42 protein-coding genes, 1 pseudogene and 2 riboswitches (1 of these 45 running past the window's edge) are annotated in these 57,671 nt (G+C 34.3%); of the genes and pseudogenes, 9 read left to right on the forward strand and 34 right to left on the reverse strand.

Annotated features, from left to right (window positions below; all coding sequences use genetic code 11):
* Positions 1-14: 14 nt before the first annotated feature.
* From pbpC to ASE40_RS13300, 4 genes are all read right to left on the reverse strand, one after another.
* Positions 15-2,390: a penicillin-binding protein 1C gene (gene pbpC, locus ASE40_RS13280; RefSeq protein WP_057117551.1), complete on the reverse strand. Its 2,376-nt coding sequence runs from the start codon at positions 2,388-2,390 to the stop codon at positions 15-17.
* Positions 2,391-2,526: 136 nt separating this feature from the next.
* Positions 2,527-3,117, reverse strand: coding sequence for a transposase (locus ASE40_RS13285; protein ID WP_057117552.1), 591 nt, complete (start codon positions 3,115-3,117; stop codon positions 2,527-2,529).
* Between the two features lie 136 nt (positions 3,118-3,253).
* Positions 3,254-8,932: an alpha-2-macroglobulin family protein gene (locus tag ASE40_RS13290; protein ID WP_057117553.1), complete on the reverse strand. Its 5,679-nt coding sequence runs from the start codon at positions 8,930-8,932 to the stop codon at positions 3,254-3,256.
* A gap of 747 nt (positions 8,933-9,679) precedes the next feature.
* The gene (locus tag ASE40_RS13300) at positions 9,680-10,123 is read right to left on the reverse strand and encodes a nucleoside deaminase (protein ID WP_057117555.1); all 444 of its coding nucleotides are present in this window, start codon (positions 10,121-10,123) and stop codon (positions 9,680-9,682) included.
* Positions 10,124-10,184: 61 nt separating this feature from the next.
* Here ASE40_RS13300 and ASE40_RS13305 point away from each other — a divergent pair, with 61 nt between their 5' ends.
* From ASE40_RS13305 to ASE40_RS13325, 5 genes and pseudogenes are all read left to right on the forward strand, one after another.
* Positions 10,185-11,048, forward strand: a complete 864-nt coding sequence (locus ASE40_RS13305; RefSeq protein WP_241774369.1) for a hypothetical protein — start codon at positions 10,185-10,187, stop codon at positions 11,046-11,048.
* Between the two features lie 77 nt (positions 11,049-11,125).
* Positions 11,126-11,677 carry a hypothetical protein gene (locus ASE40_RS13310; protein ID WP_057117556.1) on the forward strand — a complete coding sequence of 184 codons (552 nt, stop codon included), beginning with the start codon at positions 11,126-11,128 and terminating at the stop codon, positions 11,675-11,677.
* Positions 11,678-11,679: 2 nt separating this feature from the next.
* Positions 11,680-11,868, forward strand: a complete 189-nt coding sequence (locus tag ASE40_RS13315; protein ID WP_057117557.1) for a hypothetical protein — start codon at positions 11,680-11,682, stop codon at positions 11,866-11,868.
* Positions 11,869-11,920: 52 nt separating this feature from the next.
* Positions 11,921-13,708 carry a 1-deoxy-D-xylulose-5-phosphate synthase gene (locus ASE40_RS13320; RefSeq protein ID WP_057117558.1) on the forward strand — a complete coding sequence of 596 codons (1,788 nt, stop codon included), beginning with the start codon at positions 11,921-11,923 and terminating at the stop codon, positions 13,706-13,708.
* A 28-nt stretch (positions 13,709-13,736) separates the two neighbouring features.
* A pseudogene (locus ASE40_RS13325) lies at positions 13,737-14,694 on the forward strand (DUF3078 domain-containing protein); the annotation flags it as partial.
* 63 nt (positions 14,695-14,757) lie between these two features.
* Here ASE40_RS13325 and ASE40_RS13330 read toward each other — a convergent pair.
* Together ASE40_RS13330 and ASE40_RS13335 are read right to left on the reverse strand one after the other, a co-directional pair.
* Entirely contained in the window at positions 14,758-16,104 is a 1,347-nt protein-coding gene (locus ASE40_RS13330; RefSeq protein ID WP_057117560.1) for a deoxyguanosinetriphosphate triphosphohydrolase, read from the reverse strand.
* Between the two features lie 258 nt (positions 16,105-16,362).
* Complete coding sequence (locus tag ASE40_RS13335) at positions 16,363-16,824, reverse strand: Lrp/AsnC family transcriptional regulator (protein ID WP_042566180.1); 462 nt, start codon at positions 16,822-16,824, stop codon at positions 16,363-16,365.
* A gap of 157 nt (positions 16,825-16,981) precedes the next feature.
* Here ASE40_RS13335 and metE point away from each other — a divergent pair, with 157 nt between their 5' ends.
* The gene (gene metE, locus ASE40_RS13340; RefSeq protein ID WP_057117561.1) at positions 16,982-19,303 is read left to right on the forward strand and encodes a 5-methyltetrahydropteroyltriglutamate--homocysteine S-methyltransferase; all 2,322 of its coding nucleotides are present in this window, start codon (positions 16,982-16,984) and stop codon (positions 19,301-19,303) included.
* Between the two features lie 307 nt (positions 19,304-19,610).
* On the opposite strand, the gene ASE40_RS13345 is transcribed toward metE, so the two are convergent.
* Positions 19,611-20,192: an outer membrane beta-barrel protein gene (locus tag ASE40_RS13345; protein WP_057117562.1), complete on the reverse strand. Its 582-nt coding sequence runs from the start codon at positions 20,190-20,192 to the stop codon at positions 19,611-19,613.
* Between the two features lie 149 nt (positions 20,193-20,341).
* On the opposite strand from ASE40_RS13345, the gene gldA reads away from it, so the two are divergent.
* Positions 20,342-21,238, forward strand: coding sequence for a gliding motility-associated ABC transporter ATP-binding subunit GldA (gene gldA, locus ASE40_RS13350; RefSeq protein ID WP_057117563.1), 897 nt, complete (start codon positions 20,342-20,344; stop codon positions 21,236-21,238).
* Positions 21,239-21,414: 176 nt separating this feature from the next.
* Here gldA and ASE40_RS13355 read toward each other — a convergent pair whose 3' ends face one another.
* The 15 genes from ASE40_RS13355 to ASE40_RS13425 all read right to left on the reverse strand — a co-directional run bounded on the left by ASE40_RS13355 (position 21,415) and on the right by ASE40_RS13425 (position 40,090).
* On the reverse strand, positions 21,415-22,818 hold the full coding sequence (locus ASE40_RS13355; protein ID WP_057117564.1) for a pyridoxal phosphate-dependent decarboxylase family protein: 1,404 nt from the start codon (positions 22,816-22,818) through the stop codon (positions 21,415-21,417).
* A 104-nt stretch (positions 22,819-22,922) separates the two neighbouring features.
* Positions 22,923-24,146 carry a dicarboxylate/amino acid:cation symporter gene (locus tag ASE40_RS13360; RefSeq protein ID WP_057117565.1) on the reverse strand — a complete coding sequence of 408 codons (1,224 nt, stop codon included), beginning with the start codon at positions 24,144-24,146 and terminating at the stop codon, positions 22,923-22,925.
* A 143-nt stretch (positions 24,147-24,289) separates the two neighbouring features.
* The gene (locus tag ASE40_RS13365; protein WP_057117683.1) at positions 24,290-24,943 is read right to left on the reverse strand and encodes a class I SAM-dependent methyltransferase; all 654 of its coding nucleotides are present in this window, start codon (positions 24,941-24,943) and stop codon (positions 24,290-24,292) included.
* 134 nt (positions 24,944-25,077) lie between these two features.
* Entirely contained in the window at positions 25,078-26,034 is a 957-nt protein-coding gene (gene metF, locus ASE40_RS13370) for a methylenetetrahydrofolate reductase [NAD(P)H] (protein ID WP_057117566.1), read from the reverse strand.
* 168 nt (positions 26,035-26,202) lie between these two features.
* Positions 26,203-28,878, reverse strand: coding sequence for a methionine synthase (gene metH / locus ASE40_RS13375; protein ID WP_082586808.1), 2,676 nt, complete (start codon positions 28,876-28,878; stop codon positions 26,203-26,205).
* A 114-nt stretch (positions 28,879-28,992) separates the two neighbouring features.
* Positions 28,993-29,247, reverse strand: a complete 255-nt coding sequence (locus ASE40_RS13380) for a hypothetical protein (protein WP_057117567.1) — start codon at positions 29,245-29,247, stop codon at positions 28,993-28,995.
* A 64-nt stretch (positions 29,248-29,311) separates the two neighbouring features.
* Positions 29,312-30,316, reverse strand: coding sequence for a homocysteine S-methyltransferase family protein (locus tag ASE40_RS13385; protein WP_057117568.1), 1,005 nt, complete (start codon positions 30,314-30,316; stop codon positions 29,312-29,314).
* Between the two features lie 303 nt (positions 30,317-30,619).
* Positions 30,620-30,736: riboswitch (SAM riboswitch) on the reverse strand.
* A 370-nt stretch (positions 30,737-31,106) separates the two neighbouring features.
* Positions 31,107-32,159: an NAD(P)/FAD-dependent oxidoreductase gene (locus ASE40_RS13390; protein ID WP_057117569.1), complete on the reverse strand. Its 1,053-nt coding sequence runs from the start codon at positions 32,157-32,159 to the stop codon at positions 31,107-31,109.
* A 95-nt stretch (positions 32,160-32,254) separates the two neighbouring features.
* Positions 32,255-32,836, reverse strand: a complete 582-nt coding sequence (locus ASE40_RS13395; protein WP_057117570.1) for a bifunctional precorrin-2 dehydrogenase/sirohydrochlorin ferrochelatase — start codon at positions 32,834-32,836, stop codon at positions 32,255-32,257.
* 172 nt (positions 32,837-33,008) lie between these two features.
* Complete coding sequence (cobA, locus tag ASE40_RS13400) at positions 33,009-33,782, reverse strand: uroporphyrinogen-III C-methyltransferase (RefSeq protein ID WP_057117571.1); 774 nt, start codon at positions 33,780-33,782, stop codon at positions 33,009-33,011.
* Complete coding sequence (locus tag ASE40_RS13405) at positions 33,775-35,865, reverse strand: HEPN domain-containing protein (protein ID WP_057117572.1); 2,091 nt, start codon at positions 35,863-35,865, stop codon at positions 33,775-33,777. The genes cobA and ASE40_RS13405 overlap by 8 nt, the downstream gene beginning before the upstream one ends.
* A 160-nt stretch (positions 35,866-36,025) precedes the next feature.
* Positions 36,026-37,270: a sulfate adenylyltransferase subunit 1 gene (locus ASE40_RS13410; protein ID WP_057117573.1), complete on the reverse strand. Its 1,245-nt coding sequence runs from the start codon at positions 37,268-37,270 to the stop codon at positions 36,026-36,028.
* Between the two features lie 144 nt (positions 37,271-37,414).
* Entirely contained in the window at positions 37,415-38,314 is a 900-nt protein-coding gene (gene cysD, locus ASE40_RS13415; protein WP_057117574.1) for a sulfate adenylyltransferase subunit CysD, read from the reverse strand.
* Between the two features lie 152 nt (positions 38,315-38,466).
* Positions 38,467-39,177, reverse strand: a complete 711-nt coding sequence (locus tag ASE40_RS13420; protein WP_057117575.1) for a phosphoadenylyl-sulfate reductase — start codon at positions 39,175-39,177, stop codon at positions 38,467-38,469.
* A gap of 25 nt (positions 39,178-39,202) precedes the next feature.
* Positions 39,203-40,090, reverse strand: a complete 888-nt coding sequence (locus tag ASE40_RS13425; protein WP_057117684.1) for a sulfite exporter TauE/SafE family protein — start codon at positions 40,088-40,090, stop codon at positions 39,203-39,205.
* A 311-nt stretch (positions 40,091-40,401) separates the two neighbouring features.
* Here ASE40_RS13425 and ASE40_RS13430 point away from each other — a divergent pair, with 311 nt between their 5' ends.
* The gene (locus ASE40_RS13430) at positions 40,402-41,184 is read left to right on the forward strand and encodes a sulfite exporter TauE/SafE family protein (protein WP_057117576.1); all 783 of its coding nucleotides are present in this window, start codon (positions 40,402-40,404) and stop codon (positions 41,182-41,184) included.
* 6 nt (positions 41,185-41,190) lie between these two features.
* Here the strand turns inward: ASE40_RS13430 and ASE40_RS13435 are convergent, their stop codons facing one another.
* The 11 genes from ASE40_RS13435 to ASE40_RS13485 form a co-directional block, all read right to left on the reverse strand.
* Positions 41,191-42,024, reverse strand: coding sequence for a hypothetical protein (locus ASE40_RS13435; protein ID WP_128414974.1), 834 nt, complete (start codon positions 42,022-42,024; stop codon positions 41,191-41,193).
* A gap of 8 nt (positions 42,025-42,032) precedes the next feature.
* On the reverse strand, positions 42,033-42,443 hold the full coding sequence (locus ASE40_RS13440; RefSeq protein WP_008466594.1) for an RrF2 family transcriptional regulator: 411 nt from the start codon (positions 42,441-42,443) through the stop codon (positions 42,033-42,035).
* Between the two features lie 270 nt (positions 42,444-42,713).
* On the reverse strand, positions 42,714-43,886 hold the full coding sequence (locus ASE40_RS13445) for a trans-sulfuration enzyme family protein (protein ID WP_057117578.1): 1,173 nt from the start codon (positions 43,884-43,886) through the stop codon (positions 42,714-42,716).
* Between the two features lie 76 nt (positions 43,887-43,962).
* Positions 43,963-44,391, reverse strand: coding sequence for an OsmC family protein (locus ASE40_RS13450; protein WP_057117579.1), 429 nt, complete (start codon positions 44,389-44,391; stop codon positions 43,963-43,965).
* A 79-nt stretch (positions 44,392-44,470) separates the two neighbouring features.
* Positions 44,471-46,885, reverse strand: coding sequence for a bifunctional aspartate kinase/homoserine dehydrogenase I (thrA, locus tag ASE40_RS13455; RefSeq protein ID WP_057117580.1), 2,415 nt, complete (start codon positions 46,883-46,885; stop codon positions 44,471-44,473).
* Between the two features lies 1 nt (position 46,886).
* Positions 46,887-47,870: an alpha/beta fold hydrolase gene (locus ASE40_RS13460; RefSeq protein WP_241774370.1), complete on the reverse strand. Its 984-nt coding sequence runs from the start codon at positions 47,868-47,870 to the stop codon at positions 46,887-46,889.
* 79 nt (positions 47,871-47,949) lie between these two features.
* A riboswitch (SAM riboswitch) is annotated at positions 47,950-48,057 on the reverse strand.
* A gap of 189 nt (positions 48,058-48,246) precedes the next feature.
* Entirely contained in the window at positions 48,247-48,450 is a 204-nt protein-coding gene (locus ASE40_RS13465; RefSeq protein WP_057117582.1) for a hypothetical protein, read from the reverse strand.
* A gap of 643 nt (positions 48,451-49,093) precedes the next feature.
* On the reverse strand, positions 49,094-50,182 hold the full coding sequence (locus tag ASE40_RS13470; protein ID WP_057117685.1) for an aspartate kinase: 1,089 nt from the start codon (positions 50,180-50,182) through the stop codon (positions 49,094-49,096).
* A 212-nt stretch (positions 50,183-50,394) separates the two neighbouring features.
* Positions 50,395-51,699 (reverse strand): O-acetylhomoserine aminocarboxypropyltransferase/cysteine synthase family protein, encoded by a 1,305-nt coding sequence (locus tag ASE40_RS13475; RefSeq protein WP_057117583.1) that lies wholly within the window; start codon positions 51,697-51,699, stop codon positions 50,395-50,397.
* Between the two features lie 78 nt (positions 51,700-51,777).
* Entirely contained in the window at positions 51,778-51,972 is a 195-nt protein-coding gene (locus ASE40_RS13480) for a hypothetical protein (RefSeq protein ID WP_057117584.1), read from the reverse strand.
* Between the two features lie 402 nt (positions 51,973-52,374).
* Positions 52,375-55,221, reverse strand: coding sequence for a TonB-dependent receptor plug domain-containing protein (locus ASE40_RS13485; protein WP_057117585.1), 2,847 nt, complete (start codon positions 55,219-55,221; stop codon positions 52,375-52,377).
* 532 nt (positions 55,222-55,753) lie between these two features.
* Between ASE40_RS13485 and metK the strand changes: the two genes are divergently transcribed.
* Entirely contained in the window at positions 55,754-57,004 is a 1,251-nt protein-coding gene (gene metK / locus ASE40_RS13490) for a methionine adenosyltransferase (RefSeq protein ID WP_057117586.1), read from the forward strand.
* Positions 57,005-57,115: 111 nt separating this feature from the next.
* Here metK and ASE40_RS13495 read toward each other — a convergent pair whose 3' ends face one another.
* On the reverse strand, positions 57,116-57,671 hold the 3' end of the coding sequence (locus ASE40_RS13495; protein WP_057117587.1) for a hypothetical protein. It continues 1,691 nt past the right edge of the window; 556 of the gene's 2,247 nt are visible here — the last part of the coding sequence; its start codon lies beyond the right edge, outside the window — the gene reads right to left on this strand; the stop codon is at positions 57,116-57,118.

The following is a 57,671-nucleotide window of genomic DNA, read 5'->3' on the forward strand; positions in this document are numbered from 1 at the left end:
TTTCTTTTTAAATTTTATTCCCTCACAATCTCTATTTTCCTTCTAATTTCATTTCCAGAAGCATCTACAACCGTAATATAATGAATTCCCGTTGTTGGCGTGATTGGTAATTCATGGAATGTTTTTGTCGTTGCTTTATAAACATCATCTACATACCAAAATAATTCTTTATCCCTTTCAGAATAAGCTACTTTTAAAATTACGGGCTGTATATTACTATTAAAATCTTTCGTTAAATAGATTTTGCTGTTGGCTTTTGGGTAAATAAAATCCATTGTTGTGGTTTGTGTTCCTTCGCATCCTTCCTTAAATGGTGGCAAAGGTAAATATTCAATGTGCTGGCTTTTATAATACCATGCCATTACGGGCGGCAGGACAAACCAGTTTTTAGTCACAATATTTTCGACACTTTCACAGCTGCTGTTTACCTGAAATTGCTCTGTTTTATCTAAATGAATGGTTTTATGATAAGGACAAACTTTTGTTGATTTCCCTTTTTTTGAAACCCATTGTTTAATTTTCGGACAGTTTTCTTTTGCCAAATAACCGCTTAAACGGCAAACTTCAACTTCTTCTAAATCTTTATACGGTGTATCAAACCAACGTTGCCTTGGCAGTAAATTAAACACATCAAATAAAATCGGTGCCGCACTTGTCACTCCCGTTAAAGTTGGCCTCCCCTCTCCCGTTGCGTTTCCAACCCAAACTCCCACTACATATCTGGAATTGGTTCCAATTGCCCAAGCATCTCTATTTCCGAAACTTGTTCCCGTTTTCCATGCAATTTTTAAAGAACTGTCATAAAACTTCCAAGCTTCATCTCCTTCTGGCCTGTTGACTTCTTCCATTGCATTGTATGTAAGCCAAATTGAACCCGCTCCCAAAATGTTTTTCTGATTCGTTTCTGAACCAAAATCAGGTTCAAAATCATTTTTATAATTTAATTCTGAAAACTCGTTGGTTCTATATTTTCCTTGATTTTTAGTATAATAATTTAATGTTGATGATAAGTTCGCATAGGTTCTACATAAATCCCATAAATTACTTTCGGCACCTCCCAGAATAAGCGACAAACCATAATGGTCGGGCGTTTTGTTAATGTTTTTTAATTTAAACTTTTGAAGTTCTTCATAAAACTTATTTACCCCAAAATCTTGAAGCATTAAAACAGCTGGAATGTTTAATGAGCGTGATAAAGCACGATGCGCCGGCACAGCGCCATCAAACGTGAGATTAAAATTTTGCGGTGTGTAACCTGAAATCTGCGTAGGAATATCGGCAATTAATGTATTGGGTAATAATTCGCCATCATCGAGCATTGCACCGTATAGAAGCGGTTTTAAAATGCTTCCTGTGCTTCTAGGGGCATCAATAATATCAACATCTTTTTGATGGTCAATATCTGAAGGAGAATTTCCAATATAACTCATTACATTTCTATTCTGCACATCTATTACCAAAATAGCCAGATTATGAACTTCATTCTGTTTGTACTGATTGTAATAATATCTCGCAATTTGATTTACCCTGTTTTGCAGCGCATAATCTAAAGTTGTTTTTATCCGGGTTCCCTCTTCATTTTTAGCCACTCTCTGCAATAAATGAGGTGCTATTTGAGGCAGATCATAGGGTTTTTGAGGCAGAGGCTCTTCTATTGCAAGTTCATAGGTCTGCTTGTCAATTATGCCTTCTTGATGTAATTTTAGTAAAAGCCGGTTTCGCTTATTTAGTAATTTAATCTGATTTTTTCCTGGATAAATTAAACTTGGCGCATTAGGTAAAACAGCTAAAACAGCATTTTCTGCCCAAGACAATTGATTCGACTGTACACCGAAATAACGCCACGATGCCATTTCTAATCCGACTACATTTCCTCCAAATGGCGCATGAGCAGCATACATGTCAAGAATTTCATTTTTAGAATAACCCAATTCTAATCGGGTAGCGAGAACAATTTCTATTAACTTTTCAAAATAGGTTCTGTTTTTTCCTTTTCTCGATAGTCGGATAACCTGCTGTGTTAAAGTACTTCCGCCGCGAACAACTTTCCCCGCTTTTCTGTTTTGTTTGAAAGCATTTATCATTGCACCCGGATTAAAGCCTGGATGTTTGTAGAAGTATTCATCTTCAAAATAAACAATACACTTTTTGAATTTATTCGGCACGCTGTCTTGCGCAGGAAAACGCCATTGTCCGTCGCGGGCAATTTTCGCGCCTAGTAATTCTCCTTCTTTACTTTCAATGACAGTTGAGTAAGGTTCTTTAAATAAAGTTCGAGGTATCGAAAAATAGTAAATCAGCAAGAGCACAAATGCAATTGCTGATTTTATTTTATTTCTTTTTATCCAATTTAGAATGCGTTGGAAAAACGCTTTTAATTTGTTTTTCACAATTATATTGTTCTTATCCTAACAGGTTTTAAAAACCTGTTAGGTATCAATTTATTTAGATTCCTAAAAGAAAAACCGAATACTTATAATATCTAACAGGTTTTTAAAACCTGTTAGGACACTCAAATGTAATTCTCTATTGATCAAGTAAATTTACATCATTAAGTACACCTTCGTAAATTAACTTTCTTTCATCATGACAAAATATAAAATTTTCTAAATCTTCGAATAATTCTATAATAAACTCTCGATTAATACTACTTCGCTTGTCTGATAAATAAGAACGATAAGATGAATGATTATAGGTTTGAAATTCTTTAGAAAAATTGTGTTTTAAAGGATTTAAATGAACATATAGGATTAACTGTTTCAAATACTCTTCGTTTTCAATTCTATTTCTTTGTAAGTGTTCCTGAAACAAACTCCCCGTTCTCTTATAAGCCTTATTTATACTTTTAGAATAAGAGTTGAACAAATTCGAAAATGGCAGATAAATCTTTTCTCTAAATTTTTCTGGCAAATCGTTTTTATCTTTTATTCGAAGAACAATATGGAAATGATTTTTAAGCAAACAATAAGCATAAATATCGGCAATTGGCAAAATATATTTTTTAATCTTTTCTAGAAAATATTGATAATTCTTCTCTTCAATAAAAATATTCTCTTTATTATTTCCTCTGTTATAAACATGATAATATTGTCCTGCCTCAAAAATATCCTTCTCCAAACTGCTAATCTTTTTATTATTATCCTAACAGGTTTTGGAAACCTGTTAGGTATTTACTATTCTACTATTTTGGTTGCCATATAGATACCTAACAGGTTTTGGAAACCTGTTAGGATACGTAGTTCTTATTAAAACTTTATTTTACAACCTCAACCCAGAATCCTTTTGTTCTTGCTAGGAATGTATTATCATACATTGCTTCACATTGCAATCCAGGTAAATAATAATTTCCTAAATAAGATGCGTTTAGCAGAATTCTAAAAACTTTTGTTTCTCTAGATTTCATTCCGAAATAGAAATTTGTTCTATCATCGCGAATATCAATATAGTCGGCAATATTGTTTACTGCATCTCCGTAATCGGTGAAACGTGTATTTACAATCTCGAATCCTGATGGCAGAATTTGTGATAGCGCTACGTTTTGGATACTTTCGTTTCTCTGGTTTTTAATGGTAACCTCAGCAACAAACTCTGTTCCTTGATTAATTTTCGAAACATTGATTACACTTCCTTTTCTGTTTTTGAATACTATAGAAGCCGAGACATCATTCTGAATTACATTTTCCTGTCCGATTGGTAATATTCCTGAATTCAGTACACGAACATAAACCGTGTTATTTTTATTGTTTTTCAGCGTAATACTATTAGCGCCAGTTGAAACAGAAATACTACGATCTGCAATTGTTTTTTGTGTATTTATATTTTCTCCTTTACCATTTTTACTGAACTGGATATTAATTCCTTTTGGACCGTTGCTTATCGCAAATTTAGACATTGAATATAAGCAATAAGCCGTTGTCTGCGTACTCATCCATTGATTGGCTGACATTTCTTTGGCCAATTTAGAAGCCATTACAAATGCTTTTTGTTTTTGTCCTAAAAGCAGCATCGTCTCTAAAGCCATGGCTCTATTTCTTTCACTTGAACCGTAATAGTAATAATTGTAACCGTCTGAATCACCATCAATGCTTGTTTTCAAAAACAAACTTTGTCCTGCCGATTTTTGTCCCGCTAAAACATACGCTGCAGCCAAACGAAGCATACTTTCATTCGAAATACCTTTTGTTTCTCGCAATCTGTTCATTGAAGATAAATCGGCATTTCCTGCTAAAGCCAAAGTGTATAAACGATACGCCTGCGCTAAATCATTTCCGTATTTCGGTTCAAAACGCCATTGTTTCGCTTCTTTCTGCTGATAAGACAGCCATTTCGATTTGAAATTAATTGGCAGCACATATCCTTTTTTCTCTGCTTCAATCAAGAAATGTCCAGCGTAAGAAGTTCCCCAATCATCTGCAATTGTATTTCCCTGCCAGTACGGCAATCCACCGTTTGATAATTGGAAATTTCCTAGTCTTGCTATTCCTGCCGCAATATTTTTTTGAATAATTTCTTTACGTTTGTTATCTATATCAGCAACATCGCTTAAAAATAATTGTGGGAAAACAGATGATGTTGTCTGCTCTACGCAACCGTGCGGGTATTGAATTAAAAACTGCAGTCTTCCATTCAAATTCATTGAAGGCATTGACGAGACTTCTAATCTTGCTTTATTACTTCCCGCTACGCCAAATGTTTTCCACGAAAGTGTTTTAGAACTGTTTGGAGTCAAAATAACATCGGTATAAGTACTAGTCAACGGATTTGGATTTGTCATATCAATTTCAACATCATAAGTTGACTTTTCACTTCCTGATGTTGCAATTACCTGTACTTTAGCTATTCCGGTTGCAGATCCAACCACTAAATTAAAGTATGCCATTTTCTCATCGGGCTGAGAGAAGTTCAATCTCTGAACTGCACTTCCCATAACCTTCAATCCGTTACTTGTTTTGATCTGAATGGAAACATTTTTTATTTTATTTTCTGTAGCAAAAACCGTTACTGGAAGAGTCACTTTTTCTGATGGAGAAATTTTTCTCGGCAATGAAGCCAAAACCATTAACGGACTCTTAACTGGAGTTGCTTTTTCTACACTTCCGTATGCACTAGTAATCGCATCTCCCGCAACAACCATTGTTCTAACAGAACCAATGTATTTCGGTAGTTTTAATTGATGAGATTTAGTCTGGCCTTTTTCCAATTTAAATGGACCATAATACAATACAACTGGTTTAAAACGGTTGGCTTTTTTAGCTTTTCCGCCGCCTAAATCCTGATCTCCACCAATACTGAAAATCTGATTTATTTTTCCGCCGTAAGCGCCAATTACATCATCGTATATATCCCAGGTTTTTACTCCAAGCGCTTCACGAACATAGAAACTATCCCAAGCATTTGGTGTTTTAAAACGTGTTAAATCCAGAAGTCCTTCATCGACAACGGCAATTGTATATGTCATTTCTTTACCTGACTTTTCTCCTACTTTAACGGTAAAAGGCTGTTCTGGTTTTAAGACATCGGGCATATTAATTGTCGGTGCCAAAATGGTGTTTTTATCCACAACTTCAATTGGAACAATTCCGTACATACGAATCGGCGAATCATTTTTAGTCGAAGCGTGCGGCTGTAACAACGTAATATTAAAATAGACATTTGGAGCCATTTCTCCAGTTATCGGAACTTCAACTTTTGTTTCTCCGTTTTTAGTTTCAGCCCAAATTGTCTTTACAACTCGAGATCCGTTTTCGATAGATATTAAAGCACGTCCGCCTTCACTTGAAGGAAAAGAAATCTGTGCTTTTTCTCCAACTGCGTAATTCTTTTTATCTGTAGAAAAAACCAGCATATTTGCTGTTGAAGCATCTCTGTTACGAGTTTTTCCAGACCAAATTGGCCAGTCTATATTTACGGTTAAAGCTGTTGCATGTCCTTCGTTTGTATCTTCTACACGAATCAAATAGCGTCCCCACTCTTCATCTGTCAAAGTAAATTCGAAACTTCCTCGCCCATTTGAATCTGTACTAATCATTTTGGTTTTGTACGAAGTCGTGGCATTGGAAGAATTATAATTAGACAAGTTATCGCTGGAAGAATCCCACCACCAGCGCCAGTCTACTTTGTAAATCCTCACTTCTAGATTTCGAACCGATTTTGGTCTTCCGTTTTCGTCAACCGTAATCACATCAAAACGATTGGAGGCTCTGGTTTCGAGCATATTGTATTTGTTTAGTTCAGGCGACTTTATTCCGACATAAGTTTTGTATGGCGAATAAGTTGTTGAAATAACATCTGTACTAAAATCACCGCCTTCTTCGTATACCTTTGTAATGAACGAAGCGCGTAACATTCCCGGCGCCTGACCCTGTAATCTTGGCTGAATATTTACAGAAGCTTTTCCGTTTTCGTTTAATTTTCCAGAGAAAACATTAATTTCTTCTGTGCTGAATTGACGAACCAAATCATCAAAAGTATATTTTTCATACCCTTTAAAAGTAGTGGTTTGCTGAGAGAATTTTGCCTGCATTTCTACATTTAAATTCTTTGCAATTGCACCGTGAAGCCACGTTACTTCTAGATTATCTGTATTTGGATAAGATGACGAAAGTGTTTTTCTGGTAAATGTATTTTTAATTTTTAAACGATTAGGTTTGATCGTTTCGATTTTGATACTCTTATAGAATTTAGCACCTCCAACACTTACCATCGCTTCCCAATTTCCTGTTGGCGCATCTTGACTGGTTGGAACTATAAATGCATAATGGTTTAAATCGTTTGTTTTTTGAACAGTTTGATAAACCGTTTTTCCATTCGGATCGTTTAATCTAAATTTAATTGGATGTGATTTTGGAAGTTTATTTGCTGCGTCATTCAAAATAAAAGACAAATACAAATTATCTCCAGGGCGCCAAACACCTCTTTCTCCATAGATAAATCCTTTTAGCCCTTTTTGTAAAGTCTCACCTGCAACATCAAAATTACTGACAGATAATGAAAGTCCGTCATCAAGTTTTACATAAGTAGATTGATCGCCTAAAGTAACGATAGCAAAATAAGCGAATTTGTCCAGTTGGAATGATGCAATTCCTTCACTGCTTGTAGCTTGTGTACTTATTTTTTGCTGTTGGAAATTGTACAAATCAACTCTTGCATTTGATACCGGTTCTGTTGTAACAATATTATTTACTGCAAATAAATACGATTTATTTTCACCTCTTTTCGCAATTACCCCTAAATCTGTAGCCAGAATATTGGTAGCAATTTTAGCATTGTAATAATACGAACCCGAACAAGGATCTTGGCTTTCTCGCCACTCATAATCATCATAATAATAATCGTCGTAAGAATTGCCGCTGTAGTTTACATCATTTTCATCAACTTCTTCTTCCTCTGTTTCATCCTGATCACCGTCTGAAGTTTCACATTTATAAAGAGAATATTTCTTTTTATACTCAAACTCCACCCTGTAAATTGCTCCCGGTTCTGGTTTTATAATTTTAGATAAATCTAAAGCATACGTATTCCATTTGGAAAGGTTGACAAGCGTGCTTTCTTTAAGATTCAGCGTAGTTTTTGCAATTGGCTGCGCAACTTTTTTGAGATTTTGTCCGCCGTTTAATTCATTATACTGCAAAAACTGCAGAATATTATTTTTATAAATCTTATATATCTTTACATCAACAGCACTTAAATTTACGGCTTCGAAATTCAGTTTTAAATTATTCGAACTCGGCAGAATTGTACCGTTTTTAATGAAACGAATGCTTGGTTTGATCTGGTCAAAAGAAATTTTCTCAGAGTAATTCGCTTCCATCTTTTTACCGTATTGGCTCTCAATTCCCTGAAAGACCTCCAAAAGCAATTCACCTGTAATAACTTGTTCTGGTTCTTCATCTTCAACAACTTCCACAACATTATCCGTCGAAGCTGTATCGATAACAACCGATGCCGAATCAACTACAACTGATGCCGAATCAACCGCAGCATAAGCTGGCTCTTCTGCTGCAACTGCAACAGGTTCTTCTTTTTTAGGCGCATTTTGATTGGTAAAATATACTTTTAGTAAATTTCCCTGTGTCGAAAATTTTAAATTATTCGTGTTTTGAATGGAAACTAAACCAGCAAAATCCTGTCCTTTTTCTAAAGGTTCAGAAAAATTAATTAAAACCTGTTGATTATTTCCATCAGGAACCTCAACCTTTACAACCTTAAATTCGTTGATGCTGGTGATCGGGAAATCGATTTGTCCTTTCTGTTCAATATCAAAATCGCTTCCATCATAAATAATTTCCAGATTTGATACTTCAGAAAAACGCTGAATACTATCAATTATAAAACGAAATTCTTTGGCTGGACCAGTCGTTTTCTCAAATTTAATTTTAAGATTATTCCCTTTTTGTTTGGCTTCTACCAATTTTTGAGCCGTTTCCAAATCAATATTATCTGCTGTTTTTAAAACACAGTTTAAATATTGATATTCTTTGCTGTACGATTGTATATCGCCTGTATTTATGGTAAAATCCTGTTTAACGGTTTTAACTGTAAAGTTAAATTTAGAAAGTTCTGCCTCTTTTTCTTTCGGAATCGCAGTTAGTTTATCTAAGTTTAAGGTAACTTGATATTCTGTTCCTGCTTTTAATTTTTTCTCTGGAATAAAAGCAATTGTGTTGGTCGAAAGTGCCACGACTTTTCCGTTCACACTTGGCGAAATATCAATCAAATCGTCATCTAGTTCCTGATTGGGCTTCCAATCGTTTTTATCAAAAGCCAAAACCACTCTAATATCAGAATCAGAAGAAACGATTCCGCCTGTAAAACTGGTTATGTAATCCTTGAATAGTGAAAAATCTGAATTGAAATCGGCAGCCGATTTTCTGCCGCAGGATTGAAAAATAAAAAACACAAAAAATACGAGACTGAAACCTTTTATTTTCACTTTTATCTACAGTTAATGATTAACAAATGAAGAATTAATACTTTTTACTAATTAAAGCTATAACAGCAAAACACTAATTAAAGTATGATAAAAGTAAACTATTTTTTATTTTATTTAAGAAGAAAATTCCCTAGTAATGATTATTTAACTTTTGTTGAAGTTTTACAATAAAGAATCGTTAAAATGCTATATTCGCATTTTTAAATTGAAAAAATAATGCGGCATAATCCAAAGAGATACTCTAGTGAAAATGAATTCATTATAAAAAATAAAAATGTAATTATATATCTTTTATGCGGGATAGCGTTTTTTGTTTTAATTATTTTTGCAGATTATTATGTTTTACCTACCTCAAAAACTAATGATGTAATTACTCATTACACTCTTGTAACTTCTGGAAAATCTAAACAAAAAGTTTCTTATCATTATTTTACTCAAAAAGGATTAACTTTTTCTACTGCTAAAGAATTAATTGAAGAAAGTAATATTGTAATTGAGACTTCTTTACTATTTAAATTTGTAACAAAAATAAAATCCCAAACAAAAAATTATACCAATTCTCTTTCTAGTGGTTTAAGTATTAATGGAATTCAGTTCTATACTTGTCTTATTCTACTTTTTTCAATAGGTATAAGTATAAAAATACTACTTTCTAAAACAGGCTTTTCGGAAAACACTTTTTACAATATAGTCTGTTTTAATTCCTTTATGATATTTATATGTTTTTACATGGGGTATTTGTTCTAACTACTTACGTCTCTCCAAAAAAAACCGCTTCATTAAATCGGCAGCTTCATTTGCCATAACTCCAGAAACAACAGTCGTTTTAGGATGCAGTTTTGTTCCCATATTCAGAAAACCGCGTTGTTCGTCGCGAGCGCCAAAAACAATTTTAGAAATCTGGCTCCAATACAAAGCTCCTGCACACATCTGGCAAGGTTCGAGCGTAACGTACAAAGTACAATCTTTCAAATATTTTCCGCCAAGAAAATTTGCGGCTGCAGTTATCGACTGCATTTCTGCATGCGCTGTAACGTCATTTAGCAGTTCTGTCAAGTTGTGGCTGCTTGCAATTACTTTATCGGCCACAACAATTACAGCTCCAACAGGAATTTCGCCTTTTTCAAAAGCCATTTCAGCTTCCTGCAAAGCTTTTTTCATGAAATATTCGTCGGTGAAAGGATTTATCATAATTGCAAAAATAAGGTTTTAGTATTTATTTTTTATTACATTTATTTCCTGATATTCAAATATGGAAAGCAAACACAAAATAACTGTTCCTAAACCTTGTCACGAAAACTGGAACACTATGAGTCCTAGTGAAAATGGTCGTTTCTGCATAAGCTGTTCTAAAACCGTTGTAGATTTTACGTCGATGCTTCCTGATGAAATTCAGTCCTTTTTTATTCGAAATCAAAACAAAAATGTCTGCGGGAGATTTAAGAAATCGCAATTAGATTCGATTACAATTCAAATTCCAAATCGGGTTCTACATTCTCAAACACGCTATCATAAAATGTTTTTATTGGCTTTGTTTATTGCTATGGGAACTACTTTATTTAGCTGTCAAAATAAAGACGGAAAGAAACAAAAAATTCAAAATGTGGAAGTTGTAAAAGATAATACAACCGAATTAGTAACTCTTGTTGGAGAAGTTCCACTTGACCCAAATGATTCTATTCATTCGCATGTTCCGCCGCCCCCTCCACCAAAAGCAAATCAGGTTAAATTTGTAAAACCAGTTTCTACTGATTGTAGTAAAACAACTAAAACCAAAGTAAAATCTTCCAATACAATCAAAGAAGATGATTCGCAATTTGTTACTGGAGCTGTAATGCAAAAAAATGCAGAATTCCCAGGCGGCATTGATCAATTCTATACTTTTTTTGCGAAAGAATTTAAAAAACCTGAAGACTCGAATGTTACAAACACCAGACTTGCATTTGCGGTAGAAAAAAATGGTTCTGTATCTTATCTTCAATGTTCACCTATAGTTGAAGAAGCATTAGAGAAGGAAATTATCAGAGTTTTAAGTTTATGTCCTAAATGGCAGCCGGGAGAATCAAACGGAAAAAAAATTAAAATGCAGTATTCTTTGCCAATAGCACTTCAATAAAAACATCAATTTCATAAATCAAAAATAAGAATATACTTATATTTTATTATTTGCGTTCTTATTGCAAATGCTAATTTATGAACCCACATTTTAAAATAGTTATCCCAAAACCCTGCAATGAGGATTGGGATAAAATGACTCCAGATGCAACAGGAAGATTCTGCCTTGCATGCAATAAATCTGTAATAGATTTTACAAACAAACCGCCAGAAGAAATTCAGCATTTTTTCCTCAAAAATGAAAATAAAGAAATTTGTGGGCGATTTAAAAACTCACAATTAGATACTGTAAAAATTCAAATTCCAAGTAGGGTTTTATTCTCTCAAACACAGTATCACAAAATGTTTTTGCTGGCTTTATTTGTTGTTATGGGAACTTCTTTATTTAGCTGTGCAACTGTAAATGGAGATAAGCAAAAAATTGAAAAAGTTGAAGTTGTAGAGTATGATAAAAAAGACAACAATAACTCGATACCAATTACTGATGAAGAGTTTTTAAAAATGACACAAAATGATACTATTCAAATTGAGCCTCAATATGGGCAACATTCAATGGGACCTAGTTATAGGGGCACGCTTCGAATTGGGAAAAAAAATATAAATTCAGAATTCCAAAACGAATCAAATTAATTATGAAATCAAATTTCAAAATAATTATCCCTGAGCCCTGCAGTGAGGATTGGGATAAAATGACTCCGGTTAAAAACGGAAGATTCTGCCTTGCATGCAATAAATCTGTAATAGATTTTACAAACAAACTGCCAGAAGAAATTCAGCACTTTTTCCTTAAACAATCTTTTTTGATTTTTGAGGTTAGATAAACATTCAGTAAAAAAATAAATTTAAAACCGTAAATTTGCTTTTTACCTTACAATGAAAAGCAATTTACTTTCAAACATATACAATCCTGCCGATTTACGTCTTTTAAAAGAAGAGCAGCTTACTGAGGTTGCGCAAGAACTGCGTCAATTTATTATTGATGTCGTTTCTGTAAAAGAAGGTCATTTGGGCGCGAGTTTGGGCGTAATTGAATTGACAATTGCACTGCATTATGTTTTTAATACTCCCGAAGATTTGTTGGTTTGGGATGTTGGACATCAAGCTTACGGACATAAAATCTTAACCGAAAGAAGGGAAATTTTTCATACCAATAGACAAATCGACGGAATTTCTGGTTTTCCTAAAAGAAGTGAAAGTATTTATGACACTTTTGGCGTTGGACATTCTTCAACTTCTATTTCTGCAGCGCTCGGAATGGCAATTGCCTCTAAACTAAAAGGTGATCTAGACAAACAGCATGTTGCTATTATTGGAGATGCTTCTATTGCCAGCGGAATGGCGTTTGAAGGTCTAAATCATGCTGGAGTTACCGATGCTAATTTATTAGTGATTTTAAATGATAATGCAATTGGAATTGACCCAAGTGTTGGTGCGCTTAAACAATATCTTACCGCGGTTAAAGAAGGAAAAAATCCGAAGAAAAATAACATGATCAAGTCTTTGAATTTTGATTATTCGGGTCCAATTGACGGTCATGATTTCCCTACTCTGATTAAAGAGCTAAAGAGGTTAAAAGATATAAAAGGACCAAAATTTCTTCATATTGTTACTACAAAAGGCAAAGGTTTACAACAAGCCGAAGAAAATCAGGTTAAATATCATGCTCCTGGCAAATTTGATGCTTTAACTGGAGAAATTCATTTAAAACAGGAAGAAAATCTTCCGCCTAAATATCAGGATGTTTTTGGTTTGACGATTTTGGATTTAGCCAAAAAGAATGAAAAAATTATCGGAATCACTCCTGCAATGCCATCAGGAAGTTCCTTAAAATTTATGATGGATGAACTGCCAGATCGTGCTTTTGATGTTGGAATTGCAGAACAGCATGCCGTAACGCTGGCGGCCGGAATGGCGACACAGGGTATGGTTGTGTATTGCAATATTTATTCTACATTTTTACAACGTGCTTACGATCAGGTAATTCATGATGTCGCTTTGCAGAACTTACCTGTAATTTTTTGTTTGGACCGCGCTGGATTGGTTGGTGAAGATGGCGCTACACATCACGGCGTTTTTGATATTGCTTATCTGCGCTCTATTCCGAATATGATTATCTATGCACCGCTTAACGAAATTGAACTCCAAAATATTCTATATACAGCTCAATTAGGATTAAATCATCCTATTGCTATTCGTTATCCGAGAGGACGCGGCGTAATACCCAATTGGGAAGTAGAAAATTTCGGATATTATAAAAAAATAAATTTCGGAAAGGCAGAATGCCTAAAAGATGGTACGGAAGTTGCGGTGCTTTCGGCCGGAACAATTGGAAATAATGTTATAGAAGCCTTGAAAGAATGCCCTAATTCTGAAGCCATTGCCCACTATAATTTTAGTTTTATTAAACCATTAGACATCAACACATTAAACACCATATTTTCAAATTTCAAGACTATAATTACAATAGAAGACGGCGTTAAAAAAGGTGGTTTTGGAAGTGCAATTTTAGAGTTTGCTGCATCTAATAATTTCAAAAATGATATTGAAATTTTGGGTGTTCCAGATGAATTTATTGAGCACGGAACAGTTGCTCAACTGCAACAATTGTGTAAAGTTGACGTTAAAAGTTTAATAAATCTTTTTTCTAACGGTTCAAAATAATTATTTTGCGATACCAAAAAAAAAAAANTACCTCTCATAACTTTGCCCAGATTATACAAACTACCTTGAGTCCGAATCAAGCACCTAAACCGCCTTCGAACTGGACAAAAAAAAATCAACTTGGTTTTGATATCTCCGAAATTGCTTTTGTCAACTGGAGTGCCGGGGGAACAAGTTCTATCTCAGGTTTATTTAAAGGTGAATTTGGAAGAACATACGCAAAGAAAAATCATAAATGGGTAAACGAACTTATCGTAAAATATGGTTTAAACAAACAAGATGGAACTGAATTAAGAAAAACCGACGACGCATTTCAATTTAACTCTACTTATGGTTTTAGAAAGGACACTGCCTCAAACTGGTATTATTCTTCTAAATTAAACTTCAATACGCAATTTACAAACGGTTATAACTATCCCAACAGAGATATTGCAATCTCTAAGCCTTTTGCACCAGCTTATATCTTTTTGGGAGCTGGAGCTGAGAATTCAAACAAGGAAAAAAATAGAGTTTTTTACTTCTCTCCTATTACGTTAAAAACTACTTTAGTACTTGATCAATATCTTGCCAATCAAGGTTCCTTCGGGGTTAAAAAAGCAGTTTATGCAACAGACCCGCTGGATCCCGAAAATCAGATATTAATCGAGGAAGGACAAAAAGTAAAAGCAGAATTTGGTATACTTTTTACGGCATACATGAAAAGTGAAATTTATAAAAACGTTTTTTATGAAAACAGATTAAGTTTATATACCGATTATTTGAATAAATTTGGTAACGTCGATATAGATTACGACACTCGTTTAGACCTTGTCGTTAATGCATATGTGAAAGCAAATATCGGTGTTCATTTAATATATGATGATGATATTAAAACGAAAAAAGACGTTGTTGACCCAGCTACAGGAACAAAAAGCCAAGTAAACGAAGGTCCGAAGATGCAGTTAAGACAGGTTCTTGGTGTAGGACTTGTTTATGCTTTTAAATAATAAATAGTCCTAAAGCAAAAAAATATCCTCTAAAATCATTTAGAGGATATTTTTTTTAAAACATTAATTATTTTTTCTTCCGTTAATAGTTTCAAATAATTCTAATGCATTTCCGTCTGTCAATAGAGAAACATAATGACAAATATGAAGCAGACGTTCGTATAAATTACCTTTGTCTAAATCATGTTTTTCCGGCAGCATCTTTAAAAGTAATTTATCGTAATTTGAAGCATTTCCTTCAAATTTATTATTGAAAGCTGTAATAAATTTATCCAATAAGGTCTGGATAATCTGATATCCTACAATTTCTTTTTCGATCACTTCGCGGCTTTGATAGATTTTATCAACGCTTAGTTTGATAATATCATTCATCTGCGCTTTGTATTTACTTTTATCCGTTAAAGCATAAGGAAATTTTCCTTGTAAAATTGCCTCTTCATTTTCGATAAAAACATCAACAGCGTCGTTAATTAAAGTTCCAATTGCCAAAGCTCTCAAATAACTTATACGATCTTCTTTTGTGGTTAATGACTTGTATTTAGAAACTCCGATATTATCTTTTACCAGTTTAATTAAATATTCTAAGGCAAAATCTTCTGAAACTAAACCAAGATTTATTCCGTCTTCGAAGTCAATAATAGTGTAACAAATATCATCTGCAGCTTCGACTAAATACGCGAGCGGATGTCTTTCAAAACCAATATCTTCTCCAGATTTATTGGCAATCATTCCCATGTCTTTGGCTACTTCTTCAAAAAATAATTTATCTGTTTGAAAGAAACCATACTTTTTATCGGCGATATCGTTGGTTGGTTTCTTTGGAAGACTTTCTTTTGGATATTTCATAAAAGCGCCCAAAGTAGCATACGAAATACGAAGTCCGCCTTCAATTCCAGGACGGCTTGCCGTAAGAACCGAAAAGCCATTTGCATTTCCTTCAAAATCAATTAAATCCTGCCATTGTTTATCTGTAAGCTGATTTCTGAATTTCTGTCCTTTTCCAATAGAAAAATATTCTCCAATCGCTTTTTCTCCAGAATGTCCAAAAGGCGGATTCCCAATATCATGCGCTAGTGAAGCTGCAGCCACAATAGCTCCAAAATCATTCATATGATAACCGTGGATTTCTTTTAAATAAGGATATTTTTCGATGATCTTTTTTCCAACCAAACGCCCAAGCGAACGTCCGACAACCGAAACTTCTAAACTGTGTGTTAAACGAGTGTGTACAAAGTCGGTTTTAGAAAGTGGAATAACTTGTGTTTTATCTTGTAAACTTCTAAAAGCAGCAGAAAATATAATTCGGTCATAATCTACCTCAAAACCTAAACGAGTATCATCTTGTTCTACACGTAATCTTTTGCTTGTGTCTCCTTGACGTTTTAATGATAAAAGTTGTTCCCAGTTCATTTTTTAATTTTAGATTGCTGATTTTAGATTTTAGATTGAGAATTTAAACGTCAAAAATACGTTTTATTTTAGGATAAAAATAAACCACGGATTAAATTGGTTTAAAAGATTAATTGTTTTTGTCTGCCACCAATTTCGCTAATTTCCACAAATCATTGTGCTTAAATTAATTCGTGAAAATTAGCGAAATTCGTGGCAAAAAAATCAAGTAGAATTTATAAAAATCACTTTAATCTGTATAATCTGTGGCAAAAAAAATCAAAACTCTAAAGCCGTACTGTGTTTAATTTCTCCCATAACAAAAATACTGTTCGTGTTTCCGATGTTTTCGATTGTCGATAATTTATTCATCACAAAATCCTGATAACTAGCCATATCTTGTACCAAAATTTTAAGCATAAAATCGTAATCGCCGGCAATATTGTAACATTCTATAATTTCTGGAAGTGCTACAATATCTTTTACAAAATTACTTCCCACATTTTTGGCATGTTCTTTTAAGCGTACATTACAAAAAACGGTCATACCGCGATTCATTTTTTTCTTGTCTAAAAGCGCTACATATTTAGTAATATATCCGTCTCTTTCCAGTCTTTTTATTCGTTCGTAAACTGGAGTAACCGTCAGAAATAGTTTACTCGCAAGGTCTTTTGTATTGATATTGGAGTTTTCCTGAAGGTGTTTGAGTATCAGTAAATCGGTTTTATCAAGGTTTTCCATAGTTTTTTTTACGGCTAAAGGTTCATTAAAGACAATTTCACAGTAAAATAATCTTCAAAATATAAATTAAAAAATACATTTTACTTAAAATAAGCTCAAATTTAAGTATTAAAACCCAATGAAATACATTTGTACAGTAAAAAATACTGAATCAAAAATGAAAACAAACAATTTAGGTTACCCAAGAATTGGCAGCAACAGAGAACTTAAAAAGGCCAGTGAATTATATTGGGCGGGAAAAATTTCTGCAGATGAACTTATTGATGCGGGAAAAGAAATTCGTATTAGAAACTGGCATTTACAGTCAGAAGCTGGAGTAGATTTAATTCCGTCTAACGATTTTTCTTTTTACGATCAGGTTTTAGATTTGACTTTGACAGTTGGCGCAATTCCACAGCGTTATCACGAACTGGCTAAAACAAATTCATCACTTGATTTGTATTTTGCAATGGCAAGAGGCGCGCAAAAAGACGGACAAGATGTTGTAGCTATGGAAATGACAAAATGGTTCGACACCAACTATCATTACATTGTTCCTGAATTCACAAAAAACCAAAAGTTTGAATTGTTTTCAGAAAAAATAATCAATGAATTTAAGGAAGCAAAAGACTTAGGAATTGCGACAAAATCCGTTTTGATTGGACCAATTTCGTACTTGCTCTTAGGAAAAGAAAAAGAAGAAGGCTTCAGCCGAATTGATCTTATTGACGCTTTACTTCCGGTTTATTTCGAAATATTTGAAAAATTACAAGCCGAAAATGCTGAATATATTCAGCTCGACGAGCCTTTCTTAGCTTTGAATTTAACGGATAAAGAAAGAAATACTTTCACGAAAGTGTACAACGAAATCAACAAACGTTTCCCGAATATTAAAATCATTTTAGCGAATTATTTTGACTGCTTCGGCGAGAATTTGGAAACAGCTTTGGCTTTACCAGTTGATACTTTTCATTTAGATTTAGTTCGATGCCCGCTTCAATTAGATGATATTTTAGAATCTGGGAAATTGGCTTCAAACGTAAATCTTTCTTTGGGAGTTGTTGACGGAAGAAATATCTGGAAAAACGATTTCAAAAAATCATTAGAATTAATCAAAAAAGCGACTGATGCTTTAGGCGAAAACAGAATATTAGTTGCACCGTCTTGTTCTTTAATCCACAGTCCGTGCGATTTGGATTTAGAAACTAACGATGCAACTTTAACTCCAGAAATCAAACAATGGCTGGCTTTCGCGAAGCAAAAAATCAACGAAATTGTACTTTTAAAACAATTCGCTTCAAACGAAGTTGACGTTAAAAATTCGGTAGATTATGAGCGAAATGTAATTGCAAACGAAAATCGTAAAACTTCAAAATTAATTCATAATAACGAAGTTAAAGCGCGTGTTGCCGGAATTACAGCTTCTGATGACCAACGTAAAAGCACTTTTGCAATAAGAAGAAAGAGCCAAATCGAAGCTTTGAATTTACCTTTATTCCCAACAACCACAATTGGATCTTTTCCGCAGACAGCTGAAGTGAGAAGCTGGAGAGCAAAATTCAAAAAAGGAGAATTAACAACGGAACAATACAACGATTTAATCGAAAAAGAAACCGAAGCTACGATTCGTTTTCAGGAAGAAACCGGAATCGATGTTTTGGTTCACGGAGAATTTGAGCGTAACGATATGGTGGAATATTTCGGAGAACAATTATCTGGTTTTACGTTTACCAAAAACGGCTGGGTTCAGAGTTACGGAAGCCGCTGCGTGAAACCTCCTGTGATTTACGGCGACGTTTCAAGACCAAACCCAATGACGGTAAAATGGTCAAAATATGCGCAATCTTTGACTCCAAAATGGGTAAAAGGAATGCTTACAGGACCTGTAACTATTTTGCAATGGTCGTTTGTTCGTAACGATCAGCCTCGTTCTGAGACTTGTACGCAAATCGCTTTGGCCATTCGTGATGAAGTTGTAGACTTAGAAAAAGCTGGAATTAAAATCATTCAAATTGATGAGCCAGCCATTCGCGAAGGATTGCCGTTAAGAAAAGAAGAATGGGCAAATTATTTAGACTGGGCTGTAAAAGCGTTTAGAATTTCTGCATCTGGAGTTAACGACGATACGCAGATTCACACTCACATGTGTTATAGTGAGTTCAATGACATTATTCAAAACATTGCCGACATGGATGCCGATGTTATTACAATCGAATGTTCACGTTCGCAAATGGAACTTCTAGATGCTTTTGCCAACTTTAAATATCCAAACGAAATTGGACCTGGAGTTTACGATATTCACTCTCCGCGTGTGCCTTCGAGTACAGAAATGGTGAAATTACTAGAAAAAGCTTCTGCCGTAATTCCTATAGATCAGCTTTGGGTAAATCCCGATTGTGGTTTAAAAACACGCCATTGGGACGAAACCAAAAAAGCTTTAATCGAAATGGTTGCGGCGGCTCAGGAAATGAGAGCCGCAGTTGAGAATCCTGTGAGTTAATACTTTTTATTTAGATTATATTTTTGTTTCAATGCCAGTAAGAGAAGTCGAAAATCTTGTAGTTATGATTTGTTTCGACTTCACTTTTACTGGCATTGTTTTTTAGAAGCAGAAGATTTTTGTTTTCAAAAACACCTTCAGTCCCGCTATACGCTATATCTTTTATGGCGAACCCCGCCATAAAAGTATACCGCTTCTATCGGGGCTAAACCAGAACTTTTTATTTTCAAAAGTTTAAAAATCTCAAACAAAAAAAAAGCATCCGCGATGGCGGATGCTTTCTGAAATTGAATATATAAAACTTAGATTAGAAGTTTTTAGAGATTCCAATATTAAATGTTTGACCGAAGTTAAAGTAGAATTTGTTAACATCTGGACCGTTATTGTCATAACTTAATGTCTCGTATCCTAAACCACCAATGCTGAAGTTTAAACCGAAACCTTTTTGCATATTAATGAAAAGAGCTGGAGTTACACCAACATACATTCCATCTGCTTTAGATTTTGCAAAAGCATTTCCTGGACCATATTCTTTATATTTTGCATTTTGGAAACCTGCTCCCATATCTGCAAAAACAGAGAAAGTTTGGCTTAATGGCATTGTATAACGAACAAATGCACCTAATTTGAATCCGTTATTTTTTTCTTCAGTTACACCATCATCATCATTAGAAGAACTTACAGTAAATTCACCTCCAACTGTCCAGTTTTCGTGAAATTGGTAACCAACTTTTGGAGAAAAGCTAAATTCGTTTACTGTTCTTTCGCTGTTTGCAAATTCAGTTTTTTCAGAAGTGTATCCAATGTTACCACCTACTAAGATTGTTCCTTTTTGCGCATTTGCAAAACTACAGATAGCCAATGCAGCCATCACTAGAATTTTTTTCATGTTTTTGGGTTTAAATTTATTTTAGCATTCCCTTAACAATAACGATGCCGTGAATAAAGGGCTGTTCGATTTTTTTATATTTACTTTAAAAGATAAAATGTAGCAATCGAAACTATTTCTGTTTACTTTTGCAACAAATAAAAAAGTCTATGTCGATAGAAGTAAACAGCATATCAAAAAGTTACGGAGAGCAAAAAGCTTTAAATGGAATTTCTTTTAAAATTGAGAAGGGAGAAATCGTAGGATTTCTTGGACCCAACGGAGCTGGAAAATCTACTTTAATGAAAATTTTGACCACGTATTTACTTGCCGATAGTGGCTCAGCCCTTGTAAATGGTCATGATGTCATGTCAGACACTAAAGCAGTGCAGCGTTCTATTGGGTATCTTCCAGAGCATAATCCGTTACATTTGGATTTGTATGTTCGTGAGTATTTGGCTTTTAATGCCGATGTCTATAACGTGCCAAAATCTAGAATTGAAGAAGTAATCGAACTGACAGGACTGACACCAGAAAGCCATAAAAAAATTGGTAAGCTTTCTAAAGGATACCGTCAGCGTGTTGGACTTGCAAATGCTTTACTCCATAATCCAGATGTTTTAATTTTAGATGAACCAACTACTGGACTGGATCCTAACCAGTTAATGGAAATTCGTAATGTCATCAAAAATGCAGGAAAAAATAAAACTGTTTTTTTATCGACACACATTATGCAGGAAGTAGAAGCGATTTGCGATCGTGTCATAATTATTGACAAAGGGCAAATTGTGGCAGATAATAAATTAGACCATTTAGTTACTGCAAATAAAGAGCAAGTAATTGAAGTAGAGTTTGATTATAAAGTAGAAGAACAGCTTTTAGCTAAACTGCCTAACATAAGTTCTTACGTTAATACCCATGACATGACATGGGAACTGACTTTTGTTACTGATAAAGATATGCGTCCCGCTATTTTTGATTTCGCCAACGAAAATGGTTTAAAAACTCTACAATTGAATCAAAAAAATAAAAACCTAGAAGCTGTTTTTAGAGAGATTACGAAGTAAGTTTTCAGTCCTCTCCCCGATAGCTATCGGGACAGTTTTTCAGAGAAAAGCGGTTAGTTTTAAATAAAACTAGCCGCTTTTTTAATTGACTCAATTCTTAAAATCAACAAATTACATTTTATTTTAGGTAATAACCCGTTTCCTTCAAACAGGCTCTTCTATATTTATATTGACGATTATATTTGTGAAACTATTTCGACCATTTCTTTCATTACAATTTTAATATCATTTTCAGTTGTTCGCCAATTTACAAACGAAGCTCTAATTCCATTTCTATTTTCATAAACTGTCGGCGTCATAAAAACTGTGCCTGTATCATTTAGCCTTGTTAAAAACTCACCAACTTTATCCTGATTTTCATCTCCTTTCAAAGTAAAACAAACATTATTTAATCGAATTGGAGCCATAAGTTCAAAATCGTCAATTTCTATAATAGCATTTCCAAAATGAAGTGCCAGCAAAGTACTTTTTTCAACAATATCACAAAAGCCTTCTTTTCCATAAGCAACCAATGAAAACCAGACTGGTAAAGCTCTTAAACGACGTGAATTTTCTGGAAGAAAATTTAAATAATTAAAGTTCTCCAAAGCATTACCTAAATAAGGAGCATTTGAGTTCTGAAATGTTTCAATCTGCAGGTTTAAGTGTTCTTTTTTTACTAAATAAAAAGCGCTTTCATAAGGCACATTCAGCCATTTATGACAATCAATTGTAATACTGTCTGCGCCTTCCCAGCCTTCAACCAGATGTTTATATTTATCCGAAACTGCAGCAAAACCCCCAAATGCAGCATCAATATGCCACCAAAAATTGTATCTTTTCTTTAAATCTGAAATAGCTTCAAAATCATCAAAATCAGCGGTGTTTACCGTTCCAGCACTTGAAATTAGAATAAAAGTTTTTCCGTTTAATTCTTTTATTTTTTCTTCTAAATCGATAATGTCTATTGCCTCACGATTCCCTTCAATTGTTTTCACAACTGTGTAATTTTGACTTCCAATTCCCAACATCGATAATGATTTTATGGAAGAAGAATGAGGAGTTGCAGTTAAAATATTAATGGGTTCTGAAATTCCGTTTTTAGCAAAATCCTTTCCAAACTGTTTTCCAAACCATTGTCTGGCAACACCTAAACAAGTAAAGTTTGACATGGTTGCGCCGGTTACAAATCCTCCTAAAAAAGCATCTGGAAGTTCTAATAATTGAAGCAGCAAATTAATAGTTTCAAATTCTATCAATGCCGAATTTCCGCCTTGAGATGTTATCGATTGTGTATTTTGATCGTAAACCGATGCCAGCCAATCACCAACAATAGAAGCAGGTGTGGATCCGCCGGTTACAAATCCCCAATAACGAGGCCCTGGAGACGAAACCAATAAAGGTACTAATCTTTCATTAAACTCTTTTAAAGCTTCTGAAGAACCTAAACCTAATTCGTTTAAGTCTCGTTTGGGATCGATTCTGTTTTTATTTGAAGTTGGAATATTCTCCAAATTATTCAAGAAATCAACGCCTTGTTGTTTGGCTTTTTCTAAGATATTTTCAAAATCATTTAGATCGTGTTGTAGTATTGAATTCATATTTATATAATTTTTGATCTCAAACTAATTGACAGGCTGAGCGAAGCCTAAGCCTTTAGTTGAAATAATATATTTACGGTAAAAATGTGGAACTTATAATAACGTTACCATTTCGTCTTCTCAGAGAATCTCGAAACCATCATCGAACAAATTACATCACCATTTGCATTTAACAAAGTAGCAATCGGGTCAACCAAAGTTCCTAAAATCATAGCAACTGGAAGCGCTTGTTCCATCGGAAAACCATAAACGGTTATGGCTAAGATTTCGCCAATATAACCTCCATTCGGAATTCCGCCTTCGACAATTGAAACTACAACTGTTATTCCGAGTGCTAAAAGAATGGTCATAGGATCTGAGAAATCTTTCCCGAACATGGCAAACAAAAAAGTGATTTTTAAAATAGAAGACATACTCGAACCGTCTTTATGCAAAGGCGCTCCTAGCGGAATCACCAAATTACGAACATGTGCCGGAATTTTCATTTTTTCTGCTGCTTCAAGATTGGCAGGAATTGTGGCAATACTGCTGCAAGTTCCTACTGCGGTTAAAGATGGCGTTATGTTATTACTCCAAAAAACTTTAAAAGCTCTTTTTCCGCCTGACACAAGTGCGTATAAACTAAAAAACACAAAAAAGTAAAAGACACAGGCCGCATAATAAACTGCCATAGGTTTTGCATAAACTCCCAACAATTGTGGCCCGAAAACACCAACTTGATAGGCAAAATAAGCTCCCAAACCAATTGGCGCCAATTTCATGATGATGTTTAAAAGTTGTTTCATGACCTCGTTTCCAGAATCGAGAAAACTCTTGAAAGCATTTCCTTTTTCGCCGGACTGCAATGTTGCAAAACCAATTAGAAAAGAAAAAATAATCAATGCCAGCATACTTTTTCGCGACAATAATTCGAAGAAATCATTTGCCGTAAGCAGTTTTGCAATTTGATCTCCTGCAGATCCTGATTGAATTTCCTCAAACGGAACTTTGGCAATAGCGATATCCTCATGAATAGGAAAAAGATAAACGGCGCAAATCATTACAATTGCCGAAATAAGAATTGTCGCCAGAAAGACCAAAACCATAATAAAGAAAAGTTTTCCGAGCTTTTCTGTTCTCTCCAAATTAGCAATCGACGAACCAATTGTAAAAAAGATAAGCGGGATAATGGCCGTGAAAAGTAAGTTCAGAAATATATCCCCAATCGGTTTTATGATCAAAACTTTTTCTCCGAAAACCAATCCAAAAATACTTCCTATTATGATACCTCCAAGAAGCATTAAAATACTGCTGTAACTCTTTAAAAAATTGATTTTCTTAACTTCCATAATTTTAAACGATTATAATTCAGAATGATTAATAAAGAATGAAAGTACTTAAAAAAAGATTGCGAAAATTGATTAGTCATTTTTTATGCCACAGATTAGTAGGATTAAAATGATTTTTTAATCTCTGTGAATCTGGCAAGAAATTATTTCTCTAGAACAATAGTCGTAAAAGCTCTGTCAACCAATTCTCCTGTTTTGCTTTTTACTTTTTCTGTCTGTGTTTCTGTATACACAATCTTAAATGGTGATTTTTCAATTAGTTTCTGCGCTTTTTCTGTGCTGTACAATTCAAATTCGAATTGAGTAAATGGAAGTTTCTTCATAAAATCTTCCTCTGCAAATGTTAAGCAGAAATTTCCATTTGATTTTAAAACCCTGTAAATTTCTAAAAGTAATTTCTCTGGCTCCTGCCAAAAATAAATGGTATTTACCGTAAATATTTTATCGAAAGATTCTTCTTCAAACGGAATTACATTTCCGTCATAAAGTGAAAAGAAAGCTTGTTTTTGAGACACAAAATTTCTGTTAATCTGGCGCGCTTCCTGAAACATCAGCTCGGACATTTCTAATCCATAATATTTTAGTTTTTCCGCCTGTTCAAACAAAAATTCAACATGACCAGCGTTTCCGTGGCCTAATTCCAGAATTTTATTTTCTTTGGAGATATTTAAATTTTGAATTGAATGGCGCGTCATATTGATGTTTGTTTCGTTCATCATATTTGCCATTTCGATTCCTTTTTCTCCCGATGGATTTTTTAATTGAGAGGCTATTGCTTGTAATTCTTCTTGTTTCATGATCTTTAAAGTTAAATTCCAATAAAAAAAATCCAAATTCCAAGCCTTGTTTATCATTGCGAGGAACGAAGCAACCGCATTAAAAAAGCACAAAAGCTAAACAACTTGAGATTGCTTCGTTCCTCGCAAAAACCTTAAAAAACCTGACTCGCTATCTGGCGGATATTCTCAGATTTTCCCATTGAATAATAATGCAAAAACGGAACTCCCGCTGCTTTTAATTCTAATGACTGCTGAATTGCCCACTCGATTCCGACTTGTTTGATTTCAGCATTATTCTTGCATTTATCTACAGCATCGATCAAATCTTCTGGAAGATCAATTCTGAAAATCTGCGGTAAAACCTGTAAATGTCTTTGAACAGCAATAGGCTTAATTCCAGGAATAATCGGAATTGTGATGCCCATTTCTCTTGCTTTTTCTACAAAGGCAAAATATTTTGAGTTGTCAAAAAACATTTGCGTTACTACGTAATCTGCTCCTGCGTCAACTTTTTCTTTTAATCTTTTTAAATCTGATTGTAATGATGGTGATTCTAAATGCTTTTCAGGATAACCTGCAACTCCAATACAAAAATCGGCTTTATTATCAACATCCATTACTTCATGAAGATATTTTCCGCAATTCAAATCATTAATTTGTCGAACCAAATCGATTGCATAATGATTTCCTCCCGCTTTTGGTGTAAAAGACTGCTCATCTTTCATTGCATCTCCGCGAAGTGCCATTACATTATTGATTCCCAAATAATGACAATCAACCAGCATATACTCGGTTTCTTCCTGTGTAAATCCGCCGCAGAGCAAATGCGGAACAGTATCTACATTGTATTTATGCTTTATAGAAGCGCAAATCCCAAGCGTACCCGGACGCATACGAGTTAGTTTTTTATCCAAAAGTCCGTTACCGCGATCAATGTAAATATACTCTTCGCGAGAAGTTGTTACATCAATAAACGGCGGTTTAAACTCCATTAAAGGATCGATATTATCATACAATTCCTGAATGCTTTTCCCCTTTTGAGGTGGAATAATTTCAAATGAGAATAATGTTTTTCCTTTGGCGTTTTCTATATGCTCTGTTACTTTCATTTTTTAAGTTATGGGTTATGAGTTAAGTGTTTTGAGTTTTTAGTTCGTGTAAAAAATCTGAAATCAAAAACTTAAATCAATCTTTTTATTTGTTTCATGTTTCAGGTTTCAGGTTTCAAGTTATCCTAAGCAACTTGAAACCTGAACCTGAAACAAAAATAACTTTCGTTAATCTGCAATATTAGGATTTAACCATTTCATGGCATAATCTGTTGGAACGTTGCGTCGTTTGGCGTAATCTACTACCTGATCTTCTTTTATTTTTCCTAGTCCGAAGTACCTGCTTTTTGGGTTTCCAAAATAGTATCCCGAAACCGATGAAGCCGGCCACATCGCCATGCTTTCTGTAAGCGTCACTCCAATTTCTTCAGCTACATTCAAAAGCTTCCAAATCGTTGGTTTTTCCAAGTGATCTGGACAAGCTGGATAACCTGGAGCTGGACGAATTCCTTTATAATTTTCTTTAATTAATTCTTCGTTTGTTAGCGATTCTTCTCTATCGTAGCCCCAAATTTCTTTACGTATTTTTTCGTGAAGATATTCGGCGAAAGCCTCAGCAAAACGATCGGCAAGTGCTTTTACCATAATCGAATTGTAATCGTCTAAATTCTTTTCATATTCCGCTGCCCATTCATCTACACCAAAACCTGTTGTTACGCAAAAAGCTCCCATGTAATCCTCTATTCCGCTTTCTTTTGGCAGAATAAAATCGGCTAAAGCAATGTTTGGTGCACCTTTTGTTTTTTGCGACTGCTGGCGAAGTGTTAAGAATTTTTCCAGTACTTTTCCGTTTTCGTCACGTAATTCGATATCGTCATCATCGACCTGATTGGCAGGAAAAATTCCGTAGATACCTTTTGCTTTTAATTTTTTCTCTTCTAAAATCACCTTCAACATCGACTGAGCATCGTTAAACACAGATGTTGCTTGTTCGCCCACAACCTCATCGGTTAAAATCGCAGGATATTTTCCGTACAATTCCCAAGTTTGAAAAAACGGTGTCCAGTCGATATATGGAACCAAAACATCTAGTTCTATTTCGATGGTTTGTGCTCCTATTACTTTTGGTTTAGTTGGCGTGTATTCAGACCAATCCAATTGTAATTTGTTTTTACGGGCATCTTCAATCGTCAAGAAGTTTTTATCTCTTGAACGATTTAAAAATGTTTCTCTAAAAGAATCGTACTCTGCACGAATATCTGCCGCATATATTTTTCGGTTATGATCTAACAGGTTTCCTGCAACCGTAACAGCACGCGAAGCATCGTTTACGTGAATTACCGTTTCTCTATACTGAGGCGCAATTTTCACAGCAGTATGCGCACGCGAAGTTGTTGCCCCGCCAATCATAATCGGGATTTTAATATCTTGTTTGTCTAATTCTTTGGCCAGATACACCATTTCGTCAAGCGAAGGTGTGATCAGTCCGCTTAATCCGATAATGTCTACATTATGCTCAATCGCCGCTGCAATAATTTTTTCTGGAGGAACCATAACTCCAAGATCTACAATCTCGTAATTGTTACAAGCCAAAACTACCGAAACGATGTTTTTCCCAATATCGTGAACGTCACCTTTTACAGTTGCCATTAGGATTTTTCCGTTTCCTTGTTTATCTCCAGCTTGTTTGCTTGCTTCAATAAATGGCAATAAATAAGCAACTGCTTTTTTCATTACACGAGCCGATTTTACCACCTGAGGGAGAAACATTTTTCCGCTTCCAAATAAATCTCCAACCACGTTCATTCCCGTCATCAAATTGATCTCGATAACTTCAATTGGTTTTGTTGCTGCCAAACGGGCTTCTTCAACGTCTTCCTCAATAAAAGCATCAATTCCTTTTACCAATGAATGTGTAATACGCTCCTGAACCGTTCCAAAACGCCATTCCTGAACTACTTTTTCATCGCTTTTTGCTTCACCTTTTACATTTTCTGCAAAATCTAAAAGTCGTTCTGTAGCGTCGTCACGTCTATCTAAAATTACGTCTTCAACGTGTTCTAATAAGTCTTTCGGAATATCATCATAAATCGTCAACATTTCGGGATTTACGATTCCCATCGTCATTCCATTTTTAATGGCGTGGTATAAAAACACTGAGTGCATCGCTTCACGAACGGTATCATTTCCTCTAAAAGAAAACGAAACGTTACTTACCCCACCGCTGATATGTGCATGAGGCAGATTCTCGCGAACCCATTTTGTTCCTCTAAAGAAGTCCAAAGCATTTAAGCGATGTTCTTCCATTCCCGTTGCAACTGGGAAAATATTCAAATCGAAAATAATATCCTGCGGAGGAAACCCTACTTTGTTCACCAAAATATCATACGAACGCTGACAAATCTCCACTCTACGGTCGTAATTATCGGCCTGACCAACTTCGTCAAAAGCCATAATAATCGCCGCCGCTCCGTAACGTTTGATTAATCTAGCGTGGTGAATAAAAGCTTCTTCTCCTTCTTTTAACGAAATCGAGTTTACAACGCTTTTTCCTTGTACTACTTTAAGACCTGCTTCGATGATTTCCCATTTCGAGCTGTCGATCATAATCGGCACTCTCGAAATATCTGGTTCTGCAGCAATTAAATTTAAAAATTTAGTCATTGCAGTAACACCGTCAAGCATTCCTTCATCCATATTAATATCGATGATCTGCGCTCCTCCTTCTACCTGCTGTCTTGCAATATCAAGTGCCTCGTCATATTTCTCTTCCTTGATTAATCTTAAGAATTTTCTTGAACCGGTTACATTCGTACGTTCCCCAACGTTCACAAAAACACTTTCAGGCGTAATAATCAACGGTTCTAATCCTGATAATACAAGGTCTCTTCTTTTTTCTGTCATTTTTTTTAAAGTTACTAAGATTCTAAGATGCTTAGATTCTAAGTTTTTTTATTCTCTATTTGTGTTCCTGCAAGGTTTTTAAAACCTTGTAGATTTGTTATTGATTTTTAATCACTAAAAAATATGTTTCTCAAATCCTCCATTGAACACCTTTTCGATCCATAACCTAAATTCTAAATTTGTCGTAATATGATATATTTCACCATTACTTTCTATTTTGAATTTTTCGTTATTATCAATCTTACTTTTAATACTTTTTAATTCAGATACACAATATAAATATGGATTCATCGTATCATACAAATTTGAATTTAAAAAAGCTTTAAATACTTCCCCATCTTCTGAATAAACAATATGCTCTCCATCCATTTAATAATATTTATCATTTACATTCATACCTACAAGGTTTTGAAAACCTTGCAAGAGCGAAACTTTAGGCAATAACCGGCGCTACTCTCGGCTTATAATCCTTCGCAACCTCAGCCATTAATCGAATATGATCTGGAGTTGTTCCGCAGCAACCTCCAATAATATTAATCAAATTATCCTCTAAATATTCTTTAATAAAAGCCTGAGTCTGTTCCGGTGTTTCATCGTATTGTCCGAATGCATTTGGCAATCCTGCGTTTGGATGTGCTGAAACATTAAAACTTGTATTATGTGCTAATGTTTTTAAATACGGTTTCAGCAAATCGGCTCCAAGGGCGCAATTGAATCCTACACTTAATAACGGAATATGCGAAACTGAAATCAAAAACGCTTCAACTGTCTGCCCAGAAAGTGTTCTTCCTGAAGCATCCGTAATTGTTCCTGAAACCATGATCGGAATATCCAGATTACGTTCTTCTTTTACTTCTTCGATTGCAAAAAGTGCTGCTTTAGCATTTAAGGTATCAAAAATCGTTTCTACTAAAAGTAAATCGCATCCCCCATCCATTAAAGCTTCTGCTTGTTGTTTGTAAGCAATTCGCAAATCGTCGAACGTTACGGCTCTGTAACCTGGATCGTTTACGTCTGGTGACATACTTGCCGTACGGTTTGTTGGTCCGATTGAACCAGCTACGAAACGAGGCTTTTCTGGATTTTTTGCGGTAAACTCATCAGCTACTTGTCTTGCGATTTTTGCTGATTCGTAGTTTAACTCGTAAACCAAATCTTCCATATGATAATCGGCCATACCGATTGTCGTTCCTGAAAAGGTATTGGTTTCTACGATATCTGCACCAGCTTCGTAATAAGCAGCGTGCACATCGCGGATCGCCTGTGGTTGTGTTAAGGATAATAAATCGTTGTTTCCTTTTAATGGATGTGGAAAATCTTTGAAACGCTCTCCTCTAAAATCTTCTTCGGAGAAATTATAGCGCTGCAACATTGTTCCCATTGCTCCGTCAAGGATTAGGATATTTTTCTTTATTGCTTCTTGTATCGTAATTGCCATATCTTTTTTTCTTTAGCTTCTAAGATACTGAGGTTCTAAGATGCTAAGTTTTTTTATTATGATTGTGAAGTTTAACCTTCGATATTTTTTTTACACTAATTCCAAAAGTGCAATATTGCATGCTAATTAGCCCCGATGGAAGCAAATATCCTTTTATTCTGGGGTTCAGAATAAAAGATATTTGTGTACAGCGGGAACTATTGACTGCAAAAATGCACCAATGATTCGCTCCTGATACAGAATCTGTTTCAGTAATTATTGTAAGTTGTCAGGAAAAGTTTGAGAAATACGAGTTATGTATTTGTGTTATCTATCTTTAATACTGGAAAATGTCGTATAAAGTAGAATTTAGCACCTTCTTTATGATAAAGGGTTGCTAAGGTTTCATTGGGTCTATCCCTCCGCCTTTCGTGATAACTAACAGTAATTTTAAGAACAGTGCAAAGGTATGAAATAGGCTTTCGATTTGCAAATGTTTTTTTCTAAGGTTCTGAGAGGCTAAGTCGCTAAGGTTCTAAGTTTTTCTTTTAGGATTTTTAATTTAAACAATCGAGCTCCAGAGGAGCGCAATATTTATAGAAAACAATTTACCAACTCAACAAAAGCTCCAGCGGAGCGACATATATTTCGCTCCGCTGGAGCTTTATTCATGAAATGCGCATTTCTTATCTACAAATATTTCATCCCTCTGGGATTTTTTATGTCAATAAAAAAGCCCAAACTAAAAGTTTGAGCTTTTCTATATAAAGAATCTTAGTCCCTTAGAACCTTAGTATCTTAGCACCTCCAATTAAACTATCGCCTTAACAACTGCTTTTGGAGCTTCTTTACGAGTTCCGTCGAAACCGTCTACACCAGAAACTGTTGTATATTTTAATACATACTTTTTACCTGGATTGATGATTCCGTAAGCAGCTTGACACATTAAAGTTGCTTCGTGGAATCCGCAAAGGATTAATTTTAATTTTCCTGGATATGTGTTTACGTCTCCAATGGCAAAGATTCCCGGGATATTTGTCTGGTAATCTAGTGCATTGTTTACTTTGATTGCATTTTTTTCGATTTCTAATCCCCAGTCGCCAATTGGACCTAATTTTGGAGTTAATCCGAAAAGTGGAATGAAATAATCACACTCGATTTTACGGTGTGCTCCGTTTTCTTCGATATCTAATGATTCAACGTGTTCAGCTCCATTGATTCCGATAACTTCTGCCGGAGTGATTAATTTAATTTTTCCAGCGGATTTTAATTCCTGTACTTTTTCTACAGAATCTAAAGCTCCTCTAAATTCGTTTCTTCTGTGAATTAAAGTTACTTCTGAAGCTACATTTGCCAAGAAAATACTCCAGTCTAGTGCTGAATCTCCTCCTCCTGCAATTACAACTCTTTTATCTCTGAATTTCTCCGGATTTTTGATGAAGTATTTAACTCCTTTATCTTCATAAAACTCGATATCTTCAATAAGTGGTTTACGAGGCTCAAAACTTCCTAAACCTCCTGCGATTGCGATAACTGGCGCGTGAAATTTAGTTCCTTTGTTTGACGTTACAATGAAACTTCCGTCTTCTTGTTTTTCGATTGTTTCTGCACGCTCACCTAATGTAAAACCTGGCTCAAACTGTTTAATTTGCTCCATTAATCCATCAACTAGATCTCCTGCCAGTACTTCTGGAAATCCTGGGATATCATAAATTGGTTTCTTTGGATATAATTCTGAAAGCTGTCCTCCTGGTTGAGGCAGAGCATCTAATATGTGGCATTTTAATTTTAATAATCCTGCCTCGAATACGGCAAATAAACCTGTTGGGCCTGCTCCAATTATAAGTATATCTGTTTTAATCATTATGTTGTTGTTTATAATCATTCTTAATAGTGCAAAGAAACGAATAATTTATTCTACTGACAATGATTTTTATCATTCATTTCTAAGCGATATTTTTACTCTCTATTTTTGAGTGAAGCGGTGATTTCATTCATCTTCTTCACTTTTTCTTCAAAATTGCCTTTTAAGGTTCTCCTGTATTCATTTAGGTTTTCTACCATTTGATTAATATCGTCGGGAATTATTTCTTCGAAAAATTCTCTTAGCCTTTTGGCAGTTGTCGGCGATTTTCCATTGGTCGAAATGGCGATTTTCACATTTCCTTTCGTAACGATGCCTCCTAAATAATAATCACATAAATCCGGCGTATCGGCGATATTGCAAATCAAATAACGCTTTCTCGATAAATCGTAAACTCTTTTATTGACTTTTAAATCATCTGTACAGGCAATTACCATGTGACGTTTTTTGAGCATTTTCTTTTTAAACTTTGCTTCCGTCAATTTAATTGATGGATGCTTTTCTGCTAAAATTTTAATTTCTAAATGAAAATCGGGCGCTACAACCTCAACATTTGCATTTGGACTCGATTTTAACAAAAAAGAAAGTTTTTCCAGACCTACATTTCCGCCGCCCACAATTAAAACATTCAGATTGTGAAGTTTTAGAAATATTGGATATAATTCGTTTTGTTCCATGTTAATCATTTTTCATCTATTCAAAATTAGATGATTTACCAATCAGATGTTCCTAATAGAACATTTTATTGGGAACATTTTTTATTCTACCGATGAAATGTTCCTAACGGAACAATCTCTTCACGTACATTCGGTTAAAAACGGATGCTCCAATGTTGATTCCTGCGAAATTTTACCTTGTGATTTCTTTTGATAGAAATTCTTCGTAAAATCCTTTTAATTTGTTGCTTTCGCGGACAACTTCTCCAAGAACAATAATTGCTGGTGAACCTAATTCTTTTTGTTTTACAACTTCTAAAATCGAATCAACTGTTCCTACGCCAACTTTTTCTTCTGCTGTTGTTCCGTTTTGGATGATGGCAACTGGTAAATTTCCTTTGTTTTCTTTTTGAAACAAATCGATAATTTGAGGTAATTTGTGCATTCCCATCAAGATCACAACTGTTGCAGAAGATTGTGCTGCCAAAGCAACATCTGCAGATAATTTTCTATCTGAAGTTGTTCCTGTAATAGCCCAAAAGCTTTCTGAAACGCCGCGTTTTGTAATCGAAATTCCTTGACTTGCAGGAACTGCAACTACTGATGAAATCCCTGGAACAACTATTGTTTCAATTCCGAAACTTTCTGCAAAATCAATTTCTTCGCCGCCTCTTCCAAAAATAAAAGGATCTCCGCCTTTTAATCGAACTACGTTTCCGTATGTCAAAGCATTATCAACAATTAATTGATTGATTTGATCTTGCGTATAGGCATGATTTCCGATTCTTTTTCCAACAAAAATTCGGATGGCATTTTTAGGTGCGTAATCCAGAATTTCTTCATTGGCCAAAGCGTCATATAAAACCACGTTGGCTTCAGCCAATGCTTTTACAGCTTTGAGCGTAAGTAGATCAGGATCGCCCGGACCTGCACCGACTAAAGTTATTTTTGGTTTTATATTAAGCATTTGCTAATTCTTGAGCTCTGAAAGTTTCAATTTTATCAAAGAAAACTACTGCCTGAGCAATGTAATCTTTAGCGAAAGCTTCAGAAGGTTCATTTTTATTGATTTGGTAAACCAAATCTTTAAAAGTTGAGTTTAATTCTATTTTATTTTTTTCAATAAAAACGGTATCAAACAAGTCTACAATTCCTGCGTGATTATTTGTTTTTTCGTTTTCAGACAATAACAAAGCTTTTGCTCCATTTACAAATCCTGCATAAGCATGATAAATAGCATCTGACCATTTTTTCTCGTCGAAAGATTCTTGAGCCAATAGTAATTTCTCTTTAGCTTCAAACAATAAAGTTGCTACTAAATCGATCACTACTCCCGCACATTCCCCAACTCCAACTGCTTTTACATAGTTGTCTGCGTTACCCCAGTCTACAAAATCAGCTTCAGTTAAATTGGTTACATCTGCAAAAGGTTTTAAAATTTCATAGAAATATTTCTCTCCTTTTGCATCATAATAATTCAAGAATTTTTCTCCGTTTGCATTCGCATCATAATCATTTAAAATGGTACGCAATGCATCTGGTCCTCTGCGGCTTGGAATTTTAATTACTTTATCAGCAAAACGTCCTGATCCGTTTCCTAATCTTCCTCCGCCTAATAAAACCTGTAAAGCCGGAGCAACTAATTTTCCTGAATTGATTGACATTCCTTGGAATCCAATGGCAGACATATTATGCTGTCCGCAGGCATTCATACAACCTGAGATTTTAATTTCGATTTCGCGGTTGTTTAAATACTGAGGATATTCGGCATTTAAAACTCTTTCTAATTCTTCTGCAATACCGGTACTGCTTGCAATCCCCAAATTACAAGTATCAGTACCCGGACATGCCGTAATATCTCCTGTAGAATTATATCCTAAATGAACAAAATCCAATTTGGCTAATTCCTGATAAAAGAAAGGAAGATTCTCTTCTTTTACGTGACGTATTACAATATTTTGACGCAATGAAAAACGTAATTCATTTGCTGCGTAATTTTTAATTAAAGCGGCTAATAATCTTGCCTTATCAGTATAAAAATCTCCTAGTAAAACTTTGATACCAATGGCATAATAACCTTCTTGTTTCTGCTTAATTACATTCGATTTTTTCCATGCTTCATAAGCTGCAGTATCTTCGATTGTAACTTGCGGAACTTCTAATAATGGTTCTGGAATTGGACCTTCAAAAGCGGTCGTATCAATTTCGTATGTTTCAAAAGCGATCGCTTTTTTCTCTTTTTCAACTAAATCAAGAAAAACATCTTTTCCTATTTCTTTGATTAAAAATTTCATACGCGCTTTCATTCTTTTGGCACGCTCACCATATCTGTCGAAAATACGGATGATTCCTTCTGCTGTTGGAATGATTTCATTTACCGGAACAAACTCTGAAAGTAATTCAGCATGTGCTGGCTGAGATCCTAAACCTCCTCCAAACATGATTTTAAAACCTTTTTGTCCGTCTTTAATTTTCGGAATAAATCCTAAATCGTGCAAATAGCTCAAAGCAGTATCTTCGTCTGAAGAAGAGAACGAAATTTTGAATTTACGTCCCATTTCCTGACAGATTGGGTTTCTTAACAGATATTGAAAAAGTCCGTGTGCGTAAGGCGAAACATCAAATGGTTCGTTTACATCTACACCTGCCAATTCACTTCCTGTAATATTTCTAACCGTGTTTCCACAAGCTTCACGAAGTGTGATATCATCTTTAGCCAAATCTGCCCAAAGTTCTGGTGTTCTGTCTAGACTTACGTAGTGAATCTGGATATCCTGACGTGTTGTAATATGCAAACGTCCTGTAGAATATTCATCAGAAACTTGTGTAATACGCACTAATTGCTCGCTGGTAACTTTTCCATAAGGCAATTTGATACGGATCATCTGAACGCCTTCCTGACGCTGTCCGTAGATTCCGCGCGCTAAACGAAGACTGCGAAAACGCTCATCATCAATTTTTCCTCCACGGAATAAATGAATCTTTTTTTCTAATTCGATAATCTCTCTTTGAACTATCGGATTTTCTATTTCTGTTCTAAAACTTTCCATTTCTTTTACGCTTTAGGCTTTAGGCTATACGCTTTAAGCTTTATTAACTTTGTGTTTTTTTTGCTTTAGGCATTAAGCAATAAGCTTTAGGCTCTTGCATACCTTTTTATACATCTTTTGCTAAAAGCTTATTGCCTAAAGCTTATAGCTTACAGCAGGTTTACCTGATAAATCCTACTCCTGCTGTTGTGTTTGTCGCTGTATCAATTAAGATAAAAGCTCCGTTTGATTTGTTTTCATTATAAGAATCAAAATATAACGGTTTGCTTAATTTAATGCTTACTTCTCCAATTTCGTTAATGGCTAATTGTGAAGCTTCTGTCGTTCCTGAATAATCAGTTGCAATTGTATTTTTAATACTTTCTACTTTTGCCAAAACTCTATTCGTATTATGCTGTACTAAATACTTTGTTCCTGGAACCAGTTTTTTACTATCCATCCAGCAAACTGTCGTCGTAATATCTTTTTCAATTTTTGGAAGTTCATCTGATTTTACAATCATATCTCCTCTGGTTACATTGATATCATTTTCTAATTCGATTGTAATCGAAGATCCTGCAACGGCTTCATCAAATGTTTTATCGAAAAAGTGAATTTTAGACACTTTTGATTCTGTTAAAGAAGGAAGAACCGTAACGGCATCTCCAACTTTAATTGAGTTTCCGTATAATTTCCCTGCATAACCTCTAAAATCATGATATTCTTCTGTTTTTGGACGAATAACGGTTTGAACTGGGAAACGTGCTTTTCCAGCTTCAAAAACATCAGAAGCATGCAATCCTTCTAAATGTTCTAAAACGGTTTGCCCATCGTACCAAGGCATATTTTCTGATTTGTCAACCACGTTTCCACCGTTGATTGCGCTTAAGGGAATATAACTTACGTTTTGTTCCTTAAAAGTGCTTTTTGCATTTAATGCCTGAAAATCAGCTTTGATTTTATTGAAAACTTCTTCTGAATAATCCACTAAATCCATTTTGTTGATGGCAACAATTACTTCTTTCACTCTTAATAAATTATTGATGAAGAAGTGGCGGTAAGTCTGTTCGATAACACCTTTTCTGGCATCAATTAAAATGATTGAAACCTGAGAAGTTGACGCTCCTGTAACCATGTTTCTTGTATATTCTACGTGCCCCGGAGTATCGGCAATAATGTAACTTTTCTTTGCAGTCGAAAAATAAATATGCGCAACGTCAATTGTGATTCCTTGTTCTCTCTCTGCTACCAAGCCATCAGTTGCCAAAGAAAAATCAAGGTAATCGTATCCTTTTTGTCTGCTGCTTTTTTCGATTGCTTCTATTTTATCAGTTGTCAATGACTTTGTATCGTACAATAATCTTCCGATCAAAGTACTTTTTCCATCATCTACACTTCCTGCTGTTGCTATTTTTAAAACGTCCATTCTAATATTTTTGTTTCAGGTTTAAAGTTTCAGGTTTCATGTTCTCTCGAAACTTAAATCTGTATGTTTTTGTTTTTTTTGATTCTACTTTTAAAATTTCGTTCAGAATTGCATTTACAATTAACAATTCATAATTAACAATTATTAAAAGTATCCTTGTTGTTTTCTCTTTTCCATTGCAGCTTCAGAACGTTTGTCATCTATTCTGGCTCCTCTTTCAGAAATGGTTGATGATCTAATTTCCCCAACAACTTCTTCAATTGTTGCAGCGTAAGATTCAACAGCCGCTGTACAACTCATATCTCCAACGGTTCTGAAACGAACAATTCGTTCTTCGATTTGTTCGTCTTCTTCCTGATACACAAAAGGAGAATGCGACCAGATTAAACCGTCTCTCAAAAAAACTTTTCTTTTATGTGAAAAATAGATTGATGGAATCTCGATTTGTTCTTTTTCGATATAACTCCAAACATCTAATTCTGTCCAGTTTGAAATTGGGAAAACACGAACATTTTGTCCATTTTCGATTTTTCCATTTAAAATATCAAACAACTCAGGTCTTTGATTTTTTTCGTCCCATTGTCCGAAATCATCACGAACAGAAAAAATACGTTCTTTAGCTCTTGCTTTTTCTTCATCACGGCGAGCTCCACCAATACAAGCATCAAACTTAAATTCTTCAATTGCATCTAAAAGTGTTGTAGTCTGTAGGCTGTTACGGCTTGAATATTTCCCAGTTTCCTCAACCACTTTTCCTTCATCAATAGCATCCTGAACATTACGAACGATCAACTCTAAACCTAATTCTTCAACCAATTTATCTCTGAAAGCAATTGTCTCAGGAAAATTGTGCCCCGTATCTACGTGCAATAGAGGAAACGGAATTTTTGCAGGAAAAAATGCTTTTTGCGCTAAACGCACCAACGTGATAGAATCTTTTCCTCCTGAGAAAAGCAAAACCGGTTTGTCAAACTGTGAAATTACTTCTCTGAAAATGTATATTGCTTCACTCTCTAAAGCGTTTGTTTTTAATACTGAACTCATTGTTTTTTTGTTTGATATTTTGTTGTGAAAATTTTGTTTCAGGTTTAAAGTTTCAAGTTTTTAACCTGATCTAAAATCTTCACTCTTTACTCTATAATCTATTTTCTATTCTCTAAAAAAAGTCTTGCCTCTTGCTTCTTTCTTCTAAAACTCTACTCTTTCTTAGCACTATGAAGCCCGCACTCCTTATGGCTAGATTCCCACCACCATCTTCCGGCTCTGATATCTTCACCTGGGAAAATTGCTCTTGTACAAGGCGCACATCCAATACTTACGAAACCTTGTTTGTGTAAAGCATTTTGAGGTACATTGTTTTCCTGAAGATAAATTTCAACTTCTTCTAAAGTCCATTTTAAAAGTGGATTGAATTTTATGATTTCGAAGTTTCCATCGTACTCAAACAAGTTTAAATCTTGTCTGTTTTCTGACTGCTCAGCTCTTAAACCTGTAATCCAAACTGAATTTCCTGCCAAAGCTTTTCTTAACGGAACCACTTTTCGAATAAAACAGCATTCTTTTCTGTTTTCAACTGAATCGTAAAAGCTGTTTGGTCCTTTTGTTTTCAGAAGATTTTCTACTGAAGCAGCTTCTGGAAAAAAAACTTCGATTGGTTTTTTATACTTTTTTAAAGTTTTGTGAAAAACGTCGTAAGTTTCTTGAAACAATCTTCCGGTGTCTAAAGTAAAAACAGTGATATCAGTATTGCTTTTTGCAATAAAATCTGTAATTACCTGATCTTCCTGACCGAAAGAAGTTGAGAAAATTACTTTTCCTGGAAATTCTTCTGCTAAAAAAACTAACGTTTCATTTAGCGAAAGATCTTTAGTTTTATCTAATAATTCTTGTACAATAATCGCACTCATAATCTCTATCTCCCTATCTAAAGAATTATAATAATTTAGATAATGTTTTTAAACTCAATAATATAATTAGAACTCCAACCGCAATCATCATTGGTTTTCTTTTAATTTTGTTTACCAAATATGCTGCTAACGGCGCTGCAATAACTCCTCCTAAAATCAATCCAATGATTACCTGCCAGCCATGAATACCGCCAAAAAGCATGAATGTAATGCCGCTAGCAAATGAAATTGCAAACTCAGCTGCATTTACTGAACCAATTGTATATCTCGGATTTCTTCCTCTTCCTAATAATGTTGAAGTTACGATTGGCCCCCAGCCTCCGCCTCCAACTGAATCCATGAAACCACCAAAAGCGGCCAAAGCACTTAATTTTTTAGTTTTCTTCTTTACAATTGTTTTTTTCAATGCTTTTCTAATGATTACAATCGCTAAAACAATCATGTAAACTGCAATAAATGGCTTAATAATATCACCGTTAATTATGTCCGACAATAAGTAAGCTCCTGTAATTGAACCTAAAACACCTGGAATCAATAAATGTTTTACCAGTTTTTTATTGATATTCCCAAATCGGTGGTGTGAAAGTGCCGATGCTCCCGTTGTAAACATTTCTGAAACGTGTACCGCAGTACTGCTCACCACTGGCGGAACTCCATAAGCCAATAAAAATGATGTTGAAGTTGCTCCGTATCCCATTCCTAAAGTTCCGTCTACCAATTGAGCAAAAACTCCAATGGCAAAAAACACTAAAAATTCTTCATTAAATCCTTCAACAAATCCATTCCAAGAAAACTCAGCATGATGATTGTATATTAACACGGTTAATAAACCTACTAACAAAACAACAGGAATTCCAATCCAAAGCTTTTCTTTTAAAGAATCGGCCGTATTTATTTTCAGTTCTTTTTCCATATTAAAAATAATTCTTTTTGTTTTCAAAACCTATTACCCTATCGGGTTAATAGATTACTTTGCAAAAATAATACTTATTTCTAAAATACAAAGTAATATTTTTATTTTTTTAAACCTTAATTACTAATTCATTGCATTCTAAAAGAGGTATTTAAAACTTTGATAGCATAATTTCACAAATAATGCTATTTTACAAGATATTCAAACATTATAAGCATCCAAAAAACTTGTATATTAAATACGTTTTTCAATCTCTACAATATCTATAGGATAATTATAAAAATGTCGTATTTTAGCGCCAAATTTTTTTTATGGATTTTCAGATTGGTCTTGTAATCGCAGGTTTAGTAGTTGGATTTATAGTTGGATTAACAGGTGTTGGAGGTGGTTCTTTAATGACCCCAATTTTATTATATTTCAATATTCCTCCTACAACAGCTGTAGGAACAGATCTGTTATATGCCGCTTTTACGAAAGCTGGCGGAATATTTGTACACAATAAAAAAGGAAATATAAACTGGAAAATTACAGGATGGCTGACATTAGGAAGTGTTCCCGCTGCTTTAGTAACGTTGTGGATACTCAACAGTATTAAAACAGATATTGAAACGATAAATCGTGTAATTAAGTACAGTTTAGGCTGGGCATTATTGTTTACTTCTGTTGCTATTATATTTAAAAATAGAATTTTAAAGTTTTCTCAGAAACATGCCGGCGATAAATTTCACAGCGAAAGCCATACTCAAAATATGCTGACTGTAGGCATTGGAGTATTATTGGGAGCGACTGTAACTTTAACTTCTATTGGAGCTGGCGCTTTAGGAACTGTAACTTTGTTTTTCCTTTATCCGCTTTTACCAACTCCTCGATTGGTAGGAACTGAAATTGCTCATGCCGTTCCATTGACTTTAGTTGCTGGAATCGGACATGCTTCTATGGGAAATTTAGATTTAGCGCTTTTGGGCCAATTATTAATGGGATCTCTTCCAGGTATTTATATTGGAAGCAGTTTAAGCGGAAAAGTTCCTGATCTATTTTTGAGAAATGCTATTGCTGTAATGCTTTTTCTTGCTGGATATAAATTGATTTTTTAAAGCAAATTAATTTTTAAGCTTCTTTAAAACTTCACTTTTGAATTGTTTTGATGTTCCATATTCTAGTAAAATCTCTAATATTTCTTTACTTATCTTTTTATGATTTAGAATATATTCGTGAAGAAACTTGTCTCCTTTTTTAATCATTTTTTTTACAACTTCTATTTTTCCATAATTTTTATCAAACTGAGACATTTGTTCCTCGAGCTTATAATGATCTTCAGCTGTTTGCAGAGAGGTATCTTGTGTAAAAATCTGCACTAAAAGCTCATCGTCTTCTTTGACATGTAGAAAAATAAAAATAGTCTGTCCCCAACTCATATATTGTTTGGTTGTATCATTCTCGGGAAGAAATATTTGTGAACAGAAATAGAAAAGTTTATTATTAAATTCTGGAATAGAAGCTTCTGATATTTTCCATTTTGGAAAATGTTTAAGATATAGAATATCTTTTTTCTTTATCATATCTGCACAAGAAGATGTTGTTACATCTTTTTCCCTCTTATACATTACAGAATTATATTGAGCAAGATGATGTTGGATAAATTCATTCGTTTCTACTTTCTTTTCAATAACGATAAATTCCAATCTCTTTATTTGCACAGGCTTATTAAGCCTTATTTCATCAGTTTTAACAATTGCTCCAAAAATATATAGTTCTCTAAAAGTTGAACTATTCAAAGTCTCTAATTCTGATTTTCCAAGTGTTATTTTATCAATAAAAACAGAAGGAAAACCTTTTATCCTAGGAAAATCAATATCTATGAGTAAATTTTTTTGGTAAATGTCCATAATTGCATCGCTTAAGCCTCTCTGCAAAAATAAAGATTTTTCTCTCAAATAAGCTACTAAAAAGCAATATCTGCTAAAGAATTACTTTCTAATATTTTAAGTGTATTATCTCTAACTTCTGTCATTAAACGACGTGCGGCGCAGGTAGACTCATCATCACAGTCATCACATCTTTCGTAGAAATTATGACTCGCACATGGTAATAAAGCAATCGGCCCTTCTAGAATACGATACACTTTTGCCATGCTAATATCTTTAGGATCTTTGATCAGGTAGTAACCGCCGCCTTTTCCTTTTTTAGCTCCAAGAAAACCAGAGTTTCTTAAAAGCAACAAAATACTTTCTAAAAATTTAATCGAAATATGTTCACTTTTCGCAATTTCAGCAATTTGTACAGGTTCGTTATTTTCTCTCCTGGCTAAATATGTAAGAGCTTTAATTCCGTATTTTGTTTTCTTTGAAAGCACTAATGTATAATTTTAGATTGTAGAATTTAGATTTTGGATATTCAGATCAAACTCTTACAAATTATTAAACAACAAAAATATGCTTTTTGTTTGAACTATCACAAAAGAATAAAGTTAAATTCTACTAATTCTATCAAATTACTTCGTTAATTTTTTTCTTTGAATGACAAAAATATGATTTTAAGAAAACATAATCAAAAAAGACGATTTTCAACTGTATTAAATATACAGCTAAAAATCGTCTTTACTATTTGAAATTGAAATATATAATTAAGCTAATGCTTGTTTCAAATCTGCAATTACATCTTCTACAGTTTCTAAACCTACGGAAACACGAACAAGACCTTGCGTGATTCCAACCGCTAATTGATCTTCTTCGGATAATTTACTGTGTGTTGTAGAAGCTGGATGCGTTACAATTGTTCTGGTATCTCCAATATTTGCAGACAATGAACAAAGTTGTATCGAATTCAAGAATTTTCTTCCTGCTTCAATTCCACCTTTAATTTCAAATGCGATGATGTTCCCGCCAGCTTTCATTTGCTTTTTTGCAATTTCATATTGCGGATGCGATTTCAAAAACGGATATTTTACGCTGTTTACATTTGGATGACTTTCTAAAAACTCAGCTACTTTTAAAGCATTTTTGCAGTGTCTGTCCACACGAACTGCCAATGTTTCTAAACTTTTTGATAAAACCCAAGCATTAAATGGCGATAAAGCTGGACCTGTATTTCTAGAGAACAAATATATCTGTCTGATTAATTCTGCATCTCCAACAGTTACTCCGCCTAAAACTCGTCCTTGTCCGTCAATTAATTTTGTTGCTGAATGGATAACCAAATGTGCTCCAAATTTAATTGGCTGCTGTAAATAAGGTGTTGCAAAACAGTTGTCTATAATTAAAATCAAGTTGTGTTTTTTTGCAATATCTCCTAATAATTGTAAATCAATAACATCAACACCAGGATTTGTTGGTGATTCGGCGTATAATATTTTGGTGTTTGGTTTAATAAAACTCTCGATTGTTTCTGGCTTATTAATTTCGAAATATGAAGTTTCGATATTCCATTTTGGAAAATAAGTCATAAACAAAGCATGAGTTGAACCGAAAACACTGCTTGCAGAAACAATATGATCTCCAGAGTTTAATAATGCAGCAAAAGTAGAATATACTGCTGCCATTCCTGTTGCAAAAGCATAACCAGAATCTGCACCTTCCATTTTGCAGATCTTGTCTACAAATTCTGATGTGTTTGGATTACTGAAACGGCTGTAAATATTTCTTTCTTTTTCTTCTGTGAAAGAAGCGCGCATGTCCTCTGCATCTTCAAATACGAAACTTGACGATAAATACAATGGCACCGAATGCTCTAAATACTGTGATCTTTCTAATTGTGTTCTTATGGCTTGTGTTTCAAAACCAAATTCTTCTTTATTCATTGTGTTGTTTTTTGTTTTTTTTTNTTTCCTTTTCAGCTAACTGAGAATTATCTAATTCTCAAATTGACTAATTTAATTAACGTAATTCTTCGTTGTTTAAAACGACTTTATATTTAATAGCTGCTGTTGGCTCAACTGTTTTGGCAACCGAACAGTATTTCTCGAAAGAAAGCTGTGCTGCCTTTTTTGCTTTTTCAGGATTGATTTCTCCTTCTAAATAAAAAACCACATCGATTTCTTTAAAAGGTTTTGCTTCTTCGATTTGAACTCTTGTTCCTTCAACCTCAGCATTAAAAGAAGTGATTTCCTGACGCTGCTTCTTTAAAATTGAAATCATATCAATTGCACTGCATCCTGCAACGCCCATTAATACAAGCTCCATTGGACTAGCTCCTAAATCGCTTCCGCCGAATTCGGCTCTGCTGTCAACGTCAACTATATGTCCGCGTTCATTTTTTAGTTTAAAATGAAATGCGTCATTTACTCTGTTTAAAGTTACTTTCATTGTGTTGTTATTTTTTTTGTTTTGTTATAGCCTTGTAAATCTAAAATCTCAAGTCTAAAATCTTCAATCTAAAATCGTATTACCCTTTATCTGACAATCTCAAAATATCTCCGAAAACTCCTCTTGCCGTTACCGCAGAACCTGCACCAGCTCCTTGAATCACAATTGGACGATCTCCGTAAGATTCTGTGTAAATTTCAAAGAAAGAATCAGAACCTTTTAGTCCGCCTAAGGCTGTATCCGAAGGTACTGAAACTAATTTAACTTCTAGATTTCCTTTGTCATTTTGTAAATCACCAGACAATTCGCCGATATATCTTAGTACATGATTTGGCTGTTGGTCTGCTTTTATTTTAGCATAAATTGAGTCGAATTCTTTTAATTTCGTCAAGAAATCAGCTGCACTTCCTGCACGTAAATGCTCTGGAATAAGATTCTGAATAGAGATTTCTTCAAATTCGTTTTGTAAATCTAATTCTCTAGCCAAAATCAATAATTTTCTTCCAACGTCATTGCCGCATAAATCCTCACGCGGATCTGGCTCTGTGTATCCATTGTCAATTGCTTCCTTCAGGATTTCGCTGAAAGGAGCATCTTTTGCAGAAAAATTATTGAATAAATAGCTCAATGTTCCTGAGAAAACACCTTTAATTTTTGTGATGTTTTCGCCTGAAAGATGCAGTAATTTAATCGTATCAATTAAGGGTAAACCTGCACCAACATTGGTTTCATATAAATAATTCTTTTGATTTTCTGCCAGCGCTTTTCTCAATTCTTTATAAAAGCCATAGCTTAATGTATTCGCTACTTTATTCGAAGAAATCAAATCGAAACTGCTTTCTACAAGCGGAATATAGTTTTCTACGAATGGCGCACTTGCCGTATTATCAATCGCAATTAAGTTTTCTAAATGATGTTCATTTGCGTAAGCAATAATATCTTTTATAGTGTATGCTTCTCCTTTGGTTTCGATTTCATTTTTCCAGTTTGCAGTTACACCATATTTATTTAAAAGCAGTTTTTTTGAATTTGCAATTGCAAAAACATTCAACTTAACATCTTTACGTTTTTCAATTGCTGCAGCCGATTCTAAGATTTGGTTAATTAAAGTCCCTCCTACTAATCCGTGGCCAAAAATCGCGATGTTTATTTTCTTAGAAACACCAAAAATTTCTCCGTGAATTACGTTTAAGGCTTTGTTTAATTCTTCTTTTTTAACAACCAAACTCACGTTTTTACCCGTTACGGTGTTGTTAAACAAAATCGGAACAATTTTATTTTTGATTAAGGCTGTATATGGTTTGTGGAATGTACTTAAATCCTGTCCGATAATCGAAATTACCGATACATTGTCTGTAACTGTAATTTGGTTTACGTCTTTCGAATAAAAGTCATTTTCGAACTCTTTTTCTAATTCTACAACTGCAGTTGTCGCTTTATCTGTTGCTACAACCAACCCAATTCCTCTTTCTGAAGATCCTTGCGAAATAATACTCACACTAATATTATGATCGCCCATTACCTTAAAAATACGGGCATCTACTCCTGCCTTTCCAAGTAATCCGCGTCCTTCAAGGTTAACAAGAGAAACATTTTCCAAAACAGAAAGTGTTTTAATTCCTTCTTTAGCAGAATCGGATGTAATTAATGTTCCGCGGTTTTCGTGATTGAAAGTATTTAAAATACGAAGCGGAATATTTTTTTCTAATAACGGAATTATCGTTTTGGCGTGCAGAATTGTTGCTCCAAAATTAGCCAGCTCATTTGCTTCGTTAAAAGACAAATATTCGATTTTTTTAGCATCTGCAACTAAATCTGGATTTGCCGTGTAGATTCCGTCTACGTGTGTAAAGTTTTGAAGTTCTTCGGCATTTAAATAATTCGCGATTAACGAAGCGGTATAGTTACTGCCGTTTCTACCTAAAGTAGTTGTGTCGTTGTTGTTGTTGGAACCAATGAAGCCTGTAACTATATTAACCGTTTCGCCGTTATGTTCTTTAAAATAATTTACTACGTTTTTCTTTGAAAGCTGTTCTAGAGGCTGTGCATCACCAAATTTAGAATCGGTTTTCAGCAATTCTCTTGAATCTACAAAATTCGCTGGAATTCCTTTTTCTATCAAAATAGCGGTCAATAATTTAGCCGAAAGCAATTCTCCTTTTGATAGAATCTGATCTTTGATTTTTTTACTGTAATCGCCAATTAGACTTACTCCTTCAAAAAGTTTATCTAAAACATTAAATTCTTCCGAAAAATCTACGTGTGGATAATCTGATATTTGATATTTTTTAAAATTCTCTAATAATTCTTTATAACTGCCGTTTTTTGCAGCAATGGTTAAGATAAATTCCAATTCATCTGTTGCGTTTCCTCGCGCAGAAACTACAACAGCAATTTTTTCACCTTGATTTACTTTATCCGAAATGATCGAAACAACTTTATTAAGTCCTTCTCCGTTTGCTAATGATTTACCTCCAAATTTTAATACTTTCATTTTATTTTTTTATTGTTTCTGCCTTAAAAATGTCGGCAAGTAAATGATCTAATTGTTTGTACTCGATTAAAAAAGCGTCATGTCCGTGAACCGAATCAATTTCGCTGTAGAAAACATTGTCTTTAAATTTCTTCAGTTCTTCGTAGGTTTCTACGTTTTCTTTTGCTGTAAAAAACAAATCCGAATTAATTCCTACTATATGAATTGATGCATTTGATTGTGACAGTAAGTTTTCAAAACTTTCACTATTTCTAGTAATATCAATTGTTTTAAGCAGCTGGTTCATTAATTTATAAGAAGCTAACTGAAATCTTTGCTGCAATTTTTTTCCGTGATGCGCCAGCCAGCTTTCGATATTAAAAATCAAAAGATCTTGATTGATGGTACGCTGAAATTTTTCTTTGAATGATTCTGGCGAACGATAACACAGCATGGCGTGTATTCTCGCATCTTCGATTGGTTTTGAAGAATTATTGAGAATTTGTTCTTGCAGGAAACAATTGGCAATAAGCCAGTCTGTCGATTTCCAATCGCTCGCAATCGGGATAAGATGTTCTGTGATATTTGGTTCTAAAGCTAAGATTTCCCAAGCAATTCCGCCTCCAACTGAGCCTCCAATTATGGCATAAAGCTTTTCAATATTTAAAACTTTTAGTCCTTCAATAAAAATTCGGGCAATGTCTCTGGCAGTAAAATCTAGATAATTTTCGATTAGGAAAGAATTGCTTCCGTTTCCTGGAATATCAAACGCTAAAATGGTATAGACAGCAGTATCAATGGTTTTACCTTCACCAATTAAGTTATTCCACCAGCCATTCTCGCCAGTAACTTGGGCGTTTCCTGTCAAGGCATGATTTACCAAAACAATAGGCGCACTATGTAAAGGCTGACCAGCAACAGTAAAACTTAAAGGCAGTGTATGATAAAACGCACCATTTTCTGTGGTGAAATTTTGTATGCTAATAGGGTTTGGTATATTTTCCAATTTCAAATCTGTTGTATTATCTGATTTGTATCTGGAAATATTAGAAAGAAAAAACTAGTATAAACTAGAAAAATTCTTGTTGTTATCTTTCCACGTTGGGCGTGGTAGAATGCAGCACCTTCTTCGAATTAACGAAGGGTTGCTAAGGATTCATCGGGTCTAATCCCTCGTCCTTTCTTTATAACATTTCAATACTTTTTTGAACTTAACGAGTGCAAATTAACTACTAATTTCTTTAACAAACAAATTTTATCGAAACTGTTTGCTAAATTTCATAAACATATTGCAGCAAAAACTATTATACGCAAAAATTTACCGAACAAAAATGCCCAGTAAAATTAAGCAGGCCGAAGCCTATTTTGCGATGCTTTTTAATTTAGATAAAAAGCGTTTCATTTTCTTTTGAATACATCAAAAACAACAAAGAATTTGGTGTTATTTTTTCGGTATTTTTATCCGTTTCAGTAATTCCGAACCTTGGGTGAGCCAATTCGTTTGCTGGCGGCGGCGGATTATTTCTTTTCGTTCTTTTGTTTTTCAAAGTAGAAATCGTTTTTGCTAAGTAGTTCAATGTGCTCATGATATTAAGTTTTAGTTTAGTTGCGTTTTATAATCTTTATTTCTTTTTTATGTTTATGTTAAATCACTTTCAGGAATAAAAAAACCCTTTTGGAATTTTAGATACCAAAAGGGTTAAGTTTTTTAAACTCATTTATTCTTTTAGTATCAACAGACGTTCACGCAAATAAGCGCGACAGCAAACATCTTGTTCATCTGTAAGGATTTATTCATCTGTGATTTATATTGTATTTTATTTAAATTCTGCATTTTTGTGTAAAATTAAAAAGCCTCCCAATATGTTTTGGGAGGCTTTACTATATATTGTATTCTTACAATTTTTTAAGCAATAGACAACCCAGCCTCGGTTATAACCGAAATGGCGCAAAACATTTTGTTGACTTTTAAGTTCATTTGATTGTAGTAGTTTTTGGGTATAACAAATATGCAACTATTATTTTTATTAAACAAATAAAATTCAAGAATTTAATTACAAAATACGTTAAAAAGTGATTTTTTTACGTCGAAAAACATCTTACAAAAATAATTTACAGAAAAAGACTATAAAAAATTGATCAATAAGCAGTTTTAAAGCTTTCTAAACTTCCTTAACGAATCAGTTTATCAAAGAACATTAGTTATATTTTTTATTTTCTACGAAGTTTTTAAGACCAAACGGCCTCTTTATTTCTAATTCTTTCCGCTACTTTCAAAATATCGGTTATAATTCCTCTCGAAATTGCCTGTTTGCACGGCGGTGCACTTTGGATTACAATTGGAACCTGTGCGTAAGATTGTGTATAGATTTCAAAAATGGTATCCGAGCCCTTTAATTGTCCAATTGCAGAATGTGCAGGTTCTGAAATCAATTTGACTTCCAGCTTATTTTTCTCAAAATCAAATTCGCCCACATAACGAAGTACATGATTATCAGACTGTGTTATTTTTGCTATTTTAAATGATTTGTCAACTGCTTCTTTATTCAGCACTCCATTTTGTTCCAGATGATTTTCTGTAATAAAAGGATGTATTTGAATATCTGAGAAATTGAAATCTTTGCCAACTTCTCTGGCCAATATTAGAAGTTTTCTTGCCGTGTCGTTTCCAGATAAATCTTCCTTGAATGTTGATTTCATTAATCCCAAAAGACTTGCATCTTTTAAAACGGATGAAAACGAAACATCTTCAGAAGAAAATCTATTAAACACGTAACTCAAATTATCTGAAAATACTCCTCGAATCTTGGTGATTTTTTCTCCCGAATAATACAAATCTCTTAAAGTCTGCAAAACCGGAATCCCTGTATCGACAGATGTTTCATACAAAAACTCTTTGTCATACTTTTTAAGATTTGATCGCAGCTCTTTGTACAAGTCTATCGGCAGTGTGTTTGCTTTTTTATTGACAGCCACAATATTAAATCCGTTTTTGATGAGCGTATTATAATGTTTCACCAATTCATCACTGGCTGTTGCATCTACAGCAATCAAGTTTTCGAATTCATTTTCTTTAGCAAATTCAATAATATCTTCTACTTTAAAAGGAACAGCCAATTGTCTAAAATTGGTTTCCCAAGCATAACCAACACCTTCTTTCTCGAAAAAGGCCACTGTAGAATTGGTTATAATAGGAAAATGAAAATCTACGTTTTTACTTTCAAGAAAAAAGTCCTGACTTTCAATAATCTGATTAATCAAAGTACTTCCGATATTTCCAATTCCAAAAAGGATAATGTTTATTTTAAGCTTTGACATAATTTCTACTATTTTGTTTTTTAGCCATATAAGTGATATAAGTTCATTTAATTTTCTTTGCGTTAAATTGCTAGACGCACTGTGGTACATTTTACTAAATGAACTTATATCACTTATATGGTTGAATTTTTATAATGATGCTTTTCATAAAAAATTACCTTTAGCAATAACCAATCACTAAAGGCAATCTTTCAAACAAAAAACAAAAAAACCTAATTTTTATTAATACTGTATTGTGATAGCGAAACACTCTCAAAAACAGTTTGCAGATCTGCAATTAAATCTTCAATATCTTCAATTCCCACAGACAGACGAACCAAATCTTTTGAAACTCCTGTTTCGATTTGTTCTTCATCTGTTAACTGCTGATGTGTGGTACTTGCCGGGTGAATAATCAGCGATTTAGTGTCGCCAATATTGGCTAGTAAAGAGAATAATTTTGTATTATCTACAACTTTTTTAGCAGCATCAAAACCACCTTTTAATCCAAAAGTAATGATTCCGCTTTGGCCTTGTGGCAAATATTCTTGGGCTAAATCGAAATATTTATTCGATTTTAAACCTGGATAATTTACCCACACGACCTCATCTTGTTTCTCTAACCATTCGGCCAAAGCCAAAGCATTCTCACTATGTTTCTTGATTCGGATTGGAAGTGTTTCTAATCCTTGAATAATCTGAAAAGCATTAAATGGACTCAAAGCAGAACCAAAATCACGCAGTCCTTCAATTCGCGCTTTTGCAATAAAAGCCGCATTTCCTAAAGCTTCGTGATATACTAATCCGTGGTAACCTGCAGACGGTTCGGTAAATTCAGGGAATTTTCCGTTTGCCCAGTCAAAATTTCCAGCATCAATGATAACGCCTCCTAAAGAAGTTCCGTTTCCAGCGATATATTTAGTTAAGGAGTGAATTACAATATCGGCACCATATTTAATTGGGTTCAATAAGTAAGGTGTCGCAACTGTATTGTCTACTATAAATGGCACTTTAAATGCTTTGGCTTCTGCCGAAATTCCTTTTAAATCTAAGACATCTAATTTTGGATTTCCGAGAGATTCAACAAAAAAAGCTCTTGTGTTTTCTTTTGCCGCTTTGGTAAAATTTTCTGGTTTTGAAGGATCTACAAATGTTGTTGTAATTCCTAATCTTGGTAATGTAACTTTTAGCAGATTATAAGTTCCTCCATATAAACTGTTTGATGCTACTATATGATCTCCAGCTTTTAGCAAAGTCAATAATGTTGTAGAAATTGCCGATGCTCCAGATGCTGTTACTACCGCTCCGATTCCGCCTTCAAGTGCTGCCAGACGCTGTTCTAAAACGTCGTTTGTCGGATTATTTAATCTTGTATAAATAAATCCAGCTTCGGCAAGACCAAATAAATTGGCAGCGTGATCTGAATTGTTAAATACATACGATGATGTTTGGTAAATTGGCACTGCTCTTGTGCTTCCGTTTTTAGTAACATCGTGTCCTGCGTGTAATGCGTTTGTTGCAAATTTTTGTGTACTCATGATTTCTTAGTTTTTTTAGGTATTGTTATACGTTTATATTGTAATTAAGTTTTGAAATTGTAATTCAATTAAAATGACTTAAATAAAAAAATCTTCTCCTTCTTCTTCAAGTGCATACATATGAAACAGTACTGATTTGTGAGTTTTTAAATATTGTTCCGGGTTATATTTTAAAGTTTCACTCGTTGATTCTTCAACTTTAGTATTATTTTTTTGTGAATCTGTTCTCAATAAGTATTGAAATGCAATTGTATTTATATCTAGTGTATTCATGATTTAAAATTTAAAATGTTGAAATGAAAAAAGCCCTTTCGGATGGCTACCAAAAGGGCTTATAGTTTTAACTATAACAAAGATTTTATCTTTCACTTTTGGCAACAGCAAGTCGGGATGCACATTTGCATCATTTCACAACACATCATATTTCTTCTTGCTATTGCTTTCATTTTTTTAAATTGGTTTGTTTTTTTAATTCGACTAATTCGATAGAGTAAATGTAATAATATTTTTTTAACTACCAAATTAAAATTCGATTTTTATTATTAAATTTTTATAATCACTTATTATATATATACAATTATTCTAGAAGCATGCAGTATTAGCCACAGATTAAAGAATTAAAATGATTAAATAAACCTTTTAATTTGAGTAATCTGCGGAAACAATTCTGAATTCTTAAAATTTAAAGCTTAAACGTGCAAAACCAAATCTTCCGTTCAATCCAAATTGAGAAACTGCTCTTGAATAAGCAAACTGATTTGCATTGGTCAAGTCTGTACTTGGCGCTGGAGATAAAGTTGGAGTTGTATTTGTAAAAGCTGGAGTTGCCGGATTGTTTCTATCTGGATAAACGTCTCCTATATTATTAAATCCAACAGTCGCTCTAAAATGTTCGTTAATCTGATATCCGAAAGATAAATCTGTTACTAATTTTGCACTGTATTCTGGATGCTCGTATACAGAAGCTGATCCATCTAGATTCACATCTGTTGCTCCTGGATCTGTAACTTTTCCGAAGTAGCTGTTTCTTAAATAAATATCTAGTTTTTTGATGCTAAAAGTTGTCATCAAGTTTGCTTTTAATTTTGGAATGGCTTCTTCTAAATAAATTCGGCTTGATTCTGGAAAGAAAGAATAAATATACGGATCTCCTCCTGCATCAATTATTGATTGCGGAATGTGTAAATCTCCAACTCTTTTGGTTTCATTGTAACTCAAAGCAAAATCATTTCTGATTACGAAATCTTGAATGACATCATATTTTTGAGATATTACCAAATCAATTCCTTTAGTTTCAGAGTCGATTCCGTTTGTCCAAAAAGAAGCTCTTTCTACACCTTTCAAATCAAATGCTTGTTGAAATAATGTCAATGCTTCTGCCTGCGTTGGAGATGTAGCGGCAGCAATTTGCGCATCTGTTGGTCTTGCATATTGTCCCGACAGTACAACGCGATCGTTGATTCTTGTAAAATAAGCATCAGTAGCAATGGTTATGTTAGCTTCAGGAATTTTAAATGTAAATCCTGTACTGATGCTTTTTGATTTCTCTGGTTTTAGGTTTTCTACACCAATACTTTTGGCTGCCTGCGAATCGTTTGTAAAATAACCTACTTGATAGGGCGAACCATTGATGAATTGTGTTGAACTTGCTTCAAAATATTTTTGCTGTAATGAAGGCGCTCTAAAACCTGTTTGTCCAGAAATCCTCCAATTAATATTATCTGTCAATTTTAAAAGAGAGGCTAGTTTAAAAGTAACTGTACTTCCAAAATCTGAATAATTTTCATAACGTGCAGCTCCATTTACCAGCCATTTTTCTGTTGCATTCAATTCTAAATCAATATATCCCGCACCACTTTTTCTATCTCTTTCTTTAGCATCTGAAGGCTGGAAACCTGAGAATCCCTGCGCTCCTGCTCCACGTTTGTTTCCAAAGAAATCTGTAACTATTAAAGGAGAAGTGCTTGGCAAAATTCCCGTTACCAAATTTCCGTTTACATCATATAAGCCGTAAGAAGCTTCATCACCTTGTTTAATTTGGTAATTTTCATATCTGAATTCCCCGCCAAAAGCAACGTTTAATCCTGAAAGAAAATCGTATTTTTTACTAAAGTCTAAATTGGTTGTACTTTGTAAAAACGAAACTTTACCGGCATCAAAACTAAAAGGAGAATTTGTTCCAAGAGTTGCATTAATAGTATTGTTTACATCATATTTGAATGAGTTTGTTCCAAGGTTTGTACTTAAATCGGTATCGAAACCAAATAATTCTGTGTTTACTCCAACTGCTGCAGAAGCATCTAATATATCTGATTCTATTTCTGGTAAAAATCCATTTTGATACACTTGCGTGAAAGTTCCAGAACCGTTTGGAAGCCTGTTAAACGCATACGATTTTCCATTTCTATACGACACTCCACCAAAAGAGTACAAAGAAGTACTTTCAGATAAAGGATATTTTGCATTATAATATGCCTGACCAGAAGCAAGTTCTGACTGGCCAACACTCATATTGTAGTCACTTCTTTGCTGTCCTCTGTAGGCTAATTCATTATTAGTAACATCAAAATTCAAAGCTGTCTGCATTTGCGCAATTGTTGTTGCAGATGCTATTGCAGTTTGCTGTGCTGCTGTAAAATAGCTCACTTGAGGCGCATATTGTTGTAATGAACTAATAATTTGTGCCGAGTTTCCAGTCGTATTAATGTTGCTGAATAATGAATTTATTTCAACTCCATTTTGTGCTGCTCGATTTTCAACAGCATTATAGGCATTAAAAATATTATTGCTTCTAATTCCTGCTCTGCTTGTTGCTTGTCTTGTAACGGCAGTTCCTGTAATATTGAAGAAACTTCCCGGTTTACCTAATGAAGTTCCGTAATTTAAATCGACTTGAACAGTTTGCCCGTCTGCTCCTCCTTCGAAATTATTAGATCCAGATGATAAATTAGTTCCGTATTGGATTCCTCCGGTAAGGAAATCAGCGTTCTTTTTTAATACAATATTAATTACTCCGGCAATGGCGTCAGAACCGTATTGGGCCGCAGCTCCATCTCTTAAAACTTCAATTCTCTCTATTGCAAAAGACGGAATCGCATTTAAATCTGTTCCAACAGAACCTCTTCCAGGCGATCCGTTTATATTAACCAAAGCACTTGTATGTCTTCTTTTTCCGTTTACTAAAATTAAAACCTGATCTGGCCCTAATCCTCTTAATTGTGCTGGATCAACGTGATCTGTTGCATCTGCTGTTGATGTTGCGTTACTTGTAAACGAAGGCGCAACATAGTTTAATATTTGAGTTACGCTTGTTTGCGGCGCACCTTTTGTTATTTCGCCTACGTTAAAAACATCAACCGGAACCGGCACATCTGTTTTTACTCTGTTTTTACTTCTAGATCCAATAACTGTTACTTCTGTTAATTCATTACTCTTTAAAGTATCCTGCTCTTTTTTATTGTCCTGAGCATAAATACCTGAAAATGTAAAAAGACCTAAAACGATTAGTACATTTTTTTTCATTTTTTTAACTGATTAATTAGTTGTTTTTGGCTTAAAAAAAATCTTACAGCTTTCTTTTTTGAACAAAAAAAACCTCTGCGGGCTGCAGAGGTTCTATATATGTTGTTGAAAAAAAACTACAATAGAGTCTCTGCGGATAACTCCGGCATCTTACAAGACATCATATTGCAAATTGTAAATTTCATTTCTTTCTGTTATTTTAACGAAGCAAATGTGCGAACTATTTTTTAATCGACCAAACAAAAACCAAAATAATTTCTATTACCCTATCAATCTAGTATGTTTTTGTTAAATTTCTGTTGTAAAAAATAAAAAAAGTTGAACTTTAATTTGCAAATCAAAATGGTTTTGTACTTTTGCACGCGAATACAGAGGAAAAATTTGAACTGATTGCAACCTCTTCATAATGAAATGGTTCGTTATGAATACTGAAAGATAGATTTCAGTAGTAAAAAATGCTAAAGCAGGAACTCTCCTTTAGCACTTTCAGCAATTACTTTTTCCTCGCTTAATGTTAATTTAATAAATTATTATGGCTTATTTATTTACGTCAGAATCTGTTAGTGAAGGGCATCCAGACAAAGTTGCAGATCAAATTTCGGATGCTTTAATTGATAACTTTCTGGCATTTGATGCTGATTCAAAAGTAGCTTGTGAAACATTAGTTACTACAGGTCAGGTAATTTTAGCAGGTGAAGTAAAATCGAATACTTATCTTGATGTACAACAAATTGCACGTGAGGTAATCCGTAAAATTGGATATACTAAAAGTGAATATATGTTTGAAGCGAATTCTTGTGGAATTCTTTCTGCAATTCACGAGCAGTCTGCAGACATTAATCAAGGGGTTGACAGAGCGAAGCCAGAAGAGCAAGGTGCTGGAGACCAAGGAATGATGTTTGGTTACGCTACAAACGAAACTGAAAACTTCATGCCTTTGGCACTTGATTTATCTCATAAATTATTACAAGAGTTAGCTATTTTAAGACGTGAAAACAAAGAAATCACTTATTTACGTCCAGATGCTAAATCTCAAGTAACTTTAGAATACAGCGACGATAACAAACCGACTCGTATTGATGCAATTGTTATCTCAACACAACATGACGATTTTGATGAAGAAGCTGCAATGCTTGCTAAAATCAAAAAAGATATTATCGAAATCTTGATTCCAAGAATTATCGCTAAAAACCCAGAGCACGCTCATTTATTCAACGATAAAATCAACTACCATATTAACCCAACAGGAAAATTCGTTATTGGAGGACCTCACGGAGATACTGGTTTAACAGGAAGAAAAATCATCGTTGATACTTACGGTGGAAAAGGTGCTCACGGTGGTGGTGCATTCTCTGGAAAAGATCCAAGTAAAGTAGATAGAAGTGCTGCTTATGCTACACGTCATATCGCTAAAAACTTAGTTGCTGCAGGTGTTGCTGATGAAATCTTAGTTCAGGTTTCTTATGCAATTGGAGTTGCTGAGCCAATGGGAATTTTCATTGAAACTTACGGAACTTCAAAAGTAAACTTAACAAACGGTGAAATCGCTAAAAAAGTAGAAGCTATCTTCGATATGCGTCCTTACTTTATCGAGCAAAGATTAAAATTAAGAAACCCTATCTACAGCGAAACTGCTGCTTACGGACACATGGGACGTAAACCAGAAACTGTAACTAAAACTTTCTCTGCTCCAGGCGGAAACGAAAAAACAGTTACTGTTGAATTATTTACATGGGAAAAACTTGATTTTGTTGATCAAGTAAAAGCTGCATTTGGATTGTAAATCTAGACTTATAGACTCGCTTAGATCGTTAGACATCTTAGTTAGCCTGAACATAAAAAAGCCGATTTCTTAAATTAGAAATCGGCTTTTTGCTTTTAGAACTTAGTCTTATTAATATGTTCCGTTTTGCATTTTTGCTAACGTGTCTTTAATTTCAGTCGCAGTTTCTTCTTCAGTCACACCAGATAAATATTTCACTGCTAAAGTCTGAGTTTCGATTGCTTTTTGCTTTTGTCCGTCTTTATAATATAACTGCGCCAAAGTATCTAAATAATATGGATTGTTTTTAGTAACAACCAAACTGTATTCAGACCATTTGATAGCATCTTTTAAAAAGTTAGAATTCTGAGGTTTTAATACCACACTCCAAGCTGCTGTATTTGCAAGGTTAGAATGATATTCTTTAAACATATTCCAGCCGTCATAAGAATAACTTGAACTAGAATCTAATCCTGCAAAAATGGCGTCTAATTTTTCAATTGGACTTGTTCCTGCCAAAGTATTATCAAAATAGGTATTGAATTCTTTTAAGAAAGTTGTGTTAGAACCATCTTTGTCTTCAACCTGACCTAAATAATCAAAATAATTGCGGTAAGCATCAAAATTACCTTTACCAGACGCAATTATCTTTTTATAAATAGAATTGACTTTTTCTTTATTGATATTT

This window comes from Flavobacterium sp. Root935, from assembly GCF_001429295.1.
Classification (GTDB): Bacteria; Bacteroidota; Bacteroidia; order Flavobacteriales; family Flavobacteriaceae; genus Flavobacterium.

Excerpts from the sequence above, each read along its gene's own strand:
- ASE40_RS13300 (WP_057117555.1), bottom strand. The coding sequence starts at position 10,123 with ATGATAAATCCTTTCACCGACGAATATTTCATGAAAAAAGCTTTGCAG.
- ASE40_RS13305 (WP_241774369.1), top strand. The coding sequence starts at position 10,185 with ATGGAAAGCAAACACAAAATAACTGTTCCTAAACCTTGTCACGAAAAC.
- ASE40_RS13310 (WP_057117556.1), top strand. The coding sequence starts at position 11,126 with ATGAACCCACATTTTAAAATAGTTATCCCAAAACCCTGCAATGAGGAT.
- ASE40_RS13315 (WP_057117557.1), top strand. The coding sequence starts at position 11,680 with ATGAAATCAAATTTCAAAATAATTATCCCTGAGCCCTGCAGTGAGGAT.
- ASE40_RS13320 (WP_057117558.1), top strand. The coding sequence starts at position 11,921 with ATGAAAAGCAATTTACTTTCAAACATATACAATCCTGCCGATTTACGT.
- ASE40_RS13330 (WP_057117560.1), bottom strand. The coding sequence starts at position 16,104 with ATGAACTGGGAACAACTTTTATCATTAAAACGTCAAGGAGACACAAGC.
- ASE40_RS13335 (WP_042566180.1), bottom strand. The coding sequence starts at position 16,824 with ATGGAAAACCTTGATAAAACCGATTTACTGATACTCAAACACCTTCAG.
- metE (WP_057117561.1), top strand. The coding sequence starts at position 16,982 with ATGAAAACAAACAATTTAGGTTACCCAAGAATTGGCAGCAACAGAGAA.
- ASE40_RS13345 (WP_057117562.1), bottom strand. The coding sequence starts at position 20,192 with ATGAAAAAAATTCTAGTGATGGCTGCATTGGCTATCTGTAGTTTTGCA.
- gldA (WP_057117563.1), top strand. The coding sequence starts at position 20,342 with ATGTCGATAGAAGTAAACAGCATATCAAAAAGTTACGGAGAGCAAAAA.
- ASE40_RS13355 (WP_057117564.1), bottom strand. The coding sequence starts at position 22,818 with ATGAATTCAATACTACAACACGATCTAAATGATTTTGAAAATATCTTA.
- ASE40_RS13360 (WP_057117565.1), bottom strand. The coding sequence starts at position 24,146 with ATGGAAGTTAAGAAAATCAATTTTTTAAAGAGTTACAGCAGTATTTTA.
- ASE40_RS13365 (WP_057117683.1), bottom strand. The coding sequence starts at position 24,943 with ATGAAACAAGAAGAATTACAAGCAATAGCCTCTCAATTAAAAAATCCA.
- metF (WP_057117566.1), bottom strand. The coding sequence starts at position 26,034 with ATGAAAGTAACAGAGCATATAGAAAACGCCAAAGGAAAAACATTATTC.
- metH (WP_082586808.1), bottom strand. The coding sequence starts at position 28,878 with ATGACAGAAAAAAGAAGAGACCTTGTATTATCAGGATTAGAACCGTTG.
- ASE40_RS13380 (WP_057117567.1), bottom strand. The coding sequence starts at position 29,247 with ATGGATGGAGAGCATATTGTTTATTCAGAAGATGGGGAAGTATTTAAA.
- ASE40_RS13385 (WP_057117568.1), bottom strand. The coding sequence starts at position 30,316 with ATGGCAATTACGATACAAGAAGCAATAAAGAAAAATATCCTAATCCTT.
- ASE40_RS13390 (WP_057117569.1), bottom strand. The coding sequence starts at position 32,159 with ATGATTAAAACAGATATACTTATAATTGGAGCAGGCCCAACAGGTTTA.
- ASE40_RS13395 (WP_057117570.1), bottom strand. The coding sequence starts at position 32,836 with ATGGAACAAAACGAATTATATCCAATATTTCTAAAACTTCACAATCTG.
- cobA (WP_057117571.1), bottom strand. The coding sequence starts at position 33,782 with ATGCTTAATATAAAACCAAAAATAACTTTAGTCGGTGCAGGTCCGGGC.
- ASE40_RS13405 (WP_057117572.1), bottom strand. The coding sequence starts at position 35,865 with ATGGAAAGTTTTAGAACAGAAATAGAAAATCCGATAGTTCAAAGAGAG.
- ASE40_RS13410 (WP_057117573.1), bottom strand. The coding sequence starts at position 37,270 with ATGGACGTTTTAAAAATAGCAACAGCAGGAAGTGTAGATGATGGAAAA.
- cysD (WP_057117574.1), bottom strand. The coding sequence starts at position 38,314 with ATGAGTTCAGTATTAAAAACAAACGCTTTAGAGAGTGAAGCAATATAC.
- ASE40_RS13420 (WP_057117575.1), bottom strand. The coding sequence starts at position 39,177 with ATGAGTGCGATTATTGTACAAGAATTATTAGATAAAACTAAAGATCTT.
- ASE40_RS13425 (WP_057117684.1), bottom strand. The coding sequence starts at position 40,090 with ATGGAAAAAGAACTGAAAATAAATACGGCCGATTCTTTAAAAGAAAAG.
- ASE40_RS13430 (WP_057117576.1), top strand. The coding sequence starts at position 40,402 with ATGGATTTTCAGATTGGTCTTGTAATCGCAGGTTTAGTAGTTGGATTT.
- ASE40_RS13445 (WP_057117578.1), bottom strand. The coding sequence starts at position 43,886 with ATGAATAAAGAAGAATTTGGTTTTGAAACACAAGCCATAAGAACACAA.
- ASE40_RS13450 (WP_057117579.1), bottom strand. The coding sequence starts at position 44,391 with ATGAAAGTAACTTTAAACAGAGTAAATGACGCATTTCATTTTAAACTA.
- thrA (WP_057117580.1), bottom strand. The coding sequence starts at position 46,885 with ATGAAAGTATTAAAATTTGGAGGTAAATCATTAGCAAACGGAGAAGGA.
- ASE40_RS13465 (WP_057117582.1), bottom strand. The coding sequence starts at position 48,450 with ATGAGCACATTGAACTACTTAGCAAAAACGATTTCTACTTTGAAAAAC.
- ASE40_RS13470 (WP_057117685.1), bottom strand. The coding sequence starts at position 50,182 with ATGTCAAAGCTTAAAATAAACATTATCCTTTTTGGAATTGGAAATATC.
- ASE40_RS13475 (WP_057117583.1), bottom strand. The coding sequence starts at position 51,699 with ATGAGTACACAAAAATTTGCAACAAACGCATTACACGCAGGACACGAT.
- ASE40_RS13480 (WP_057117584.1), bottom strand. The coding sequence starts at position 51,972 with ATGAATACACTAGATATAAATACAATTGCATTTCAATACTTATTGAGA.
- ASE40_RS13485 (WP_057117585.1), bottom strand. The coding sequence starts at position 55,221 with ATGAAAAAAAATGTACTAATCGTTTTAGGTCTTTTTACATTTTCAGGT.
- metK (WP_057117586.1), top strand. The coding sequence starts at position 55,754 with ATGGCTTATTTATTTACGTCAGAATCTGTTAGTGAAGGGCATCCAGAC.